At 37.7% G+C, this 57,671-nt stretch carries 45 protein-coding genes and 1 pseudogene (1 of these 46 running past the window's edge); 20 read left to right on the forward strand and 26 right to left on the reverse strand.

What is annotated here, in order from left to right; translation table 11 throughout:
* Positions 1-201: 201 nt before the first annotated feature.
* The 4 genes from DET49_RS11565 to DET49_RS11580 form a co-directional block, all read right to left on the reverse strand.
* Positions 202-3,249, reverse strand: coding sequence for a SusC/RagA family TonB-linked outer membrane protein (locus tag DET49_RS11565; RefSeq protein WP_133548265.1), 3,048 nt, complete (start codon positions 3,247-3,249; stop codon positions 202-204).
* 16 nt (positions 3,250-3,265) lie between these two features.
* Entirely contained in the window at positions 3,266-5,752 is a 2,487-nt protein-coding gene (locus DET49_RS11570) for a hypothetical protein (protein ID WP_208109643.1), read from the reverse strand.
* A 169-nt stretch (positions 5,753-5,921) separates the two neighbouring features.
* The gene (locus DET49_RS11575) at positions 5,922-6,944 is read right to left on the reverse strand and encodes a LacI family DNA-binding transcriptional regulator (RefSeq protein WP_133548266.1); all 1,023 of its coding nucleotides are present in this window, start codon (positions 6,942-6,944) and stop codon (positions 5,922-5,924) included.
* Between the two features lie 517 nt (positions 6,945-7,461).
* A complete protein-coding gene (locus tag DET49_RS11580) occupies positions 7,462-7,863 on the reverse strand; it encodes a hypothetical protein (RefSeq protein WP_133548267.1) in 402 nt (133 codons plus the stop codon).
* A gap of 455 nt (positions 7,864-8,318) precedes the next feature.
* Here DET49_RS11580 and DET49_RS11585 point away from each other — a divergent pair, with 455 nt between their 5' ends.
* From DET49_RS11585 to DET49_RS11625, 9 genes are all read left to right on the forward strand, one after another.
* Complete coding sequence (locus DET49_RS11585; RefSeq protein ID WP_133548268.1) at positions 8,319-9,803, forward strand: S41 family peptidase; 1,485 nt, start codon at positions 8,319-8,321, stop codon at positions 9,801-9,803.
* 512 nt (positions 9,804-10,315) lie between these two features.
* Positions 10,316-12,826, forward strand: coding sequence for a nitrite reductase large subunit NirB (gene nirB / locus DET49_RS11590; protein ID WP_133548269.1), 2,511 nt, complete (start codon positions 10,316-10,318; stop codon positions 12,824-12,826).
* A 46-nt stretch (positions 12,827-12,872) separates the two neighbouring features.
* Positions 12,873-13,250 carry a nitrite reductase small subunit NirD gene (gene nirD / locus DET49_RS11595; RefSeq protein ID WP_133548270.1) on the forward strand — a complete coding sequence of 126 codons (378 nt, stop codon included), beginning with the start codon at positions 12,873-12,875 and terminating at the stop codon, positions 13,248-13,250.
* Between the two features lie 11 nt (positions 13,251-13,261).
* Positions 13,262-13,840: a DUF4202 domain-containing protein gene (locus DET49_RS11600; protein WP_133548271.1), complete on the forward strand. Its 579-nt coding sequence runs from the start codon at positions 13,262-13,264 to the stop codon at positions 13,838-13,840.
* A gap of 3 nt (positions 13,841-13,843) precedes the next feature.
* Positions 13,844-15,661, forward strand: coding sequence for an ATP-binding protein (locus tag DET49_RS11605; protein WP_133548272.1), 1,818 nt, complete (start codon positions 13,844-13,846; stop codon positions 15,659-15,661).
* A gap of 49 nt (positions 15,662-15,710) precedes the next feature.
* The gene (locus tag DET49_RS11610) at positions 15,711-16,379 is read left to right on the forward strand and encodes a response regulator transcription factor (RefSeq protein WP_133548273.1); all 669 of its coding nucleotides are present in this window, start codon (positions 15,711-15,713) and stop codon (positions 16,377-16,379) included.
* 223 nt (positions 16,380-16,602) lie between these two features.
* Complete coding sequence (locus tag DET49_RS11615) at positions 16,603-18,003, forward strand: MFS transporter (RefSeq protein WP_133548274.1); 1,401 nt, start codon at positions 16,603-16,605, stop codon at positions 18,001-18,003.
* A gap of 114 nt (positions 18,004-18,117) precedes the next feature.
* Positions 18,118-21,642: a nitrate reductase gene (locus tag DET49_RS11620; protein ID WP_133548275.1), complete on the forward strand. Its 3,525-nt coding sequence runs from the start codon at positions 18,118-18,120 to the stop codon at positions 21,640-21,642.
* A 75-nt stretch (positions 21,643-21,717) separates the two neighbouring features.
* Positions 21,718-23,166 (forward strand): rubredoxin domain-containing protein, encoded by a 1,449-nt coding sequence (locus tag DET49_RS11625; protein ID WP_133548276.1) that lies wholly within the window; start codon positions 21,718-21,720, stop codon positions 23,164-23,166.
* A 126-nt stretch (positions 23,167-23,292) separates the two neighbouring features.
* Here DET49_RS11625 and moaA read toward each other — a convergent pair whose 3' ends face one another.
* From moaA to DET49_RS11720, 19 genes are all read right to left on the reverse strand, one after another.
* Positions 23,293-24,300, reverse strand: coding sequence for a GTP 3',8-cyclase MoaA (gene moaA / locus DET49_RS11630; RefSeq protein ID WP_133548277.1), 1,008 nt, complete (start codon positions 24,298-24,300; stop codon positions 23,293-23,295).
* A complete protein-coding gene (moaCB, locus tag DET49_RS11635) occupies positions 24,293-25,210 on the reverse strand; it encodes a bifunctional molybdenum cofactor biosynthesis protein MoaC/MoaB (RefSeq protein WP_133548278.1) in 918 nt (305 codons plus the stop codon). The genes moaA and moaCB overlap by 8 nt, the downstream gene beginning before the upstream one ends.
* Positions 25,211-25,213: 3 nt before the next feature.
* The gene (locus tag DET49_RS11640) at positions 25,214-25,642 is read right to left on the reverse strand and encodes a molybdenum cofactor biosynthesis protein MoaE (protein ID WP_133548279.1); all 429 of its coding nucleotides are present in this window, start codon (positions 25,640-25,642) and stop codon (positions 25,214-25,216) included.
* Positions 25,643-25,870: 228 nt separating this feature from the next.
* Entirely contained in the window at positions 25,871-26,917 is a 1,047-nt protein-coding gene (locus tag DET49_RS11645) for a HesA/MoeB/ThiF family protein (protein WP_133548280.1), read from the reverse strand.
* A 2-nt stretch (positions 26,918-26,919) separates the two neighbouring features.
* On the reverse strand, positions 26,920-27,156 hold the full coding sequence (locus DET49_RS11650) for a MoaD/ThiS family protein (protein WP_133548281.1): 237 nt from the start codon (positions 27,154-27,156) through the stop codon (positions 26,920-26,922).
* A complete protein-coding gene (gene cobA / locus DET49_RS11655; RefSeq protein ID WP_133548282.1) occupies positions 27,150-27,971 on the reverse strand; it encodes a uroporphyrinogen-III C-methyltransferase in 822 nt (273 codons plus the stop codon). The genes DET49_RS11650 and cobA overlap by 7 nt, the downstream gene beginning before the upstream one ends.
* 11 nt (positions 27,972-27,982) lie before the next feature.
* Positions 27,983-28,549, reverse strand: coding sequence for a molybdenum cofactor guanylyltransferase (locus DET49_RS11660; RefSeq protein ID WP_133548283.1), 567 nt, complete (start codon positions 28,547-28,549; stop codon positions 27,983-27,985).
* Positions 28,546-29,283 (reverse strand): sulfite exporter TauE/SafE family protein, encoded by a 738-nt coding sequence (locus DET49_RS11665; protein ID WP_133548284.1) that lies wholly within the window; start codon positions 29,281-29,283, stop codon positions 28,546-28,548. The genes DET49_RS11660 and DET49_RS11665 overlap by 4 nt, the downstream gene beginning before the upstream one ends.
* A complete protein-coding gene (glp, locus tag DET49_RS11670) occupies positions 29,283-30,455 on the reverse strand; it encodes a gephyrin-like molybdotransferase Glp (protein WP_133548285.1) in 1,173 nt (390 codons plus the stop codon). The genes DET49_RS11665 and glp overlap by 1 nt, the downstream gene beginning before the upstream one ends.
* A 301-nt stretch (positions 30,456-30,756) precedes the next feature.
* Positions 30,757-31,698 carry a glycerophosphodiester phosphodiesterase family protein gene (locus tag DET49_RS11675; protein WP_133548286.1) on the reverse strand — a complete coding sequence of 314 codons (942 nt, stop codon included), beginning with the start codon at positions 31,696-31,698 and terminating at the stop codon, positions 30,757-30,759.
* An 80-nt stretch (positions 31,699-31,778) separates the two neighbouring features.
* A complete protein-coding gene (locus tag DET49_RS11680) occupies positions 31,779-33,356 on the reverse strand; it encodes a calcineurin-like phosphoesterase C-terminal domain-containing protein (protein WP_133548287.1) in 1,578 nt (525 codons plus the stop codon).
* A gap of 21 nt (positions 33,357-33,377) precedes the next feature.
* Positions 33,378-34,811, reverse strand: a complete 1,434-nt coding sequence (locus DET49_RS11685; RefSeq protein ID WP_410527960.1) for a SusD/RagB family nutrient-binding outer membrane lipoprotein — start codon at positions 34,809-34,811, stop codon at positions 33,378-33,380.
* A gap of 10 nt (positions 34,812-34,821) precedes the next feature.
* Positions 34,822-38,265, reverse strand: a complete 3,444-nt coding sequence (locus tag DET49_RS11690) for a SusC/RagA family TonB-linked outer membrane protein (RefSeq protein ID WP_133548289.1) — start codon at positions 38,263-38,265, stop codon at positions 34,822-34,824.
* A 90-nt stretch (positions 38,266-38,355) separates the two neighbouring features.
* Entirely contained in the window at positions 38,356-39,297 is a 942-nt protein-coding gene (locus DET49_RS11695; RefSeq protein WP_243729626.1) for a FecR family protein, read from the reverse strand.
* A 91-nt stretch (positions 39,298-39,388) separates the two neighbouring features.
* Positions 39,389-39,973: an RNA polymerase sigma-70 factor gene (locus DET49_RS11700; protein WP_133548290.1), complete on the reverse strand. Its 585-nt coding sequence runs from the start codon at positions 39,971-39,973 to the stop codon at positions 39,389-39,391.
* Positions 39,974-40,075: 102 nt separating this feature from the next.
* A complete protein-coding gene (locus DET49_RS11705; protein WP_133548291.1) occupies positions 40,076-40,453 on the reverse strand; it encodes a PH domain-containing protein in 378 nt (125 codons plus the stop codon).
* 46 nt (positions 40,454-40,499) lie between these two features.
* On the reverse strand, positions 40,500-41,066 hold the full coding sequence (locus tag DET49_RS11710) for a pentapeptide repeat-containing protein (RefSeq protein WP_133548292.1): 567 nt from the start codon (positions 41,064-41,066) through the stop codon (positions 40,500-40,502).
* Positions 41,067-41,185: 119 nt separating this feature from the next.
* Positions 41,186-42,442 (reverse strand): APC family permease, encoded by a 1,257-nt coding sequence (locus DET49_RS11715; protein ID WP_133548293.1) that lies wholly within the window; start codon positions 42,440-42,442, stop codon positions 41,186-41,188.
* 169 nt (positions 42,443-42,611) lie between these two features.
* The gene (locus tag DET49_RS11720; protein ID WP_133548294.1) at positions 42,612-44,453 is read right to left on the reverse strand and encodes a PLP-dependent transferase; all 1,842 of its coding nucleotides are present in this window, start codon (positions 44,451-44,453) and stop codon (positions 42,612-42,614) included.
* 415 nt (positions 44,454-44,868) lie between these two features.
* Between DET49_RS11720 and DET49_RS11725 the strand changes: the two genes are divergently transcribed.
* The 8 genes from DET49_RS11725 to DET49_RS18720 all read left to right on the forward strand — a co-directional run bounded on the left by DET49_RS11725 (position 44,869) and on the right by DET49_RS18720 (position 50,693).
* Positions 44,869-45,615 (forward strand): LytR/AlgR family response regulator transcription factor, encoded by a 747-nt coding sequence (locus DET49_RS11725; RefSeq protein ID WP_133548295.1) that lies wholly within the window; start codon positions 44,869-44,871, stop codon positions 45,613-45,615.
* Between the two features lie 117 nt (positions 45,616-45,732).
* Entirely contained in the window at positions 45,733-46,509 is a 777-nt protein-coding gene (locus tag DET49_RS11730; protein WP_133548296.1) for a hypothetical protein, read from the forward strand.
* A gap of 3 nt (positions 46,510-46,512) precedes the next feature.
* Positions 46,513-46,923 carry a hypothetical protein gene (locus tag DET49_RS11735; RefSeq protein ID WP_133548297.1) on the forward strand — a complete coding sequence of 137 codons (411 nt, stop codon included), beginning with the start codon at positions 46,513-46,515 and terminating at the stop codon, positions 46,921-46,923.
* A gap of 16 nt (positions 46,924-46,939) precedes the next feature.
* Positions 46,940-47,434 carry an ester cyclase gene (locus DET49_RS11740; protein ID WP_133548298.1) on the forward strand — a complete coding sequence of 165 codons (495 nt, stop codon included), beginning with the start codon at positions 46,940-46,942 and terminating at the stop codon, positions 47,432-47,434.
* 69 nt (positions 47,435-47,503) lie between these two features.
* A complete protein-coding gene (locus tag DET49_RS11745) occupies positions 47,504-48,445 on the forward strand; it encodes an NAD-dependent epimerase/dehydratase family protein (RefSeq protein WP_317130318.1) in 942 nt (313 codons plus the stop codon).
* Positions 48,446-48,471: 26 nt separating this feature from the next.
* Positions 48,472-49,254, forward strand: a complete 783-nt coding sequence (locus DET49_RS11750; RefSeq protein ID WP_133548299.1) for a hypothetical protein — start codon at positions 48,472-48,474, stop codon at positions 49,252-49,254.
* Between the two features lie 155 nt (positions 49,255-49,409).
* A complete protein-coding gene (locus tag DET49_RS11755) occupies positions 49,410-49,814 on the forward strand; it encodes a RidA family protein (RefSeq protein ID WP_410527961.1) in 405 nt (134 codons plus the stop codon).
* An 18-nt stretch (positions 49,815-49,832) separates the two neighbouring features.
* A complete protein-coding gene (locus DET49_RS18720; RefSeq protein ID WP_243729627.1) occupies positions 49,833-50,693 on the forward strand; it encodes a nuclear transport factor 2 family protein in 861 nt (286 codons plus the stop codon).
* A 48-nt stretch (positions 50,694-50,741) separates the two neighbouring features.
* Here DET49_RS18720 and DET49_RS11765 read toward each other — a convergent pair whose 3' ends face one another.
* A complete protein-coding gene (locus DET49_RS11765) occupies positions 50,742-52,676 on the reverse strand; it encodes a sensor histidine kinase (RefSeq protein ID WP_243729629.1) in 1,935 nt (644 codons plus the stop codon).
* Between the two features lie 350 nt (positions 52,677-53,026).
* Between DET49_RS11765 and DET49_RS11770 the strand changes: the two are divergent.
* A pseudogene (locus tag DET49_RS11770) lies at positions 53,027-54,190 on the forward strand (IS4 family transposase).
* Between the two features lie 37 nt (positions 54,191-54,227).
* Here DET49_RS11770 and DET49_RS11775 read toward each other — a convergent pair.
* On the reverse strand, positions 54,228-54,524 hold the full coding sequence (locus tag DET49_RS11775) for a hypothetical protein (protein ID WP_133548302.1): 297 nt from the start codon (positions 54,522-54,524) through the stop codon (positions 54,228-54,230).
* Between the two features lie 246 nt (positions 54,525-54,770).
* On the opposite strand from DET49_RS11775, the gene DET49_RS11780 reads away from it, so the two are divergent.
* Both DET49_RS11780 and DET49_RS11785 read left to right on the forward strand, forming a co-directional pair.
* Positions 54,771-55,235 carry a pyridoxamine 5'-phosphate oxidase family protein gene (locus DET49_RS11780; protein ID WP_133548303.1) on the forward strand — a complete coding sequence of 155 codons (465 nt, stop codon included), beginning with the start codon at positions 54,771-54,773 and terminating at the stop codon, positions 55,233-55,235.
* Between the two features lie 123 nt (positions 55,236-55,358).
* Positions 55,359-56,822: a glycoside hydrolase family 130 protein gene (locus DET49_RS11785; protein WP_133548304.1), complete on the forward strand. Its 1,464-nt coding sequence runs from the start codon at positions 55,359-55,361 to the stop codon at positions 56,820-56,822.
* A 10-nt stretch (positions 56,823-56,832) separates the two neighbouring features.
* Here DET49_RS11785 and DET49_RS11790 read toward each other — a convergent pair whose 3' ends face one another.
* Positions 56,833-57,671: the 3' portion of a glycosyltransferase family 4 protein gene (locus DET49_RS11790; RefSeq protein ID WP_133548305.1), read on the reverse strand. Its footprint extends 184 nt past the window's final position; the window shows 839 of its 1,023 coding nt (coding positions 185-1,023); the start codon falls outside the window, past its right edge; it ends in the stop codon at positions 56,833-56,835.

Genomic DNA, 57,671 nt, shown 5'->3' on the forward strand with positions numbered 1-57,671 from the left:
ATTCTTTCCAGGAAAAAAAACCAGCGATCAAATTTGAAACTCAAACAACCAATCAAATTGCACTGTTCTATTAAATCCTTAGATCGAATTCAGGTCTATAGGGTCCTGATCTAAACTACAGCTCATAAATATTCCACTCAGAGCTATAACAATTGTTTTGCTTATTTTTTTCATTTTAATTTCTTTTAATTAATATAACTTTTATAAAGTAATATTTGCACCGAATAAAACGGTCAATGATTGAGGATAAGTCCCATAATCTATCAAGGCTGTAGATTCTGGATCAAGACCCGTATAATCTGTTATAGTAAAAATGTTTTGTCCGGATACATATAGTCTCAAATTTTTAATTCCTAAATTCTTTTCCAAATTTAAACTATAACCTAATTCAACATTCTTAAGCCTTAAATATGAAGCATCTTCAACATAGATATCGGAAATCCTGCTACTACCGTTGTCTGAAAAACTAACTCTAGGTATAGAATTAGTAGAACCTTCACCATCCCAGCTATTTAAAACCCGGGTTGTATAATTAAAAGGTCGGGTATCATAATCAATTATCTTCTTCAAATCGTTAAAACGGTCTACTCCGTTAACTCCTTGAAAAAGAATATTGAAATCGAAAGCATTATAATTAAAACCCATATTAAGTCCATAGCTGAGCTTGGGGTTTGGATTACCAATAAAATCTCTATCATTATCATTTATTTTTCCATCTCCGTTCAAATCTTTAAATTTAATATCACCAGGCTGCTGTGGGGGATTCGCAGTTCCATTTAAATGTTCTAACACTTCTTCTTCATTCTGATAAATACCTTCCTGAACAAATCCATAATAAGAATTTAAAGCTTCCCCTGGTTGGGTTCGGGTAACCATACCTGAGATATAAGGTAGATTTGGATGAAGGGAATTTACTTCATTTTTTAGTGATGAAACGTTTCCGCTTATTTTGTATTTGAATTCATTATCATAATTTCTATAGGTTAAGCCAAATTCAAAACCGCTATTAGTTACTTCTCCTGCATTTAAAAAAGTAGGAGAAACATCTCCAACAAATTGAGGTAGGGAAATAGGCAATAAAATATCAGAAGTTTCCTTTTTAAAATAATCTAGAGAACCAAATAATCTGTTTTCCATTAATCCGAAATCTAAACCGACATTGGTTTGAGTTGTAGTTTCCCATTTCAAATCTGGATTCCCATAACGGTTTATTAAATACCTATCAGCATCCCGACGGTATAAAGTCAAATATGCAAAATTTGGTATCTCCTGGTTTCCCAATTGTCCCCAACTTGCTCTTAATTTCAACTCTGATAACCAGTCTAAATCTTGAATAAACTCCTCTTCAGAAATCATCCAACCAGCAGACATTGATGGAAAGTATCCCCATTGATTTTCCTCTGCAAATCGGGAGGATGCATCCGCTCTTAAATTAGCAGTTAACATATATTTATACTTGTAACTATAAGTTGCCGAACCAAAAAAAGAGAACAACGACCATTCCTCAGCAAGTCCACCATTCCAAATATCTTGTTCTGTATCACCAAAATCCATATATCTGAAATTTGGTTGAGTAAAGTCAAACCTGGTACGAGATGCGTTTAAATTTGAAAGACGGCTAGTGATAAATTCAGAACCTACTAAAGCATCAATAGTATGCTCTCCAATTTCCTTTTTATAGTTCAGACTATTATTCCAGGTTAAAGTTATATCCTCTCCCCTTACCTCACTTAAACTATTAGGCCTATTTTGTCTTCCTAGTCCACTGTCCTGGCCAGCGCCACCTCCATCATCATCACCAAAATTAACTCCGAAAGCCTTATTGTGAATAAAATTTATATCTGCTCCAAAATTCGTACGAAACTTTAAAGATTTATCACTTAAAATACTGTATTCTGCGAATAGATTTCCAAAAGTTTTAAATGTTCTGGAGGCATCATCAGTAAAATACGCAAGCGCTATTGGATTCTGAGAAAATTCGTATTTACTACTTTCGTAGCTGTCTGGACTTTCGAAAAATGGAAGATCTGTGAATGGATCAGCCTCAGTATATGTAGGATCGGAAGGATCTTTAAAAACCGGAATAATAGGAGGTCTTAAAAAGGCGTGCCTTATGATTCCTGGAGCATCTCCACTAGAAGATATTCTATCTTTATATTCATAAGATACCTGAATATTTGCCCCTACTCTTAAACGGTCATTTAAATTAGAATTAATATTAGATCTAAAATTTATTCTTCTGTATTGATCATTATCATAGACTACAGGGCCATCCTGACCAAAATAACCAGCGGAGAGGAAATAATTTGTTTTTTCATTGCCTCCTGAAGCCGAAATACGAGCACTCTGGGTGATGCCCAACTCAAATAATTCATCCAAATAATCAACGTTTCCAAAATCAGCTCTTCCTTGGTCTTCAATATAGGGATTAACTCCTTCATAACCAGCATTATCCCACGCTCTCTCCACAGTTTGCATATACTGTTCTGCATTGAGTAAAGTAGGAAGGTTCTGTACTTTTTGAATTCCTCTAAAATAATTTACCTGAATACCACTTCTGTCACTACCTGTTTTAGTTTCAATAACTATTACTCCACCAGCTGCTCTAGAACCATAAATAGATGCCGCAGAGGCATCTTTTAGAACCGTCATTGATTTAATATCATTTGGGTTTAAAAAAGTTATTTCTCTTGTAGGAATTCCATCCACTACATATAAGGGATTATTATTTCCAATAGTCCCATTCCCCCTTATTCTAACTTCTATCCCATCGCCTGGAGCTCCTGTACTCTGAGTAATATTTACACCAGCAACCTGGCCTTGTAGTGCCTGAGAAACATTGGAAACTCTTCGTGATTCCAGATCCTCGACATTAACAGAACTTAAAGCACCCGTTATGGTTCGTTCTTTTTGAGAAGTATAACCAACAACTATTAAGTCATCCAATTGTGAAACCTCGCTTTCTAAAGTAACGTCAATGTTAGTTTGTCCATCGACTTCCACCTCTTTGGTTTTAAATCCTACATAAGAATAAACTAATATGGGATCCGGACCCGAAATTTCAATACTGTAATTTCCGTCAAAATCAGTCACAGCTCCGTTATTAGTCCCTTTTTCGACGATTGAAACCCCTGGAATAGGGCCTTCTGAATCGGTAACCACCCCAGTAACAGTTTGAGCAAAAGCAGTCCCAAAACTAACACTGGCAATAATTAGTAGAAGGCTTAGAATTAAACTATTTTTTTTCATAATTATTAATTTAAGATTAGTAAGGTTGATATAAAGATGTTTCTTCTGTATTTTTTCTGTAATCTGGATCCATATCTGGTGTTCTTTCTCCTATTAATTCATTTGCCATTAATACGAAAACATTCCAGCTCAATCCTCTAGTAGATGGCCACCATTCTTCGAAAGATTTCCATTTTGTAGGGATGAATTCCTTGCTATATGGCCAATTAGGATTAAGGTTTTTTTCAGCCCATAATCGGTTTTGCATACGTTTTTTTGCTGGCTTCCATCCATGCAAATATCCAACTGAATAAGCCATATACTCTGCCCTAAGCCAGCTACCTCCATTATAATAATATCCATCCCGATTATTATTTCCGTAATTATCATGACCAAATTGTCCAAAAGGTTGATATTCTCTATCCATATAAGTATAACCTTTTGAATCATCAGTGAGTCTCACAATTATGGGTGCTGTGGTCCCTAATTCAGGATAAGGAGAGTTCTCAACTTTGTTCAGCGCAGGGATCTGATTTAAATGGTTTTGTACCATTTCATCAGTCAGTAATGGTTCATCAAAGAGCCAAAGAGAAAGAAATTCCGGCACAAGATCAGTGAGACTTATTAGATCAGGATAATTAGAGTCAAAAAGCAAATGTTCTCTATTAATATCATAAAAATTACGATATTCTTGTTCTGCTTTTTCAACATAATCTTCGTCTATTTCTAATCCTAATTCCTTAATTGTTTTTAGAGCAACAGCAAACATTCCCTGATTAGCTGCCATTCTTTCAGTTTTTGGGTGATATTCCATCACATCTACTTGACTCATTGAAAAATGAGAAGCACATTTTCCATCTCTATTCTCATCAAATTCATTTAGGATGTAATCAGCCGCACGTTTAATTTTATCTTTGGGAAGTTCTACACCAAATCGTCTTTTATTTAAAAGGCCCCAAATAAGCCACTCAATAGTTGCTTCATTATCCTTGGCTTCTACAGATCCCATGTACGGAGTAATAATTGTTCCTATTGCTCCGTTTGAGTTCTGTGTTGCAGCCCATTGATTCCAAATAGATAAATTCAGGTATTTATTATATGTTGAAATTACCGACCAAAATGAATCCCGGTTATACATATCAGGAGAATAATTTAAGTTCGGGACATTGAAAGGCTTTTCATCATCTACTGATGTTATCCAGGTCATCATCTGAAAATTGGCATATAGCATTTTTTCAATTTCATTTCCTTGAAACCCCATACCTTCAGCCAGTTTGATCTGGGAGGCCACCTTAAAATCCTTGTGCCCTTCCCAGGGCTTTGAAAAAATATAAACCACCTTCTCAATAGTATCTCCCATGGACATCCTATTGTAATTTTCTATAAAAGGCCGATGCCGTTCTATTTTAAGGTTTTTCAGTGATATTGAACCTTTTAGGCCGTTTGTCCGGCCGATAAACATTTGAATACTATCTCCCTGGATGTAAGGAACCATAACACTACCCGTAAATTCTTGCCAAGTATTTTTCTCTATGGTAAACCCATCTATATATTTTATTCCATGTTCAAGTTCAGCACCCTTTTCACCATTTTTAAAGCGGTAAAGCTTAATTGCCAGAGGCATGTCTCCTTTAGCCAAAAATGATATTGTATAGATTTTCTGAGACAGCATTCCGGTTTCCACATTTAATCCAGCTGTTCCTTTATCGGAAAATTTCATTTTTATTAAGGAATCGTTTTGGCTTAAACTTACTTTCCCTTCAGGTTGATAAGGCTTTTTTAGTGTCATTTTAAAACTACTCCCCCTGTTTAGGTCAATAGCTTCACCGAAAGTATATTTAACGAAATGCTTGCCATCTCTTTGTTGATTTTCGTTAGCTACAGATAAAAGTCTAAGATCGGGAAGTATCCTCATTCCGATCATCCCTCCCCCTCTTCCGGAGAAACGCCTTCTAGTAGTTCTCGTAAAATTATTCTTATATCCGGGATTGGTTAAAAATCCTAACACAAGCCCTTGTTTTGTAATAAAACCTGCAGAAGGATAGAGCTCATGGATCATACCTCCAGGGAAGTCTTTATGCTCAAATGTTACATACTTCTGGGGTGTTTTTGCAGGTTTACTACTTAAAATCAGGGAAAAATAAAAATTAGGAATAGAATTTTGACTTAACCTCACCGTTTTTTTTATTAAACCACGTTTTATCTTTTCATAGATAACTTCCGTACTAAGATTAGCATCAAATTGCTTTAAGTATAGATTTTTTTCAAGGATAATACCTGATGATGTTCTTTTATAAGAGGATGCCTTCCATTCCTTAATATCCAATTGCACACTTGAATCTAAATTGGAGAGATCTAAATCAAATTCTCCTTGGCTTTTTAATAAAAGTTCGGAATTATTATAAATTTCCACATAGTATCCAGATTTTTCATCACCAACTACCTTTGGTTCCAAATATTGAGTATAGCCCACTACTGATAGCAATGGAGTTAGAAACAAAGAAAAAATTGTCTTGAATTTCATAACATCGAATTATTAACCAAAAAATATCCGAAAACGATCTAGTAAAACGTTTTACCTTAAAGCGAATGTAACTATGATATTCTTTTCTACCAAATAAATTAAACAAAAGTGAAAATTTTTAAGAAATAAAGAAAGGCAGGAAATCACCCATATGTAAAGAAATAATAGACTACTGAGATTTACGAATAATCAGTTTTCCTTTTAGAGCTTTTTGGTAAAATGCATCTTCCTTAAACGGTTTTGTTTTTAGCAACTTTAATGTGCCCTTAATTAATTGCTCTGCTAATTCCTGTACCGGTTGGGCTATTACACTAATTGGTGGGGTAAATAATTCAAAAACATCTCGGTCATCAAAAGAAATAATACCAAGATCCTCAGGTATTAATAAACCTTTATTCTTAATCACTCTGAGGCCACTTATAGCAAGATTATTCGTAGCGAATAAAATCCCATCAATCTCTGGATGTTTTTCTAGAAAAAATTTAATATCATCTCGACCTTTTTCAGTTTTTATATTATCAAAAAGGATAAGTAAAGAATATTCTTTTAAATTATATTTTTTTATTGAATCCCTATAACCCTCTAATCGATTGGATAAAGGTGAAAGAACTGATTTAATTCCAATAAATGCAATATTTCTTTTTCCAGAATCATACAGAGATTTGGTCGCCTCCCTTGCTCCATTATAGTTTTCCAGTACTACATAATTATGTTTAAACCCATCAAAATGTCGATCGAATACCATTACTACCTGATTTTCGCCATAAATTAAATTTTTTAATTCATCCTCAAATCCTTCCGGAGGCGTAATTATAAATGCATCTACTTGCCTGTCCTTAAAAAGATTAAGTAACTCCAAGGCTCTTTCTTTCTTGTTCTCTGTACTACAGTAAATAATTTTATATCCATTATTGAATGCAATTGTTTCCATTTCCTTAGCTATGGCGGAAAAAAATGGATCCGAAATATCCTCAGCCATGAAAACAATAGTTTTTGATTTCCCCGTTCTTAAGCTTTGGGCTGAGGAGTTAGGTTTATATCCTACCTTTTCGATATAATCTTTTACTTTTTTTATAACCTCTTTGCTAATTTTATTCTCAGCTTTGTTATTTATAATAAAAGAAATAGTAGTAATTGATATCCCCAGTTCTTTGGAGATATCTTTCATTGAAATTTTCTTGTTTTTCTTCATCGAATTGGTAAAACATTTAAATTATAAAATAGGAAAGAAATAAATTAACCGGATAATTAAAACAAATGTATAAAAATGAATATAGCTTAATTTGCTTAACAAAATTTAGTTGAAATTAATGGAATTAAATTCTTTCAGCATATCTAATAAACAGCCTTTTGATTAAGATTATACTGACTGAGAAAAATTGATATAATTCTTTTACTACAAATTGTATAATTAGTAAGTGTAGAAATGAAAGTTTTCGCGAAAAGCTATTTTACAATGCTTACCATTTTTTAAGATAAAAGTTAGGCAATGAAAAACTTAGTCAGTGTATAAAGAAAGCTTTAAACCATCGAAAATCGGAATTAACGAAATATAAGTTTTATAAAAACCACAGATCCTAAATATTAAGTAATTCGCTATAGGTATTAGAATATTCAAAGAAAAACCCAAAATTCTATAAGAGGCTCAATTCCTTTATTAAAACTTTTTTTAGCATTAGTCTTTATTTTCTCTACTGCTCGTTCAAAATTTACTCTTCTGCTTCGTCAGGGTTTATTTTCTTAAGAACGATTACTTTTCCCTGAGATTTTGTCATCAAGGTAAAAAACCCTTTATAAAGGTTTATTGCTTCAATATAGGCACAGAATATATTTCCGTTTTTATTAATTTCTTTAAGAAAGAATTGTTGATCTTGAAGTTCTTCCCCACAACAAGTTTTAGTTATTTCATACCTATTAGTAGATTGTAATTCATCTCCAAAATATCTTTTTAGCATACCATTTTCTAAAAAATTCAATCTAGTCCGTGGATCATTTTCAAGATGCCAGGACCCCAAGATTTCATTTTCTAAATCAGCATATGATTGATGATTTTGAGCGTAAATGGAATTTCCCGCTAATAAGAAAAAAAATGTTATTTTTAAATATTTCATAATATACAATTGAACCTGAATTTTCATTTCGGAACTGATTTAAAATTTTGTTTTTACCTTTTTATCTTCCGCAATTTTCCTTATTTGCCAACTGTTCCATACTTTTGAAATACCTGTCGAGCCAATTTATACCTTATAGGTTAACTCCTTATTGATTTCTGAAACCCCATGATCGGTGTACACCATTTCATTCCTATTACCTTTTCTGCTCATAGCGTAGATTCTTTATCAACCACAAATAAGGTCTTTTGGTAGTTTTAACCTAAAGATAAATATAAAAGAATCCCAGAATTCCTTATGTTTTTTGAGATAATTCTATAAAGTGTGGTGCAGGCAAATCTTTATTCTGGCACAGTTGATGAATTATATTAAACAACAGACACCAAAAACTTGAGCAGTTTAAATTTGATAGGCAGTAAGATTAGTCTTCTGTTAAAATAAAATCAGATAACACTATGAAAATCAATAAATTATTTGCAATACTGGCTTTATCGGCATTCTGTCTTACCTCATGTGAGAAGGATGATGAAGCACTAAATGATACAGTCTCAGAAACTGAAAAAAATTCTAAAACAGAACAAGCAAGTGAATATGAAGTGGAACAATTCATACATAAGGGTATGAACGAATTGTATCTTTATAAATCAGAAGTGCCTGAGCTCGCCGACTCTTATTTTGTAAAAGATTCAGAGAGAAATGAGTTTCTGGCCAGTTTTGGATCTCCCAAAAAACTTTTTGATGCTATTCTTTTTTCACAGGATAGATTTAGCTTTATTACAGATGACTATATATCGCTTGAGGAAAGGTTTGAAGGAATCAGCAGTAGCACGGCAGGGATGAAATATGGACTGGGACAAATCAGTGGAACTGACAATATTTTTGGATTTCTTCAATATATTATTCCAGGCACTTCAGCTCACGAGTCCGGCCTGACCAGGGGAACTGTCTTTACTGAAGTGGATGGAGTGAAATTGACTATGGATAATTTTTCAGCCTTACTTGATAAGAATTCGTTATCAATCAATCTTGGCGAAATTCAAAACGGGGCGATCGTAATGAGTGATAAAACTATTACCTTGCATCATTCCCAATATACAGCAAATCCGGTTCACATAGCTAAGACTCTTAATGTTGAAGGTCAAAAAGTAGGGTATTTAATGTACAATAGTTTTGTCGCCGATTTTGATGATGAACTCAATGCTGCTTTTGGTCAGTTCAAAGCTGAAGGTGTTACAGCCCTTATACTAGATCTGAGATATAATGGAGGAGGATCTGTGGAGTCAGCAGTGGATCTTGCCAGCATGATAACGGGCCAGTTCGAAGGAGAGGTCTTTATGAAAGAACATTGGAACAAAAACTATCAGGATCATTTTGAAAAGAATAATCCTGAAAGACTGGTTAACCGTTTCAATCCAGAGATTAGAACTACAGAGGCAATTAATAGCCTTCATCTTTCCAGAGTTTATGTCCTTACTTCAGGAAAGACAGCCTCGGCCAGTAAGTTAGTGATCAACGGACTTGAACCCTATATTAATGTTATTCAGATTGGAGAGACAACTACTGGGAAATTTCAAGCTTCGGTAACACTTTATGATAGTCCAGATTTTTCCCGTAATGGTGCCAATGAAAATCATAAATATGCGATTCAGCCGCTAGTTTTTAAATCTTCCAATGTAGAGGGAAAATCAGACTATGTTAATGGCTTGCCACCAGATGTAGTTTATGCAGAAAACCTTAATGAACTGGGGGTTTTGGGAGAAACGTCAGAACCCCTTTTGAAGGCTGCTCTAAACCATCTGCTGGGGAAAGCCCAGGAAACAAAAACCGCCTCTGATAAGAGGACTTCCGAAAAATTCAAAACCATTGGTGAGAGTGGCATGAACAGTCCTATTTACCAAAAGATGTTTACAGACAAATTGCCACCGGCACTTCCGGAATAATTTTGCAGCAATATAAAAAGAACCTTCTCTTTTGGTCAAATGGCTCCTAGCCATTATTCCCAAAAGAGCATATCTCAGTAGGCAGATGTGTCAGTTTTCAATTCCCAGGAAGTTTGATTTATCTATTTGGATCATATAGCTGAAAGCTTCTATAGGTATGAGTTTTCTGAAGAATTACCAATAAACATGATTTAACTCTTGCTGCTAAAGAGGTTTCCTACCATTTACCTGATGGATTTCTACAAATATTATTTTTGGATTGGCTCTATTTAGTAGTAATTCGTAATGACCTTCAAACAGGTTAGCTTTTTAACCAATTCAGGTTAATCTAATTCATAGAAGTGTTCCCTGCAAATATATTTTTGAATTTTTCTCTTTCTCAGGCATATAAAATTTATAATCATGCGATCAGTTTCTTTAATTATCGTAAAACCTTAATTCTTTCAAGAAATTTAAATTATATACGTATAAATACGTATTTATACTTAAATTTGAATCAAACTTACGTAGTTATGAGGAAAATAGTTGTAGTAGGAAATGGAATGGTTGGTTATAAATTTTGTGAGAAATTAATCGCCCGTCCTGTTAGAGGAGACTTTCAAATACAGGTCTTCGGGGAAGAACCGAGTCCAGCTTATGACCGGGTGCACCTGAGTGAATATTTCTCAGAGAAAGGAAAAGATGAATTACTTATGGCTCCAAGAAGTTGGTACGAAGAAAACGGAATTCAACTACGTACTTCCTCCCTTATTGCAGAAATTAATACAGAAGAAAAGGAAGTTGTCACCTATAAAGGAGAAAAGCAAAGCTACGATTACCTGGTACTTGCCACAGGTTCTTCGGCTTTTATTCCACCTATAAAAGGTTCAGAAAAAACGGGAGTTTTTGTGTATCGTACTACAGAAGATTTGGATGCTATAAAAACCTATGCGAAAAAACTTCGGAAGAAAAACAAATCAAAAACCACGGTGCTTGGAGGCGGACTTTTAGGACTGGAAGCAGCCAATGCTGCCAAAGAACTCGGCCTTGAAACCAGCGTGATAGAATTTGCGCCACGATTAATGCCCAGGCAATTAGATGATGCCGGTAGTAACACCCTTATTCGTAAAATAGAAAATTTAAATATAAAAATACTAACCAATAAAGCTACTTCAGAAATATGTGGGGAAGAAGAAATTGATGCACTTACCTTTACAGATGGTTCCCGTTATGAAACTGATATGCTTATTATTTCTGCTGGAATCCGCCCACGCGATGAACTGGCAAAAACTGGCGGACTTAAAATTGGCGAACGTGGTGGGATATTGGTTAATAATAAGATGGAAACATCGGCAAAAGATGTTTACGCCATTGGAGAGGCTGCACTCTACAACAACGCTATCTACGGCCTTGTCGCCCCAGGATATAATATGGCCGAGGTTGCTGTCTCTCAAATTTGCGGTGGTGATAAAACGATGGCCGATCATATTGATATGTCCACCCAGTTAAAACTAATTGGCACCGATGTGGCCAGTTTTGGTAATCCGTTTATTGAAAATGATGAAGTATCTGCCATTACCTACGAAAATAAACGATGTGGGATTTATAAACGTATAAACGTATCCCGCGATGGTAAAAAACTTCTCGGTGGAATTTTAGTAGGCGATGCTTCAGAGTATCAGAATTTATTCCAGATATATATCAACGGAATGAAACTCCCTGAAAACCCTGAGGATCTTATACTGGGAAGCCGGGGTGGGGAAAACACGGCCATGGGTTCAATGACCGATTTACCCGATACCGCACAAATTTGTTCCTGCGAGGCCATTTCAAAAGGAGATATCTGCAATCCACTGGAAACGGGGCAGTGCAGCTCAATGGACGATGTAGTGGCTAGAACCAAAGCCACAACAGGTTGTGGTGGCTGCAAACCTATGGTTACCGATCTTTTTAATGCTACTATGAAAACGCTGGGAAAGGAAGTAAAAGAGGTGATTTGCGAACATTTCGATTTTAACCGACAGGAACTCCTGGATCTTATAAAAATTAATAAAGTCAAAGATTTTAATGAAGCACTAAATCTCTTCGGAAAAGGTCATGGTTGTGAAAAATGCAAACCCGTTTTGGCTTCGATTTTTGCAAGTATTACTATGGAAACAGCCAATAAACAGGTAACCATCCAGGATAGTAACGACAAGTTTTTAGCCAATATTCAACGAAACGGGACTTATTCTATCGTTCCACGTATACCGGGCGGTGAAATTACCCCAGATAAATTAATGACTATAGGCGCCGTAGCCAAGAAATTTGACCTTTACACCAAAATTACCGGCGGACAACGTATTGATCTGTTTGGTGCTGAACTGCATCAACTTCCTGAAATATGGAAGGAATTAATCGATGCCGGATTTGAAAGCGGCCATGCCTATGGAAAATCTCTGCGAACGGTTAAAAGTTGTGTGGGTTCTACCTGGTGCCGTTTCGGAATGCATGAAAGTGTAAGTTTTGCCATTCAAATCGAAGAACGCTATCGCGGTTTGCGCTCACCGCATAAATTAAAAGGAGGGGTTTCCGGTTGCATTAGAGAATGTGCTGAAGCGCGCGGAAAGGATTTTGGAATCATTGCTGTTGAATCTGGCTGGAATTTATATGTATGCGGAAATGGAGGCGCCACCCCAAAACACGCCATTTTACTTGCTGAAGGTTTAGACGATGAAACAACCATAAAATATCTTGATAGATTTCTGATGTATTACATCCATACGGCTGCACCATTAATGCGTACCGCTCCCTGGCTGGAAAAATTGGACGGAGGCATTGAACACCTAAAAAAAGTAGTAATCGAAGATTCTTTAGGTATTGCCGAAGATCTAGAAAAAGAAATGGAGGGGCTAATTACCAATTACGAATGTGAATGGAAACAGGCTATAGAGGACCCGGAAATGATGAAGCGTTTTAAACATTTTGTCAATTCAGATGAAGGAGATGATAACATTAGTTATGTCCCCCTTCGTGACCAAAAAATGCCGAGAGCGTGGACCTAAGTTTAAAAGGCTTTCGAATCAATTCCTAATATCAAACTTTAAAACAATGCAAGAATTATTAGCTCAATACCAAAGTGTAGCGTTACCAGAAGTAGTAAGATGGGTAAATGTAGGGAAAGCCGAAGAATTTCCTGAAAATGGTGGTGCCTGCATAAAATATAAAAATAAGCAAATTGCGGTATTTAATTTTACCCGGGAATCATCATGGTATGCCTGCCAGAACCTTTGTCCGCATAAACTTGAAATGGTGCTATCTCGCGGGATGATCGGCGATAAAGAAGGAATTCCAAAAGTAGCATGCCCTATGCATAAAAAAACCTTTTCCTTAAAAGACGGGAATAACCTTAATGGTGAGGATTATAAAATTGCCGTCTATCCCGTTAAAATTGAATCAGAAAATGTCTATATTGGTTTTATAGATTAAGAAACCTCCCAATGAGTAAATTCCAGAAAGCCATACAGCATATAGACCAAAAAAATGCTGAAGACCCTAATTTAGAAAAAGCAAATGGAAAGGAATTTCCGAAAGAATTACTGTATTCAAAGCGTATGACGGATAAGTTGCTGGATTTTCATCCGCAGGCTTCCCAAGAATTACAAATTGCCGTACGTGCCCAACATATTTGTCGTTGGAAAGTACCGCGCGACACCTACCCTATGAACCGGGTTGGATACTTAAAATGGCGCGAAGAACTTAAAAAAACCCACGCTGAAATTACATATGAAATTTTGGATGATGTAGGTTATGATCAAGAATTTCTTGACCGGGTTTCTTTTTTGATTAAAAAAAAGCATATTAAAAAAGACGAAGAATCTCAAATTATGGAAGATGTAGTGTGCCTGGTTTTCCTTGAACATTATTTTGAAGATTTTGCAGCAAAACATAATGATGAAAAAATAATAGACATTGTAAAGAAAACCTGGGCTAAAATGTCGCCTGAAGGCCACGAAGCTGCCCTTAAACTCGCCCTTTCCAATCGCAGCGAAACTCTAATACAAGAAGCTTTAAAATAGATAATGGCATCGCATAGCTCTCTAGACCAACACACTTTTATTAAACTTAGAAAGCTATATATTCTGGCACTAACGGCTATTGCGCTTTCGGTAATCATTAGTCAATTATTCATAGGCAAGTTTCTAGAGGAACAGGAAGGAGATTCCAAACTTATCAATATCTCCGGGCGCCAGCGAATGCTCAGCCAGAAACTCACCAAAGAAAGCCTTTTACTCCTTGAAACTGAAACTATAAACGAGCGCAATAACATTGTACAAAACCTGGAAGAAAGCCTTACTCGTTGGGCGCATTCTCACGAAATTTTACAAAATGGCAGTGACAGTTTAAATATTGCTTCAGTACAGAGCGATGAAATTGAAGACAAATTCAATGACATTCAACCTTATTTTGAAGCTATTAGTGAAGCATCCCAGAATTTAATACTGAAAATAGAAGAAAACCCCGGCCGTCCTATAGAAGATTTTTCAGCTGATATAGGAAAAATTCAAGAAAATGAAGCCGCTTTTCTTGAAATTATGGACGCTATAGTAAATCAGTATGACCAGGAAGCACATAGACGGGTGGAGCGACTACAAAACCTGGAATTATTTTTAACCATTTTTACGCTTTCAATTTTATTACTGGAATTTTTCTTCATCTTTTTACCCACGGCCAAAGGAGTTCAAAGCAATATTAAAAATCTCTTGCACGCCGAATCCCGGGCCGTTAAAATGGCCCGGGATGCTGACGCCGTAAGAGAGGCCCGGGAAAAATCGGTAAAAGAATTACGGGCGCTTGGGCAGGCAATGGATAAAATATTACTTTTTGCCCGAATTACCCCAAATGGTGATATTTTGCATATTGGCGACCGGTTTTCAAAGCTATTTCAGTATAAAAAATTTAATATGGAGACTAAATTCTCCGAAGTTTTATCACCTAAAGAAAACGAACAACTCAATATTGAAAAACTTATTTCAGCGCATAAAAGATCAGGCTGGCAGGGGGAAGTAAAAGCTTCGACAAAAGAAAAAAAAGATATTTGGCTTGAGCTTTCTATAGTTCCGTTTCAACCCGAAAAAGATAAAACCGAACTTACCATAATTGGGGTAGATATCACGAAAAATAAAGAATCCCAATTAAAAATCGAGGAACTTACCCGCCAGAGTTACGAAGAAAAGATGCGGCAACAGGGACTGATTGCGAAAAAAATTATTGAAAATCAGGAAAATGAACAAAACCGGATTGCTAAAGATATTCATGACGGAATTGGCCAAATGCTAACCGGACTTAAATATAACCTGGAAAGTATAGACTTTAAGTACCCGGAAAAGGCAGAAAGTAAAATTGAAAATTTAAAGGAATTAAGTACAAGAATTATTCAGGGCGTGAGGGCTGCTACCTTCAATCTAACTCCTCCTGAACTTACTGATCACGGGATTGTACCGGCCCTTCAAAAACTTACCCAAGAGCTTTCAAAATTAACCGGAAAAAATATTATTTTATTCAATAAAACCGGGTTTTCACAGCGATTGGGAAATATTATTGAAATCAACCTTTACCGCATCACCCAGGAAGCTGTCAATAACGCTATTAAATATGCTGATTCCACCCATATTATTGTGAGTGTAAGCCACAGTAAAGAAATTTTAAGTATTAGCATTGAAGATAACGGCAAAGGATTTGATCCCGAAAGTATTTCAGCAGAAGAAAGCGGTTATCGTGGAATGGGACTCACCTTTATGAAAGAGCGTGTGAAATTTATAGACAGTCGACTTTTCATTAATTCCTCTCCTGGAGAAGGGACACGAGTAACGCTTAATCTTCCATTACAACAAGAGTAGACTTATATTTAAAAATGCGTATTTTCGTACGTATAAAATCAAAACGATTATGGGGCAAACCAAAATTCTTTTAGCCGATGACCACGAATTAGTACGTGATGGCATTAATGCCCTATTGGAAAATGAGGAAAACCTAACTGTGGTAAATGAGGCGGCCAACGGAAAGGAAGCTCTTGAAATCATTGAAAAAGATACGCCTGATTTACTTATTGTAGATATTAGAATGCCAGAACTAAACGGCATTGAAGTAGTAAAAAAAGTAAAAAAGGATTTTCCAACTCTAAAAACTCTAGTTCTTTCTATGCACGATTCCACCGAATACGTAGTACAATGCGTAGAAGCAGGCGCAGATGGTTATTTATTAAAAGGATCCAGCAAGGAAGAATTCCTTAAAGCCATTAATAAGATTGCTGGCGGAGGGAAATATTTTAGTGGTGATATTTCTGCAATTATCGTGAACAATTTTGTGAATGGAGGTTCTGAAAAGCGTGTAGATGCAAGCGCTCAACAACAGGATCCTGCACTAAACATACTTACCAAAAGGGAGAAACAAATCCTGGAACTTATTTTGAAAGGAAAAAATAACCAGGAAATTGGCGATAAGCTTGAAATTAGTAAGCGAACTGCAGAAGCCCACCGATTTAATTTGATGAAAAAACTAGAAGTAAAAAACCTTATGGAACTCACCCATAAATCCCGCGAGCTTAATTTAATTTAACCATATGTCCCTATACCAAAACAATCTGGGCACCTTTTGAACTCATTTTATTTTCAAGCTTACTGCTAAATACTATCTCTTACCCGAAAATTGATAATTTACCCCTTAAGTTTTTGAACATTTATAATTCTAAAGCTTCCTTTTTCCAATTTTCGTATTAATTCATCTTTACTTATTTTTCTAAGTATTTATACTTATTTTTAAATACTTAAAACTAAGTATTATGAAAGATGTGATCACTGGTAAAGCAACTAAATTAGATTTAAGAAATTTAAAAAGTATCCCAATAAGAACATTTTGGATTTCGGCCATAGCCTTTTTTATCTGCTTTTTTTCCTGGTTTGGAATTGTACCCTTTATGCCCCAGGTAGAAGAAGATTTAGGACTTAGTCCATCCCAAAAATGGAACGCTATTATCCTGGCTGTCTCGGGAACAGTATTTGCCCGTCTACTTATAGGCAAATTATGCGATAAGTACGGCCCTAGGATTTGTTACACCTGGTTACTGATGTTAGGAGCCATTCCCACTATTCTATGCGGGCTGGTGCAAACCCCTCTGCAATTCCAGCTTTGTCGTTTATTTATGGGGTTCATCGGGGCCTCATTCGTAATAACACAGGTGCATACTTCACTGATGTTCGCGTCTAATGTAGTGGGCACGGCTAATGCAACTTCTGCCGGCTGGGGTAACCTGGGTGGTGGTGCAAATAGGTTGGGAATGCCATTAATTGCCGCCGGCCTCGTTGCTTTCGGAGTGGCGGAAGCCGAAGTCTGGCGTTATGCCATGGTAGTGGCCGGACTGGTATGTTTCATTATGGGTTTTGTTTATTATTTCTTTACCCAGGATACCCCGGAAGGAAATTTTTCAGACTTAAAAAAATCGGGAAAAAGAATTCCCATTAAAAAAGATCAAAACGGCTTCTTAACCGCTATCAAAGATTATCGCGTATGGATACTTTTTGTAGTTTACGGAGTTTGCTTCGGAATAGAACTTACCGTTTACGGGACCATGGACAGCTACTTGCAAAACACTTTTAACCTGGAACGCGTAACAGCCGGAAACATTATTTTAGGCTTCGCACTAATGAACCTTTTTGCCAGGACCCTGGGCGGATACTTTGGTGATAAATCAGGAGAAAAAGGTGGGTTAAGGGGTCGTGTATTCTTTCTTACCCTAATTCTAATTGCCGAAGGTGTTATACTTTCGTTATTCTCCATGGCCGGAAGCCTTATTATAGCCATTGTACTCCTCACTGCATTCAGCCTAGCTGTACAAATGGCCGAAGGTGCCACATTTGCCGTGGTCCCGTTTATCAATAAAAAGGCCATCGGCTCTATCTCCGGAATTGTAGGTGCTGGCGGAAATGTTGGGGCGTTTTTAGCAGCATTATTCCTAAAAATTAAATCAGTTGCAGCCGAAGAAGCAGCAATTGCGGCTAACCAAGGACGTAGCAGTGAAATTGTTGAAGCAGCAAGAGCTTCGGCATCTTCAGCAGCAATTTCTGATGCTTTTCTATGGATTGGTTTCAGCATTCTAGCCGCAGGACTCGTTAGCCTGGCAATTCGTTTCTCACACGAAGACGAAAAAAAGGCCGCAATAGAGTTACGTCATCAAAATGCCTAAAAAGTCTTTAATAAACGCCCGAATTATATGAAGATTTAGCAGAAAAAACCCCTTCTTTTAATAAATTATAAGCGCTTAATAACCAGCGTTTAAGTATATTTTGTCGCTGAGTTTATGAAAAAAGTACTAAAAGAAAAAATAAAAACTACCTGCTCCTATTGCGGAGTGGGCTGTGGTATTGTAGCAGAAAAAGGTCCTGATAATAAAATCACGGTTAAAGGTGACCTAAACCATCCTGTAAACCGCGGAATGCTATGTTCTAAAGGGATGAACCTTGACTATGTAGCCAATGATTTATCCGACAGGATACTGCATCCGGAAATGCGTTGGAGCAAATCCCATCCACGAGAACGTGTAAGCTGGGACCAGGGCCTGGATCGGGCCGCTCGGGTTTTTAAAACCCTAATTCAAAAATACGGCCCGGATAGCGTTGGTTTCTATGTGTCGGGACAATGCCTTACTGAAGAATATTACATCGCTAACAAACTCACCAAAGGATTTCTTGGTACAAATAATATTGATACCAATTCCCGATTATGCATGAGCTCCGCGGTAGTAGCCTATAAAAAAACATTTGGTGAGGATTCGGTGCCGGTATCCTATGATGATATTGAACTGGCTGATTGTTTTTTAATCGCCGGAGCCAACCCGGCCTGGTGCCACCCTATTCTGTTCCGAAGACTGGAAAAACATAAAGAGGAAAACCCGGAAGAGGTAAAAGTAATTGTGGTGGACCCACGTAAGACCGATTCTGCGCGCTTTGCCGATCTCCACCTGCAACTTATCCCAGGGACCGATATTATTTTGTTTAACGCTATTGGTCGCCGCCTGATAGAAAGAGGCTATATCGACAAAAATTTTGTAAAGGAACACACTGAAAATTTTCAGGATTATAAAAAGCAAGCCTATTCACTTTCTCTCAAAAAAGCTGCTAAAGCATGTGGTGTGCCGATAGATGAAATTAAACAAGCCGCTGAATTGGTTGGTCGTTCCAAAGGTTTTATCAGTATGTGGGCTATGGGGCTTAATCAAAGTTCTGTGGGCACCGATAAAAATTTCGCATTACTTAACCTTTCCCTCATAACCGGGAGGGTAGGAAAACCCGGCAATGGGCCCTTTTCTCTAACGGGGCAGCCCAACGCCATGGGTGGACGGGAAGTTGGTGGAATGGCCAATTTACTCGCAGTTCATAAAAATCTGAATAATCCGGAACACAGACAGGAAGTAGCTGATTTTTGGGGCGTAGATAAGATCTCAGAAAAACCGGGCTATACTGCAACAGAAATGTTTGATGCCCTAGAAAGCGGTAAATTAAAGGCGGTATGGATTGCCTGTACCAATCCGCTGGTGAGCCTGCCCGATGTTCGTAGAGCAGAAGCTGCACTTAAAAAAGCCAAATTTGTAGTGGTTCAGGAAATCTCGCATAAATCTGACACCCTGGAATATGCCGATTTGGTATTACCTGCCGCCGGATGGATGGAAAAGGAAGGTACTATGACCAATTCTGAAAGACGGATTTCATATTTACCTCAGGCACTCACGCCCCCCGGGGAAGCCCGTGCCGATGTAGAAATCTTTTGCGATTTTGCCCAAAGAATGGGGTTCTCTGAATTTAACTATAACGCTACAGAGGAAATTTACGCGGAATACTGCCAAATGACTAGAGGCACTAATATTGATATTTCCCATCTAAATTACGACCGTTTAAAAAACGAAGGAAGTATTCAATGGCCAGTACCGCAATATCGCCATCCCGGGACTAAAAGGCTATTTGAGGATCACCAGTTTTATACCCCCTCTAAAAAAGCGATTTTTAATATTCCTGCGTCAATTAATAACACATCTATTCAACCCGATGAAGAATTCCCATTAATCCTAACCACAGGGAGGGTTAGGGACCAGTGGCACAGTATGACAAAAACGGGAAAGGTCTCGCGGCTACGCACCCATTATTCTTCACCGGTCTTAGAGATCAATCCTGTAGATGGTATTAAGAATTTTATTAAGAACGGCGAGGTAGTTGAAGTAAAAAGCGAAAATGGAAATGTTAGAGTCCGAGCGAAAATTACCAAAGATGTAAGGCCGGGTGTACTATTTTTACCAATGCATTGGGGGAAACAACTTCGGAGTGATCTTAACCGGACAAATAATTTAACCTTTAACCGGGTTGATCCGCAATCAAAAGAACCCGATTTCAAATTTACCAGGGTTTCGGTTTCAAAATATCAAAAGCCGGTTGAAAAAATAATAATCATCGGTGCGGGAGCATCAGCATTTCGGTTTGTTCAAAATTATCGCGACCATAATAAGGATGATGAGTTGCATGTCTTTTCAGAAGAAGAGCATCCTTTTTATAACAGGGTTTTACTGCCCGAATATGTTACTGAAGAACTCAGCTGGGAAAAACTTTTAAAAATCAAGGAAGTTGAATTGGGAAAATTAAATCTTCAACTCCATAAAGGCCGTTCTATTTCCAAAATAGATGAAAAAGGAAAGTTGGTAACCGACCATTTGGGTGAAAACCATTATTTTGATAAATTGATTATTGCCACCGGTAGTCGGGCATTTGTACCAAAAGACGCCCAGCTTGGTTCTCCAGGAAGATTTACCATGCGAAGTAAGTCAGATGCCGATCAATTTAAAACCTACCTGCAAAATACCGGCCTACCCCCAGAAGAGCAGCACGTAGTGATTGTTGGCGGTGGCCTGCTTGGCTTAGAGCTTGCGGCAGCCTTGCAAAAAGAAAATGTGAATATCACCATAGTGCAACGCTCATCACGGCTTATGGAGCGCCAACTGGATATCCTATCCAGTAAACTACTTGCCAGGGACGTCCAGGAACGGGGAATAAATATTTATTTCGATAACGAGGTGAGTACGGTTTTTGACGCTCAGGATGATCCCGGGGAATTAAATATCACTTTAAAGAGTGGAAAAATCCTAAATGCACACGCAATTGCCTATGCTATCGGTACCCGTCCAAATATTGAAATTGCAAAAGAAAGCGGCCTTTTGTGTGGACGCGGTGTAAAAGTCAATGAACATTTACAAACCAGTAATCCCGATATTTTTGCTATTGGAGAAATTGCTGAATTCAAAAACCAGTTGTTTGGAATCACCTCCGCTGCGGAAGAACAGGCCGAAAGTCTTTCTAATTTCCTTGCCGGCGATGTAGGTAGTATTTACAAGGGGTCTGTACTTATGAATATTTTAAAATTCAAAGATCTTGACCTGTGTAGTATAGGAGAAATCAATGTTCCTGAAAACGACCCATCCTATGAAGAAATTGTGTTTACTGATGTTAGCAAACGCTACTATAAAAAATGCATAGTAAAAAATGATCTGCTCGTTGGCGCCATTTTAATGGGTGATAAGAACGAGTTTGCTGAATTTAAAACCCTTATTGAAAGTAAGATGGAACTAGCCGATAAACGAAATACATTGTTGCGGGGTTCATCAGGTAATAAACCGGTAAAAGGAAAGCTTGTTTGTTCCTGTTCCCAGGTTGGAATCGGAAACCTGAAAGATGCGATCAAAACTGGAAATAATGACTTTACGGCGCTTTGCAAGGAAACCGGTGCAGGGTTGGGTTGCGGAAGTTGTAAAACCGAAGTGAGGGAGATTTTATTAGCTGGATAGCAGGCTTATAGATTAAGATTGACCAGAAAGCCGAAGAATTAAAAAAAGTATTCAGGTCGGTTTAAATTAAATACTATGGAAAAGACATTCTCAAGAATAATCATAAAAGGAGGGGTTTTATCTCCCGCGGAATTGAGAGAAATTGTGGAATTGGCCGAAGCTTGTGGTTCAAATTCAATATCGCTGGGATCACGTCAGGATGTTTTAATTACAAAAATTATTGATCCAGAAAATTTTTCCCAGGAAGATAAATATCAAATTATTCAACCCAAAACCCTTGGAGCTGAAAATATTGTTTCTTCTTATGTAGCTGCAGATATTTTTCCGGCTACCCCTTGGCTTACTGGTGACCGTTATTTATACGTACTGGAGCAATTTAGAAATCCGCCCAATTTAAAAGTAAACATCACCGATCCTAAACAACGCCTGGTTCCTTTATTTACAGGCCATCTAAATTTTATCGCTTCAGCTCATCAGGATTATTGGTTCCTTTATATCAGATTACCACAATGGAAAAAAATGCAGGTGTATCCGGCGCTAATTTATACCTGGGATGTGGGCGAGGTTGTCTATGCAATCGAGGAACTACTAAAGGAAGAACCGGAAGAGGTAGATATGATCTTTAATATATTAAGCGATGCACTTGAAACAAACAATCGCACCATCGATAAACCTCTTGAAATCCCTTATAGGCCATTTCCATATTACGAGGGAATGAACAAAATTGGAATGGATAATTACTGGCTCGGGCTTTACTGGCGAAATAATAAATATTACACCAGCTTCTTAAAGGATATGTGTGATCTATGTGCAGCGTCTAAAATCGGTAAAATTTCCATTACCCCCTGGAAATCTTTAATTATTAAAGGAATTCCGAACAATTCAAAATTAGAATGGGAAAAGTTTCTGGGGAAACGCGGAATTAATGTTCGCCACTCTATGCTGGAACTAAACTGGCATATCCCGGTTGATAATGAAGATGCGCTGGAACTCAAGAAATACCTGGTTTCTAATTTTGATCAAAATGATATTAGTACCTATGGGCTTACCTTCGGGATATTTGATTCAGTAGTAAAGAGCAACTATTTTACAACTGTGGTGATAGAGAAAAATCAAGCACCTCAGGGATTAAAAGAAATCAAGATACGTGATACTTATAATTTACTCTATGCGCAAAATTTCGATCCTAATAGTCGGGATTATATCATGCACGTACAGGATGTAGATAAGGTAGAACTACCCGGGTTACTTATAGAATTGAGTAAAATGTATTTTGATCAGCTGGGGCAGGAAGAAGAAAAACCCGGAAACAAGTCTGAACCTGAACACAGGAAAGAAAACTTGAGTAAAGAAATCTGGCAATGTAAAGCTTGTCTCAGTATTTATGATGCAGAATACGGTGACATTACTAATGAAATCGCTCCGGGCAAAAGCTTCGAAAACCTACCTGAAACCTATAGTTGCCCGCTCTGCGAGGCATCAAAATCAGAATTTTCAAAAAAAACAGAACAACAAGTTGGATGATCTATGATTACAACCACTGCGAAATTGAAAGAAAAAATGTGCAAATTGATTTATGGCTTTTCTCCAGGAATGATTAATTAAATTTAGTCCGGAGCAATATTAATACGCCCAAAAGTAATCTATCACTTATCCTCCAATAGTAATCATACTACGGTTATTACTGTGTTTTTCTGGGTTTTGAAGTTTTTTAAAACTGTCCATTCCCGCACGTTTAGCTTTCTTTTTAAACATTCGGTTTTCTATTAATGGCTCAATATTTTCTCCATCTCTAAAAGCACCGAGCAAGTCGGTTTCTTTGTTAGAAAACAAACAATTCTTGATTTTTCCGTTAGCGGTTAAGCGAATGCGGTTACAGCCATCACAAAAAGGATTGGTTACCGAACTGATTATTCCGAAGTTTCCCTGAAATCCATTTATTTTAAAATCGCGGGAAGTAAAATTCGGTTCATTATCTAGATCGAGGACATTTTCAATCCCGAAAAAAGAGATTATTTTCGCCATAATTTCTTCCTGGGAAACCAGTTTATCCTTGCTCCACTTATTTCCATCAAAAGGCATAAATTCGATAAACCGAACGCTTATTGGCCGATTTCGGGTAAAAAGCACAAAATCGTTGATTTCATCTTCATTAAAATACTTCATCAAGACCGCGTTAATTTTCACATTAAAACCTTGATCAATTAGCAATAGCATATTATCATAGGCTTTCTGAAACTGATCGCGCCGTGTAATTACCCTAAATTTCCCTTCATCTAAAGTGTCCAGGCTCAAATTGATTTTTTTGAGTCCGTATTTTTTAAAATCGGCTATAAACCTATCAGCCAAAATTGCGTTTGTGGTGATTCCAAGTTCTACATCCAGGGTGGAAAGTTTTTTAAGAATTTCCGTAAAATCTTTTCTAACCAAAGGCTCTCCTCCGGTTAACCTTATCTTATCAACCCCGTTTTTCACAAAAACCTTTGCGATTTGGTAAATTTCTTCAGCCGTCATCAACTCGCTTCTGGGCGTGAGCGGCACCCCGTTTTCAGGCATACAATAATTGCAGCGCAAATTGCATTTTTCCGATAAGGAAATACGCAAATAATTATGATTTCGACCAAATTTATCGGTAAGCACTGCGGTTGTCTTAGACATTTTCAGGATGTTTTGCTCCCCTTAAAATTTTAAAAACGTGAAGCAGATGGGGGAAAACTGCTTCCATAGATTCGCGAGCACCACTTGTTGAACCTGGCAATGCAAGGACCAAACAATTGCCGATAGTTCCCGCCAGGCTTCGTGAAAGCATTGCATACGGCATACGCTCCTGCCCGTAATTTCGAATGGCCTCTTCAATTCCGGGAATTCGCCTTTCGATAATCGGCTCCAAAGCTTCGGGAGTTACGTCTCGAAAAGAAAGTCCCGTTCCTCCAGTATAAATCACCAAATCATTTTCCCCTGAATAGGTTAATGCTTTATTTCGAATAATTTCGGCTTCATCGGGAATCACCTCGTAAGAAGCGATTTCAACGCCGCTTTCTTCCAGTTTTTCAATAATTGCCTTTCCGGCGTGGTCTTCTTTTTTTCCTTCCGAGATGCTATCGGAACAAACCACAACGCAAGCCTTTAATTTTCGTCGGCTATTTTGCTGAAAACTGCTTTTCCCGCCCGATTTTTTTACCAGGGAAATATTTCTGATTTCAATATTTTTATCCAGAGGTTTCAGCATATCGTACATCGTTAGAGCCACAATTGATGCGCCGTGCATCGCCTCTACCTCTACCCCGGTTTTATAAACGGTTTTTACGGTGACATTTATGGTTACTTCCAAGCCCTCAATTTCATAATCTACTGCTGTAAATTCCACCGGAAGCGGGTGACAGTCGGGAATACTCTGACTCGTATTTTTTACCGCAAACAATCCCGCGGTTTTTGCCATTTCAAAAACATCGCCTTTGGGAACTTTATTCTCCAAAAGGGCTTTTTTTGTGGCTTGGTCACCCAGTTTCACCACGGCTTTTGCCGTGGCGGTGCGCAGGGTTTTTATTTTGTGTGTGATATCTACCATAATTTATGTATTGACTTTCCATTGAAATTCTTTTGAAGCGAAAACCTCTTTTCCAAAAATCGGGACTTCGCTTTTCACCCGGTTTACCAGGTATTCTGTGGCTTCATAAACTTCTTTTCTTCTTTTTGAAGAGACAAAAACGAAAAAACATACTTCCCCCGCTTTAATTTCACCCAGGCTATGATAAATATGCATGCACGTAAGATTAAACTTTGTAAAAGCATCTTCCCGAATCTCGTGCATCTTCTCCCTGGCCATTTCTTCATAAGCCGAATAGGTTATGGCGGTGACTTCTTTCCCGTCAACCTCATCGGCTCGAATTTGACCAAGGAAAATATTATGAGCACCTATATTTTTCTTGCTTTGATGTTTCGCAATGGCCTGGGCAACAAATCCGGGTTGAATAGCTCCTTCTATAAATACTTTTTTCATTTTTTAAAATTTAATAATTATTGAATCAGCGACATTTATTTATTTCAGAATATAATGACCTAATTTGCAATTGTTTTGCAGATTTCGCTTTTTAGGATATTTATTTAAGAGATTGCTTTAGTCGTGCCCTTGTCAAGGAGAGGTTCTTTCGTCATTGCGAGCTACGCCAAAAATGCGGTAGCCTGTAGTTTGCCATACCATAGACCCTGAATCAAATTCAGAGTCACCTTAAGTTGTTTCGACCACTTCATTCAATTTATGCAGAGCGATCACCCCTCCTGAAATACTTTTCACATTTTTAAAATTATAAGCCTTCAAAATTTTTACGGCGGCCAGGCTGCGTTTTCCACTTTGGCAAATCACTTGAATTTCTTCTTCAGGATTTAGGAGGCAAAGCTCATTTTCCAGGTTTCGAAGCGGAATTTCAAGCATTCTCGGAAAAGCTATCTTTGGCTGTTCGTAGCCTTCTCTTACATCCAAAAAAATGGCATTTTCATTTATTTCTTCCGCGGAAATTTCTTCGGAAAAAGGTTGAATATATTGCCTATTATAGAAATCATTATCGATTTTTAAGTCCTCAATTTTGCTGAACTCAAAAATATCCTGCCGGTTAAAAAGCGTGTTGTACATCAAAAGTTTTCCTGAAAGCACTTCCCCGGCATCCATTATGATTTTTAGTATTTCGGTAGCCTGAAACATTCCCGACAGGCCAACGGTGGTACCCAAAACCCCTGCGTCTTCGCAATTCTGTACTTCGGCTTTTTCATCTGGAAACAAACAGCGGTAAGTCGGCCCGCTTTTAAAATTAAAAACCGAAACCTGAAATTCAAATTTATAAACCGAAGCATAAACAAAGGCTTTCCCGCTCAAAACACAGGCATCGTTAATCAGGTAGCGAACAGCAAGGCTATCGGTGCAATCCACTACTAAATCGTAGTTTTTAATCAATTGCAGCGCATTTTCTCCATTTAGAAATTCCTGGTAATTTTCAATTTTCACTTCAGAATTCAATGCTAAAAGCTGTTTCCGGGCTTCGGTTACTTTAAACTTCCCAACCGTTTTTTCCCGAAACAATACCTGTCTTTGCAAATTGCTCTCATCAACCCGGTCGCCATCGACAAGACCCAATTTTCCAATGCCGGCCGCTGCGAGATAGGGTAAAACAGCGCAGCCCAGGCCGCCCACTCCTATTACAAGGACCTTGCTGTTTTTTAATTTTTCCTGACCATTTTCGCCAACTTGTGGCAGGCCGATTTGTTTCTTATATCGCTGCATAATTAGCCTCCTGAAAATGGCGGTAAAACCGCTATTTCATCGTTATCCTTTAACCTGAAATTCTCGCATTGTTTTCTAATTTTTCGATTTACGGCTACCTGAACCGCTAGCTTCTGTATATTATACTTTTCGTGCAAGACCAAAATTAAGTTTGAAAAATTAGTTTCATTTAAGGCCAATCTCTCTTCATCACATCCTGCGACTTCGGCCATCATTCCAAAATACTTTATTGTTAACATAATTCAGCTGATTTTGGGATATGCAAATACCCCAGATTCTGAAGAAGAAATTCATCGACTTCTGTAGTGCTGAGCTGCTTTTTATAAGCTTCACATTCTTTAACCACTTCCCCTATAATGATGATTGCCGGGGTCCCTAATTCATATTCTTTGGCAAGGTTTTCAATATTCCCAATACTCCCGGCAATAAGCTTTTGTTCCTTTAAAGTGCCATTTTGGATAATTGCAACCGGCATTTCATCTTTGGCTTCATTTTTATATAAAGCAGCTATTTCAGCGAGTTTTCCCATTCCCATTACAATTACCACCGTTGCCGAGCTTTTAGCAGCCAGGCTCACATCTTTAGAAAGCTTATGCCCTGAAGTTGTTCCGGTAATCACCCAAAAACTCTCGGCAATATGGCGCTGTGTTACTGGAATTCCAACCGAAGAAGGTACCGCAACAGCCGAAGAAATTCCTGAAATCACCTCAACTTCTACTCCGTGCGCCTGAGCATAATTTTTTTCTTCACTCCCCCTACCGAAAACAAACGGGTCACCGCCTTTTAAGCGAACCACTGCACCTTTTTCCTTTGCAAATTTTACGATAAGCTCATTGATTTGTTCCTGGGCATAGGCGTGGCATCCTTTCCTCTTTCCCACAAAGATTTTTTCAGCGCGGGGGGCATGCTCCAGCATTTCAGGATTCACCAGGGCGTCGTAAAGTACAACGGCTGCATTACTGAGCGATTTCACCGCTTTTAAAGTCAACAGATCCGGGTCTCCCGGGCCTGCGCCCACTATCGTACATTTAGGTATTTGGGTTAAAGTTTTCATTTGTTTTCAGATTAATTTAAACTCGCTAATTGTTGCTGTGTATTGATATTTTTTAACAAATTAGCTTCTTCGGCATCCACAATTATTTTTCTGGAATATCGACTTTTCACAAATTGTTGTACTCGTAATTCATTATACTGAAGGCTGAATTCTAAAGCTTTGGTCAATTTTTTTTCATAGACACCGATAAGCGGAAATTCATTTTCGGAATCGGCCAGGTAACTGATTTCAGCATATTTTTGGGCCGTTATTTTTAGTAGTCTTTCAATGATTTCGGTACTAATAAGCGGAATATCACAACTTAGAATTAAGTTCTTTTCTGCTGAAGAGTGATGTAAAGCAGTGTAAATCCCGCCCAGCGGACCTTTTTCAGGAAAAATATCTTTAACCAGTTCTAATCCGAACTTTTCATAATCCCTGTTTGAGGTGACCAGACAAATGTTTTCTGATATTGGTTTTACCGCATTTAAAATGCAGCTCATAAAAGTATTTCCGCGGAAATAAACCAGGCCTTTTTCAGTTCTCATCCGCGAACTTTTTCCGCCGCACAAAATATAGGTGTTTATTTGGTTTTTCATAATATCACCAGTTTTAGACAGGCTAAAGCCAAAACCCCAGAAAGAATATATCGCAGGCTCAATGCCGAAATCCTTTGACTTCCGAAATACGCGCCCAGGCTTCCGCCAAGTAAAACGGCTGGCAACAACCAGAAGCTTTCAGCAGGAATAAATCCGCCCTGAACAAAAAAACCTGTGAGACCGGCTAAAGAATTAACCAATATAAACAAGGCTGAAATCGCCGCAGCCTCTTTCATTGTTCCCCATCCTAAAATCACAATTAAGGGACTCAAAATAATTCCACCACCAATTCCTATCATACCTGACAATAATCCGATAATCATACCAGCAATGATGACTATAAGTAATTTTGGCTGAACAATCCTGCTTTTTTCCTTTCCGAAGAAACCTGAAATCCGGAGTGCACCTATTAGTAAAAATCCACCAAGAATTAGTTTAAAATACTGAGCAGGAATACTTAAATATCCACCTAAAAAAGCAGCGGGTATTGAGCCCAGCACCAGCCATAAAAACAACCGGCGATTAAAATTTCCTTTTCTGAAAAATAAAAATGCTACTGCCGAAACCACCACATTAAGTACGAGCGCTGTGGGTTTCATAAAACTTACCGGAAATGCACAAATGGCCATAAGTGCCAAATAACCGCTAGCCCCGCCGTGTCCCACAACCGCATACATGAATGAAACCATAACAAGAATAAATAAAAATACTATGTTGAGTTCGGGGTACAGCATTACAGGTCCAATTCAAAATATTCAACTTCCCCGTTCTCCGGGATTTCTTCAACATTTTCAGGGATACAAGCCAGGGCGTTGCTTACAGCAAATGAATGTAACATGGAAGACGACTGACCCTTTAGGATGCTTAATTTACCATCTTCAACTTTGGCTTTTTGAAAGAAGGTTTTTCCTGCTGGTTTAAATATTCTCTCCGCTGAAATTGCCGTCTTGAGATTGGCCCTAAATTTTTTTCCGGTCATTTTCCGTATTGCAGGAAGGACATATACATAAAAACAGCTTAAACTCGAAGCCGGATTTCCGGGCAGGGCAAAGACTATCTTTTTGTCTTTTTTACCAAACCATAGCGGTTTTCCGGGTTTTTGTTTTACCATATAGAACACCTCATTGATATGGTTGGCCAGCAGTGCTTTTTTTACAAAATCGTAATCGCCCACTGAAATTCCACCGGAAATAAGCAACAGATCATTCTGATCCAGAGCTTTTTCAATGGCCTGCTTAGTCCTTAGAAAATCATCTTTGACCCGATATTTTGTGATTTGATCGACTCCAGCCTTTTTTAATGCCAGTTCGAGCATTATAGAATTACTTTCATAAATACAACCGGGTTTCAAGGTTTTGCCAGGTTGCTGTAATTCATTTCCGGTTACCAGTATTCCTACTTTTGGAGTTGCATAAACCTCAACCTTAGCAATTCCGAGTCCGGCTAACAAGCCTATAGAGGCTTCATTTAATACCAACCCACTTTTAAACACCAGTTCCCCGGATTTTAACTGCTCACCTTCACTACGTATATTTGCGTATTTTTTTGGTTTTTTTATAAATTTTACGGTATTCCCGTCTAGCTGCGCCCATTCTTGAATAATTACAGTATCGGCATTTTCTGGTACTGCAGCCCCGGTAAATACCCGAGTGGCCTCTCCCGCCTTTAACCGAATTTTAGCAGAATCGCCGGCTTTTAATTCCTGGTTCAACGTGTAAGAATTACAACTATTGAGCATTACCGCATAACCATCCATTGCGGAATTTCTGAAGCTAGGTAGGTTTATCGGTGAATAGGTATCAAAAGCCAAGGTCATTCCTTGAACCTCCGCAAGAGGAAGCATTACTGGCTCCATCTTAAATATGCTGGATGCTATTAATTCCAATGCTTTATCTACCTGAATCATGGTGTTCCAATTATTATTGCAAGATAATAACTGAAAAAACAAATTACGTATTTTTACGTAATTAAATACATAGAAATGCTTCTTTTTATGACTTTAGTAATTTTCCAGGTATTTAATTATACGATATAATTTTAATCACGATTTTTTTAAGAAACTCTAACTATCTAGAGGTTCATAATTCTTGAATTGCTTAAAGGAAGTGAGCCGGACAGTTTCTTCAACGATAAAAAACCGAGCCATTAAAACAATGTTTATTTCTTTCATATGAGCTTAACAATTGAAGTGTATTGAGAAAGGATCTTTAACGATTAATTTCAGATTCTAAAAATTGAAGCACCCTTTCTGGGTAATCGGTTATAATCCCATCTACCTCTAATTCTATCATTTTCTTAATGGCCTCCGGTTCGTTTACAGTCCAGGGAATTAATTTCATATCCATATCTTTAATGGAATCCACAAACGCAGAATCTTTAACTAAACCATAATTGGGGCTATAAATTTCCGGCTGAAAATTAAGTAAATCAAGGTTTCTTTGAATGCCTTCGATGTAAACCAGATAAGCGGTTTCAACTTCAGGATAACTTGCATGGATTTCATTGAGAATATTCACATCAAAAGATTGCAAATTCATTTTATTCTCAAGTCCTTTTTCTTCAATAACCTGCATCACTAATGCTACAAATTCCTTTGGGTTCGGCTGAAAAATTCCATATTCGTTTTCAGAAGATTTCAATTCAATATTATATTTCACCGGCTCCAGCTTATTTTTCAAAATAAAATTTTCTACCGAATCTATAGCCTCGGCAAGTAATGGTTTGTAGGTCTTTTGTTTCTGCTGATCAGGAAACAAGCTATTTCCTTTTGAACCCACATCAAACCTCCTGATGCTATCATAAGTCATTTCGTAGAGATTAAAGTTCTCCTGATTTTCCTCTGAAATCGTATCTCCTGAAGGGGTCGACACATACAGTGAGTGCATAAAGGGCTCGTGAGAAACCACTACTTTATTATCTTTGGAAATCACCACGTCCAATTCTATCACATCGGCATCTTTTTTTACTGCACTAAGAAATGCAGGAATACTATTTTCCGGGAAATTCCCCCTATCTCCCCGATGTCCCTGTACCTGAATCGAAAGTCTTTCTGATTTGATTTCCTGGAGCTCTTTGTCCTGTTCCTTTTTGTTCTTACAACCAATAGCAACAAGCAAAAGTGATAGCCATATGACTTTTATAAATTTCATTTTCTTAAATTTTAAAATAAAGGCCCACCCGAAAAATAGAGAACTGTGGGCAGGCCTTGCAAACTAACACAAAATTTAAACTATTCGATGGGTTCTGCCAACCTATAATTGCTTTTGGCTGTATGGACTTGTCCAAACATATCGGTGGCTTTTATTTCTATTGTATGTTCCCCAGTTTTCAGCTTAGTTGGAATATTACCGCGCCATAGATGCTCACTTTTTATAGGGTTGGATGACCTTCTACCTGCCATTAATTCTTCCGTTAAGTCCCATTCATAAACCATCTCTACATAAGAAGGATCATATTCTTCCAAATACTGCATTTCTTTCCACGGCTCATCGTCTATTCTGTACAATACCTCATCACCCTGGGTACCCATAAAGAAATTAACATAAATTCCAGCGCTGGTCCCTCTTCCCTGCGCCACAACCTTAGGCGCGAAAATTTCCATTTGATAAGCTGCAGGTTTTCCAGCAACTTTATAATCTATACTGTATTTATTTCCCTGGAATGTTATAAATGCATAGCCTTTTGGAGTTCCATCCCGCATAGTGGAAATCGGAATATTATTTTCATCTAATTTACCGGAATACCAATCTCCCGAAGTCGTTCCCACATTATAATGATGGTGCGGTTTATCCTGCTGCCAGCCCTCTTCTTTTCCAAAGAAATCCTGGCGCTGGATATGGGTATGCGCTGAAAGCGAAAGGGTGTTTGGATACTTTTTTAAAAGTTGAAAAAGCCTCTCCCTGTCCTGATCCCGAAAAGTATCCCTTCCATCTGGTTCACTAAGCGGGATATGCATTGCAATAACAATTAAATGATCTTTAGGAACGTGTTTTAGATCATTTTCTATAAACTCAAGTTGATCTTCCCTACAGCCTCCCCAATAACCTTTTCCATCTCTGGGATCTGGATATAAAACATCATCTAAAACCAAAAAGTGAACTTTCCCATAATTAAACGCGTAATTAGCCGGGCCAAAATGAGCTTCAAAAGTTTCATCGGAGATCGTGTCGGATTCCACATCAAAATTGAGATCGTGATTACCCAATAAATTATACCAAGGGATTCCTATATTTTTGACTGCTTTAATATAGGGGTTGAATAGATCCAGATCGTCACCTACCAGATCTCCAAGACTTAAGCCAAATGAAACATTTTCTACACCTTCTACTTCTGCGACAATTCCATCAGCAAAATAATCTACCTGTTGTGGAGTATAAGGCTGTGGATCTCCGAAAATAAGGGAGGTGAATTCTTCATTTTCCTGGGAAGGAATTAAAGCAAAATTTACCTGCTTTGGTAATTCACCTGTTGGTTCTACTCCGGTAAATTTTAAATCTGGTGATCCCTGCGGTTTATGATTATAAAAAAACTGTGGCAGATTGTTTTCATTTTTTATCAGCTTGTAACCTGCAGGTTTTATGATGGAAATGATATTATTTTTTCCAACCGGCAAATTATATTTCCCCTCTCTATCGGTAAGGACAACATTCCTTCCATTGGTAACGGCTACCTCAGCTATTGCTTTTTCCCGTCGGTCTTTTCTTCCGTTTTGATTGCTGTCTTCAAAAACATAACCCGAAGCAGTTTCCTGTGAACTCAGGCTCAAATTGAAAAAGCCGAAAATTAAAAGTGCAAGTATTTTTTTCATTATTTAAATGTTTTTCGATTATTAATTATCCCACCAAACCTTTACATTGATGTCATCATTGCCTCCAAGCATTTCAACGGCCTCTAAATAATTCTCCCTATTATTTACCTGAATATCCTGAGGATAAGGAAATCTCACCGGCATCACTGCATCGTTCAGCATTGCTTCTGTCTTTGGAAGCTGCGGAAAACCTGTTCTTCTATATTCAAACCACTGCTGATAATCGGTAAAATAAAGTGCATAATATTTTTGAAGCATTATTCGCTCTAAAGTTCCATCATACTTTATCATTTCATTTTCAAAATAATTCTCAGGTACTTCGGTCTCCATCTGTTTAATAGCAGCCTTCACCCCGTTTAGATAATGGGTCTGGGCATCTCCGACAAAACCTCTTTGTGCCACTTCAGCTTTTATGAATTCAACCTCGGCATAAGTCAGCAAAAATATCTGCATCGGGTTTTCTACCTGTTCAATATTGAAGGTGGAAGGATTAAATTCAAATTGAGATTCCGGTCCCTCATAAGCGCTGGGAATTCCTTTGTAACCGATTGGATTATTATCTAGATCCGTAGCCATTGTTGCGATAACAGGACGTCTGGGATCCTCTAACTCGTTTAAATTATCTATAAAGAATTCTGATAAGCTCACACTTAATCTAAAATCCTGCGGCCTTCCCCAGGGGGAAACATTTGGAGTCACTCCCGTAACCTGTAAGATGGCCGATTCCTCAGTATTCTCGAAAACCGGATAGATTGTAGGATTATTGATCATAGTGGATAATTGCTGAAAAGCGTTCATTTCTTCCCGGCCTGAAACTCGCAACAATAATCGCATACGTAAAGAATTGGTGAATTTTTGCCATTTGTTTACGTCATTTTGAAATAAGATATCCTCGGCATAAACCATGGTGGCTTCGGTATCATAAAGCTGATTGGCGCGTTCTAAATCAGCAAGTATGGTTTCATAAATAAAAGACTGGGAATCGAAAGCAGGATAAAGATTTCCTTCCTCTCCTTTGACCGCCTCTGTCATGGGTACCGGACCAAAAATATCGGTAAGATTGGAATATACCCAGGCGTTTAAAGTAAGGGCAATAGCTTCATAATTAACATCCCCTGCATCTACAGCAGCGGTTCTCATTTCACTGATATTATTCAGCCATTTGTAGTAATTGTACCAGGAGGAATTCCCGATATTGGGGCTAACATCATAGCGGTGCAAACCTCCAGAAACACTGGGGAAGGGTAGGGAAACCTGCATAAGGTCAAAAGTGATACTGGCACTTCTGTTTGCATTATGTGTGGCCAGGCCATAAATAATGGGATTGATAAGGGTCCCCGGGCTTATTTCTGCTATTCGATTGGGATCTTCGTTTATTTCTTCGAAATTGGAGGTACAGGCAACTAGCGATAAACTTGCTATCACCACGATACTAAAGAATTTTATACTTTTCATCTTCATTTTTTTATAAATTCACTTGTAAATTAAAGCCATAGGTGGCAGGAGAAGGCATCTGGCCCATCTCTACACCCGGTAAAATTGTATCCCCGTTTAATGCCGCTGTTTCCGGATCATAAATCGGAAAATCTGATATGACCGCCAGGTTTCTCCCAAATATGGAAAGATTTATATCCTGGATAGTACTCTTTGCAAACCACTGTTTTGGGAAATTATATTGCAAACTAATTTCGCGAAGCTTTAGGTAGGATGCATCGAAGGAATTAGACTCTACATTGGCCCTTCGATAATAACGGTTGTACCAGTCCGGCGTAATGGCTTGGGTAGTATTGGGGGAATAGGTCCCATCTTCATTTAAAACCACGCCTTCCCCTATAATCACTCCTTCTTCTCTTCCTCTAAATGTAGATTTCAATTTTCCCTGTTGAACCATTTTGTGATGGGTTTGTGAATAAATAATCCCACCATATTGACCATCAAGCAAGAGATTGAGTCCAAAATTCCCATATCTGAAATTATTTTGTAATCCAGCACGCCAATCAGGGCTGGCATCACCTATATACATAATATCATCGGGATAGGCCGGTAAACCAGCATTGTCATAAACTATATCTCCTTCGGGGGAACGAACAAATCCAGCTCCGTAGATGGAAGTAGTGGTGCCCCCTACTTTGGCAATAATTCTCGCCTGCCCTCCTGTGCCAATTTCTTGCTGACCGTCTATACCATCAGCTAGTGCGAGCACCTCGTTCCAGTTTCTCGCCCATGTTAGATTCGTGGTCCATTTAAATTTATCCGTATAAAAAACTTTAGCATTTAAGGTAAGTTCTATACCCCTATTCCTAACCTCGCCCGAGTTCAATACTCCAGAGCTGTAACCTGTGGTAATATCTAAAGGCACAGAAATAATCTGGTTTTTGGTAGAGGTTTGGTATACTGTAGCATCCAGGTAGATCCTGTTCTTTAAAATCCTGGCTTCTATACCAGTTTCATAACTGGTAGTAATTTCAGGTTTAAAATTGGCATTGTAAAGGTTTGTAGGTGCTACTGCTGAACTAGGAAACGCATTTTGGCTGTAATATTTGCTGGTTTTGTAAGGATCGGTATCGTTACCTACTTGTGCAAAAGAGAACCGGTATTTTAAATAGTCGACGGGACCTGAAAAATCAAAGATGTCAGAAAGGATAATACTGGTGTTTGCTGAAGGATAAAAGAACGAATTGTTTTGCACGGGAAGCGTACTGGACCAATCATTTCGCCCGGTTACATCCAAGAAGACCATGTCTTTAAATGAAAAAGAAGCCAGGCCGTATAAACTGTTTATCTTCTTGTTACGATCGTAAGTATTTACAATGGGATTATTAATTCCATTGGCCAGTTTATAAACGTTAGGTACAACTAAACCATCTATATAGGCATCAGTACGGCGATATTTGTAATCCATCGCATTTCCTCCGGCTGATACGGAAAATGAAATGTCCTTGCTAATTTTATCTTCATAGGTCAGTAAAAAATCAGCGTTTACTTCCTGCTTCCATATATCCTGTGTTTTAAAATATCCGCGGGCATATCGGTTAATACTGTAAGGACGCTTTTGCTCCCTGTCCTGGTAATAAGTATTTAGGGATGTCCTTAATAACAAATTCAATTTAGGTGAAAACCGCACATTGGTAAAGATGTTGCCAATTAGCTGATTACTTGCCAGCGCATTTGTGGCCTCGTAAGCGATTAAAAATGGATTATCTATATAAGAGCTAAAAGGTTGAATCTGCTCAAGGTTCTCCTGCCCTTCCTGCCAAATGGGTCTTAGCCAGTCTAAATCAACATTTGGATTTTGAAAGATCATAAAATAAGCGATAGAGCCATTATTGTAACCAGTTCCTGGAAGGTTATCACTACTCCTATTGTTATAATTTAAAGTTGATCCAACTTCAATGGCTTGTGAAACCTTGTATTTGGCATTCACTGAAGCGGTGATGCGCTCAAAACCGGTATTTGGCATAATCCATTGGTTTAACTGATGACCTACCGAAGCTCGCATGGAACCATTTTCATCACCTCCCTGAAGGGTAATATTATTGTTAGTGGTAAAACCAGTGCGCCAAAAGTCTTTACGATTATCTTTGTAAGGACGCCAAAGCTGGCGCTGTTGAGACTGACCGCCTATTTCTGGATCGTATTGATAATAATATTGTCCATCAAATCGTGGTCCCCAGGCACTACTGGTTCCACCAGTACTATTGCCGTCTTCTGACCCTCCGTAAGAATAGTAAGGCTCCCCGGCGTCATTAAAGGATTTCCCGGTACCCTGCCCATATTCATATTGAAAATCCGGCCAGCGCTGGATTACATCAAAGGTAGTACTGGTATTATAAGAAACTCCAAGGCCTTTTTGATTGGCCCCTGATTTCGTGGTGATAATTAAGGCTCCATTTGCAGCGCGGCTTCCATACAAAGCAGTAGCTCCGGGGCCTTTTAAAACGGAAACACTTTCTATATCTTCCAGGTTAATATCTGAAATACCATTTCCGAAATCTACAGGAGAATCCCCTCCCATATATGCACTGGAAGATCCAGAAGTTGTCATTTCTGTATTAATAGGTACACCATCAACTATGATAAGGGCATAATTTCCATTGGGATTAAGCGAATTATTACCGCGTAAGGTGATTTGCTGAGAATTAATAGGCCCAGATCCCGTGGAAACTATATTCAAACCAGAAACTTTTCCCTTTAATCCAGCAGACCAGTTATTGGGAACAGTTTGAGAAAGATTTTCCGCCTCTACTGTTTCCTGGGAAAACCCTAACCTTTTCTCCTCCCTTTTTATACCTAAAGCTGTTACTACGACTTCGTTAAGTGCATTGGCATTCTCATCAAGCCTTACCTGAATGGGCTCTGAATTCTCAACGCTGAGCTGATACGTATTAAAACCTATGAAGGAAATTTCCAGATTAACCGGGAATTCAGACACATTTAATGTGAAATTACCATCAAAATCAGTGGTAGTCCCGTTGAAGGTTCCAACTTCTAATACAGTGGCACCCGGGAGGGGAAGCCCATCGGAATCAAGGACTTTTCCATTAACACTAAGTTGGGCCCTATCGGGACTTACCACGCTGATAGTGTGATTTATTCTCTTAAATTCTAAACCTGTCTTAGCAGTTATTCGCTTAAAAATACTCGCTAATTCTGCATTGCTGACCTGGAAAGTAAAACTATGCTTTACCTGGCTTATACGATTGTCAAAGACAAAGGTGAATCCGGTTTTAGCTTCAATTGCTGAAAGAACTTCTCTTATTGAAGCATTTTCAACTTCCATACTTATCTGTAAATCGTTATTTGATGCTGCCCAAGCTTTGGGCCCGGTTGAGAAAATGAGCATTCCCAACACTAAAAGCAGTAGGGTTTTAGTTAAATAATTTAGAAAAAATTGTAGTTTAGTATTCATTACAATTTGGCTATAGGTTAATATTTGTAGTCTGATTATTTATAGCCCGTTTCTGTTGCAGCAGAAACGGGTTTGTTTTTCTTGGCTAATTCAATTACTTCTTTCCGTCTGTTCTCTTATAACTATTTTTTTAGGGTTTATATAATCAATATGTAAATCTTTGATAAGCGCGATGCTCTGGAGTATTGTCGGGAGTTTTTCATTATTAAACTTTCCCGAGATCGTGAGTTTTCTCAGAACAGGATTAGAAAATTCAATGGTTACATCAAACCAGTTTTCAAGAATTTTTTCGGTTTCCCCTAGGCTCGTATTATTTAGAACAATAATATTTTTGGTCCAGGCATTGAAGTTGGCACTATTGTCTTGCGTAATTAAGGGTTTAGCGTCGCCGCGAAAACCAGCCTGCATATCTTTGGTAAGCTTGATTTTTTTAGAAAGATCATTGCCGTATGCAACTTCAACAACACCGGTATTAACACTTATTTTTTCCCTTCCTCTAGTGTATGCGTTAATATTAAATGAGGTACCTAAAACTTTGGTTTGTGTCGTGCCTGCTAAAATTCGGAAGGGCTTTTTTGGATTGGGAACGACCTCAAAGAAGGCCTCCCCCTCCAGGGATATTCTGCGGTCTTCTTTAAAGTTTTCGGGATAGCTGATTTTAGAACCAGAATTCAGAAAAACCCTGCTCCCATCCTTGAGTATAATTTCCCTCTTCTCCCCTTTAGCAGCAATTTGGGTAAGATTATTCTCCTGAAGTAAAGTAAGCAGAACGCTTGCCATTAACAGCAAGAGAACTGCAGCAGAGGCCAGTATTCTTTGCCAGTGCTTTTTTCGGGAATTAGCCTTGAACTGAATTTTATTCTCTATGCGACCAAAGATTTTATCACGCATTTCCTGGTTCAGGCTCACCAGGGGGTAAGCTTCCTTTTCCTGCACTTTTTTGAAGAAAATATCTACCGCCAGCTTTTCCTGGGAATTCGCTTTTCGGGCTGCATATTTTTCTGCTAGATATATAAGTTCGTGTTTATCCAAAACCTGCTTTTAACTATAAGTCACATTTTTCCAGGGGAACACGTACTAAAAAATCACATCTTAAAAGAGTCTTAATATTAAGCCGGGCTAGTTAACATTGGAGCAACATTGCGGTAATAATTCCCGCAAAATGGGAACTATCTAAATTAGCTTTAAGGTAAGAAAGGGCATTACTTATTTGCTTTTCCACGGTACGAATAGAAATATCCAGTTTCTGGGCAATCTCTGAATTGCTGTAATTATCAAAACGACTAAGGATAAAAATTTCCCGGCATCTGGGCGGCAGCTTTTTTACTTTGGCCAGCACCTCTTTTTCGAAATCCTGGTACTCCAGGTTAAGAATTGAGTTGGAAGGATATGGAATACTTTCAAGAATTTCTTCCTGGCTATCGGAGAATTTAAGACTTCTTATATGATTAGCCACCCTGTATTTGACCGATCTTAATAAGTAGGCCTCAAGGTTCAGTATTTGGGACGCTGCGGCCTTCTCCCAAAGACTAATAAAAATCTCCTGAACGATATCTTCACAAACCTTATCGTCACGATAGATTTTAAAGGCATAGGAATAGAGCCTTTTCCAATACCGGTCAAAAATTAAAGGAAAAACAGTTTCATTGCCATTCCTTAAATCTAGTAATAACTGTTGGTCGGATAGAATAGTTTCTTTGGTTTCCATTAAAATTTGGGCTTATCCAAAAGAAAGCTTTTAAATCAATTCTACCGTTTTCTAAATTTTAAGCTTAGGTTATGAAAAATTTAAACCACCTAGGGCTATAGTTCAAATAACCTTCTGCGCCAGATATCTCTGAACGGCATAAATATCAATACTTTGATTAAAGCGTTTGCTGACACTTGGTTCATTTTCGCTGGATATCCAGATCTTTAACTCTGCATCTAAATCGAAGGTGCCGGCGGTTTCCAGGGAAAATCGCGAGATATGTCGGTAAGGAAGCGATAAGTATTCCTGTTTTTTACCCGTAAGCCCCTGTACATCGATTAAAATAAGTCGCTTACTGGTAAACATAAAAACATCTCTTAATAAAGAAAACCCAAGTTCAATTTCTTCGGTTTCGGTCAATAAACGACCATATTTCTCAACCAGATCTTCCTTAGAAATACTGGATGAATTACCCATTAATTTACTTAATAAACTCATAATTATTATTTTTATAAAACTTATTGATTAGCCATTTATGTTATTATTATTCAATTGTAATATTATATTTATCAAGCAACCCACTGATCTGCAACAGGCTAAATTTAGCTCCTTTCAATATATTATTTTCAGGATCTAAACTGTAATTATCAGCATTTCGAAAATCGGCTTTGGCAAGAATCGTATTTTGAAAAATAGCACCGGAGAGATCAGCGTTTAAAAATATTGAATTTGACAAATCCGCATCGGAAAAATCTACCTCTTTTAATTTTGAGTTTTGAAAATTTGTTTTTGGCAACGTCATACCGAAAAAAGATGAATGGTTTAAGATGCATTCATTTAAGGAAATAGAAAAGGCGAATGGTTCACAATTATTAAAAAGCAGCCCTATCATTTTACAATCTGTAAAATTGCAATTCTGAAAAGAAGTATGACTCAGGTTGGCATTGCTCAGGTCGCATTCCTTAAACTCACAATCAATAAAAAGTATTCCTTTTAAATTAGCATTAGAAAAATTAGAATTTTTAAAATGACAGGATTCATAGCTTTTAGCAAAAGTATGGTTAAGAACATTTATATTATTAAAATCCTGCTCTTCAATTTGTTGCTCCATAAGTTTAAAAATACATCTTTGTTGGTTTTTCAAGGCCTCACCTTATAGTATCAATGACGCAAATACTTTATAGTAATTTACTGAAATGAAATCCCTGATTCCCGAATGACAGGCATAAATTACTGTCTGATCTTTTTTATTAAGTAAGGTCTGAATATAAATATCAATAAAGATATTGTAATTAATGCAATTATTACATAGGGCATTTTTTGAATGTGGACCCAAATTGCGGCAATAATTGCCAGGCCGCAACAGATGGCCCCCACCAAAGAAAGCCAGTTACGTTTTACCTCCTGCTGATATGCAATTAAATTAACAACGCCGAAAGTGAATAGAAAAATAATACTTGCAGCATCAACCAGTTTGGACAAACTACCAATCATCGCCAGCAAAGCAGCCACAGCTGCTATAAATAATACCGCATAAAAAGGAATCTTATGTTGATTCTCCTTGGTAAACAAATGCGGTAAATCTTTTTTCTCAGCCACACTTTCCATTAATCTTGCTGTAGAAAAAAGGGTGGCATTAATGGCGGAACCCGTAGAAAAGGCAGCGGCTATGGTAACAATTATTAAACCCGTGGTACCTAATATTTCTTTTCCTGCTATTGATAATGCTATTTCCTTATGTTCAATTAATTTTTTTGCGCCCACAATCATGGTTGCACCAAAGCTTACTAAAATGTATATGACAATTACAGCCAGTACAGCCCAGATAGTTGCTTTGGGTAATGTTTTATCTGGTTTTTTTAAATCCTTATAGTCATAGGATAATAATTGGAAACCTTCATATGCCATAAAAATAGTACCAGCCCCAATAATGGCCATATGCCAAGGCTTAGGACTAATGCCCTGGGTGAGTTGCTGCGGATTCCATTCCACAAGACCATAAGCGGCTAATCCAATTAAGACAAAAACTTTACCGTAAACAGTTATGACTTCAAGTCTGGAAGCATCGCCAACACCCCTTAAATTTATTCCGGCAAGAACGGCAATGATCAGCAATGCCAGAACACGGGGCAGCCAGTTCCCCATATTAAAAACGTATGCTACATAGTGGCCAAAGGTGAATGCATATACAGCCATGGTTAAAATATAACCAAGGATCAGAATCCAGGAAAGGCTCCCTGCAAATCCACCGTGGTTAATTTCTCTCAAAAAAGTAAATGCGCCACCCCCTTCGCTATATTTAGTAGATAATTGGCTATAGCTATGGGCAGAAATTAAAGATATGACACCTGCAATAAGAAAACTCAACCAGGCCCACTGGCCAGCTGTCTCGATAATCACACCTAATACAGAAAAGATACCGCCGCCAACCATTCCGCCAACCGCCATAGACCAGGTTGCTCTGAAATTCATTTTCTCTCCAGTCATTTTCAAAAGTTTTATAAAGGTTTGGCCAAAAGCATCATCTAAATCCCTTTAGCTTTTGTCTTATTCTTTTTCCCCTGAATGCAGTGCTTCAAAATTTAGCCGGTTTTATCAAACTAGCAATTTTGCCAGGCACATTATAAACTAAAATTCCTAAACCAATTTCCTAAAGTTAGATTTGTTTCACAAAATCTGCAAAGACTTTTTTATGTAATGCCAGGTCTAAATTTGGAGATACTGATACCCGCGCAATATAATCCTTATCGTCCTCTTTGGTTGTGCCCTGGGTAGAGGTTGCCGGTATGGTCCAGTAGCAACCCTTTAATTGTCCATAGCTTACACAGTATTTACTTTCATTTGGTATTTCACTGATCATCATTTCAATCAGTTTTTGATTTAATGCACGCTTATATACCTCTCTTTCCTGATCTGTATTCCCTTTGGTTGGAAGATCTAAAGAAAATACGGAGGGGGTAAATCCTTCCTGTGCCAATTCCTCAGAAACAAAATTGATTTTGGCCGCAGGTAAAGTCTCTTCGATAAAGCTTACGAATTCACGTGTATTTTTATAAGCCTCTTGGATCCTTTGATTCATTGATGGTAATTGCTCGGCTAATATGGCAACCTGGAGATCCGTGGCTTGGTTATCGCACAGTACCAGATGTTTTTCAATTTTATCCATTAAAGCTTCCGCCTTTTTATTGGCTACACAATAGCCTGCGGTACATTTCCCTCCACTAGGAAATTTGGAACCACTAACATATGAAATGGTCCTGATATTGGATAATATCCCGTCTTCTCTTAAAAACTGTACATTAGGACAAAATGTTTGATCTAAAATAAAAACTGGACTGATAGCGGCTTCCCCATTAGCAGTTTTGCGCGTTTTATTTAAAACCTCTCTCAATTTGTCCAGATCAGGAACCTCAACTCTGGGGTTGGTTGGTATTTCCGCGATGATGTAAGGCACTGCATCCTGTTTAGCAACTTGATCCAAAACCAAATCTGTACTTTTAACCATATCATTGACACCATCCACGGGTAAATCTACTACTTCAACATTTTCCAGGCACGCAGCCACACGTCTTGCCTGGTCATTTGTTCCACCATAGCAGTTCGGAGGCACAACTATTTTAATGGCTTTCCCTTTATGCTTTACCAGGGCATCATCAATGAGCCCCATCATAATCGCATATTGAATAGACAAACCACAGGATCCAATAAGGGGTTTTGTAGCTGTTCCTGTTATCTTTTTAATCGAATCTTCTGCACTTTCTTTGTCGGTTTCTGTATTGGTTTTATTGGCAGAAGAAGACTTTCCCGTAAGCCTCTGCAATAAAGAAAAACAATCGGCGGGTGTCATCGCGATGGTCTCCCTCCTTCTCACATGTTGAATTTCCGAGATGTAACTTTCATTTTTTTGCCCATTGATCACTAAAACGCTCCCAAGATCACCTTGAAAGCTGATATAAAAATCAATATTTGGACTAAAGGTGAGCTTGCTTAATTCATCTTGTTGTGCTATAAAAATTGTACTGCCATCAAAATCAGCAACCTTGGTTATGTCCTCTACCTGTTTTAATTCGAGATTATATCCGTAAACCTGTTTTAGGACATCAACTTTAAGAAATTTGGGTAGTTGTCCGGTATACATGATCCGGGTTTTCTTTTTACTGAATAAGTTTTTTCGCAGAACCGCTAAAACAGGAAGCGACCTTGATGAAAAACTAATTACATTTTCCGGTTTTGTATTATTTAAATTAGCAATTCCCCATTCCAGTACAGAAGATAGTGGATGACCCAAACGGATATAATCAAAAGCTGTGGGTAATTCACGAAGTGCGGAAGGCTTGGAATTATTTGCTGCGTATAAGTTTTCGAATTTTGTTAAGAATTCCGTTTTCGCCAATTTTTCATTATAAATATCCAGTCTATGGGTTGTAAGCTTCAACCAGTCAGATGGCATATGTTCTAACACATCCTTAATATATTTAAGTATTTTAATGGCTTCCATAATCGTTACTTTTAGATAGGTTGGCAATATAGATTGCTTAATTTTATTTTAAAAGCCTTACAGGATATTTATGAGATGATATCTATTGATAATCCCGAATCCATTTACTATTACAAGTTATTCAGATAAAAAAATTTAACCAGAGAAATTCTAAAATAGAAGCTTTTAAACTTAGTCTTGGTAAGTATTGTTTCCTGGAGACCAGTTCTTAAAAGATAATCCTCAATTTTACCGAATTTTTTATTAAATTAGAATCTTGAAATCTTTCATTATCAAGTGTTTTTGAAAGAGATTGTACCCACCCCCTAAATTTTATAATGCCCTCCCGATTTTCTTAACCTATAGTATGCTATTATCCAAATGAGATATATAGGCTCATACTATTGTTTTGAATATTGTAAACCACCTGTGCTAAATGATCCATCCAATCCATATATTAATAGTCGAGGATGAAATGATTATTGCTGCAAACATTTCCCTGCAACTTAGCGAAATGGGCTACGAAGTTTCAGGCATAATTCCCAGGGGTGATGATGCCTTGAATCATGTAAAGAGTAATCCTCCGGATATCGTATTAATCGATATCCAACTTAAAGGAGAACTCGATGGGATTGAAACTGCTCAGAAAATGCAGAAATTCCATAGTAATCTGGCCATTATTTATCTTACTGCAAATGCCGACGAAGCCAATTTCAACAGGGCTAAGGAGACACATCCTTATGCTTTTATTTCAAAACCATTTAAGAGGTTGGATTTACAAAGAAGCATTGAGCTAACCATTAATCAGTTAAAATGTAATATTACCACTGCTGCAAATGGATCGAAATTTCAAAACTCTACTTTCGTTTTAAAAGAATGTTTATTTATACGGCATCAGGAAACGATGGTCAAGGTTGATATTAAGGCCATACGTTATATAGAGGCCGATCGCAACTACTGCAGAATATTTTCTAACGAAAAAGAATATTTAATGGTAACCACACTTAAAGATATGGACAGAAAACTGCCTCAAAGACATTTTTTCAGAATCCATAGGTCTTATATAATTAACCTTTCCAAAATAGACGAGATAGCTGGGACACACGTGGTAATTGCTAAAAAAGCAATTCCCATGTCTAAAGGTTTGCGACCCGAGCTTCTAAAAAGGCTGCAAACCATTTAAGCCTTTGATAAAAATAATGTCCATTAGGACAGTATTTCAGTCTGTTCATCCTAAACCATTTGTTTTCAGTTATTTCCAAAAGTAAATTGTCTTATAATTATTTAAAACCAGGAAATTATGAAAACTGTAAAATTTAATGTCTTGCTTTTTGCAATTGTAGCATTGCAAACCACCAACCTCTTTTCTCAAAATACTAATCAAGCCTTTTGGGTACACGAAGACCAGGTAAAACCTGCTATGCAAAAAGAGTATGAAGCCGTTACCAAAGATTTTATTGCTGCCTGCAAAGAGCATAATCTTAAAGATGCAGACTGGGCTACGGCAAGTATTGATGATGGAAAATATTTAAGTATATCACCCATTGATAATATGGCCGATTTTGATAAAAACCCTATGGCACCATTGGTTGAAAAAATGGGAGAAGAAAACTTCAGAGCCATATTTGATCGTTTTAATGAATGTTATGATACCCACCGTGATTATATGGTGTATTTAATAGACGAACTCTCTTATATGCCTAACGGGCTTACCACGAATACCGTGGGGGAGGATTACCGAAAATGGCACTTTTTTCACGTGGCACCAAAAAATGTGGCCAAGCTTAGAGATAAGATGAAAGAAATCAAATCCTTATATGAAACCAAAGGTGCTAAACAACATTATAGAATCTACCGCAGTGGGTTTGGAAGTAATGGCGATTATTATCTCGCGGTAATTTCAGCAAAAGATGCGCAATCTTACGCAAAAACTTCTGCAGAAACAGATGAACTTCTTGGTGAAGAAGGTGAAAAGGTATTTGATGAAATGATGCAGTACGTTCATAAATACGAAACTAAAACAGGCCGTATGCGTCCCGATTTAGCTTACTCCGCAATTACTGACTTTAAAGATTGAACGATGAAAACATTACCGCTATATTTTTTCTCTTTGCTAACTGTATTGCTTTGGTCAAACTACTTGCAGGGACAAAACAATGAAATTGTTGTTAAACAGGTATATGAAGTTTTACAAAATAACAAGGCAACTTCAAATGAGATTTCAGCAATAGCAAACGGAATAAATTGGGATGAAGTAAAAAGCGAAAAAAGAATCAAAGGCAGGTACAACATTTCCCTTAGTTCAATAATGGAAAATGAATGGGAAAGCATATTGTTTAAAATCCTCAAATTTCAAATACCTCAGAAGAATAAGGTAATGGTAAGCGGAACAGTAAATGGTCGCAAACTCACAGAATGTGAATTTATCTCTACCCAGTTTAAACATTATTGGTCTTTAAAAGATGGTAAAATCGTCCATTTCTTAGAATAACTAAAAAACACGAATCATGAAAAACTTAGTATCATTTGCTCTTGCAACAATCATATTCATAGCCTTTAATCCACAGGAGAAACGCTATACACAGCAATCAGCAGAAATAGACACTTATAAGAAAGTTCTGGAAGCTTATGAGGAAAGGGATTGGGAATCCATGGCTTTACATTATGCTGATACGGCTAAAATAATGAACAACGTGGAGGAAAAACATGCACAAAACCTCTCGCAGTTCTTAGCCCAAACCAAAGAAGATGCAATCCAGTTTTCAAACTGGAAGTTTGTAGATACTGAATCCGAATACGAAATGGTAGTAACCGATAAAGGAGAAACCTGGGTGAACTTTTGGGGCCTTTGGCAGGGTACTTTTAAAGCTAATAATAAAGTATATAAAATTCCCACCCATATTACCGCTGAATTTGTAAACGGAAAAATAGTGAGGGAAGCCGGTTACTGGGATGTTTCAAAAATATTATTGGACATCCAGCAGCTCCAGACAGAGGAATAAGATTTATCGGAAAAAAACATAGGGAATTAAGTTGCTCTTAAAAAGATATATAATTCAAAATTTGATGAAATGATGAAGACGGTTGGAATAATAGGAGGTTCAGGCTTTATTGGGAGCTACATCACCAGAAAATTTTTGAAAGAAGGCTTCCAGGTAAAAGTCTCGGTTACTGATATCAATAAAAGTGAAAAGTATCAGCACCTTTTTGATCTTAAAAATTCAGAAAACCTCAATATACGGGGATTTAGATTAGAGAATTTAGATATTTTAAAGGAGTTCATAAAGGATTGTGACATCATAATTCACAGCGGCACCCCATTCCAACTCGCTGTGAAAAATCCGCAAACTGAACTTTTTGACCCCACTATAAAAGGAACCCAGAATTTCCTTGAAGCCATAAGCCAATATCCACAGCTTGAAAAAGTTATTTTTATCGCTTCCGTTGCAGCCTGGAATACAAATTTCCCAATGCCCGCAGAAGGCAAGAGCTATAACGATACTTTTGATGAAAATCACATCAGGTTTAGTAGTGAACAAAGTCATCCGTATGCCCAGGCTAAATTTATGGCCAACCAGGTAGTGATAGAATTCATCAACCATAATCCAGACCCTCCCTTTGAAATTTGTTCGGTTTCTCCGGTAATGGTTATGGGTAAATCTTTATCCTCCAGAGAAGATTCTACCTCCACCGGCTTACAATTCCTTATTAAGAATAAAATTGCTCCAGATGATTTTATTCAGAGCATTTATGACAACAACATACCCTTTGCGGTTGTAGATGTGGAAGATGTGGCACATGCAACTTACAGTGCCGCCACAAGAAAAGGTTTGCATGGAAAAGACTACCTCTTAACTAGTGAGACCTATAAAGTGTGGGATATTCACCTGATGCTAAATAAAAAGGAACCCAAAGAAAAAGCGAAAATCGTCTATAAAAACGATCTGGCAAAAACTGATCTGGGTATTCAATTCCGGCCCGTAAAAGAAACATTACACAACTATTCAAGCTAAAAAAACTAATTTAAAAATCCTCACTTATGAAAAAATTATTAATGCTAAGCCTACTCTTTCTGATTGGCTATCCTAGTATTGCTCAGGATAAACTTTATTTAATTTTTGAGTTTATGAAAGTGGATAATGAACTGGAACAGGCCTATATGGAAACGGAATTATTCTGGGAAGGAATTCACAAGCAACGGGTTGAAAATGGAGATATTTTGGGATGGGACCTATGGAGTTTACAACCTGGAGGAGAAAATCAGGGATACCAATACCTTACGGTAAGCCTATACAATGATCCCGTAAAAATGATGAGTGGTACAGGGAATTTTCAGGCAGCTTTAGAAGCAGCTTACCCGGTCATGTCCGAAGAAGATCGCATTGCAAAATTTTATAATACTGCAAAATCAAGAGCCCTGGAGGTAAGGGTATATCTTGAACAAATAGCTGTCACTGAAGACGATTTTGAAATGCCCTTAGGGACTATTGCCGGAATTAATTTAATGAAAGCAACAGGTGGAGATTCTGAAAAATACGAAAGATTTGAAACAGAAATTTTCCAGCCTATACATCAGAAAGAAATTGAGGAGGGAAAAATGGAAAACTGGAGTTTGATGCGATATATGCTACCGGTTGGAAGTGATGTTTACGCCTCACATATTACCGTGGATATGTATAGAGATTACCACCAGTTATTTAAAGGATGGACTCAGCCCGGACCATCTATGTCTGAGGACCTACTACAAAAAATCCAGGAAGGTTTAAGCTCAAGAGATTTGAAATATAAATACATGGCTACGCTTATAAGAAAAGTGAGATAATAATTAGAAGAAGTAGCGACAAGACCATTTCAAAACTGAAAACACTTCATCAACTTTAAAGAACCGCGCCGCTTTTGATTAACCTGAATATTCACAAGCTGATTCGGCTTTTCAGTAGAAATGAAAGAATAGATTATTTAATGAAATTTTTAATTATGAAAAAGTTAAACCAAAAACCTGAATATTTTAAACTTCGCCCGGAAGTCGAAGAAACATATGGCTATTCCCATGCCGTAAAAATTGGCAACAGTATAAAAATTTCCGGTGCCGTAAGCATGGACGATCAAGGCAATCCGACTGCCGTAGGTGATTTTGAACAACAAATGAAAAACTGCTATTGTGATCTTGAAAAAATACTGAAACACTTCAACTGCACTTTTGATGATGTGGTCAAGGAAGATGTGTTTACCACCAACATGCCAGGGTTTCTTGAAGTGGCGGGTTACAGAACTGAAATTTATAAAAACCACTTCCCTACCGGCTCCTGGCTTGGTGTAAAGGAATTGGCCTTACCGGAACTTTTGATTGAAATAGAACTGGAGGTGCATAAACCTGAATAAAATTTTAAAAAAACCAACATGAAAACAATTAAAAATTATCTCGTTTTACTAGTCTTCCTAATAGCAACAGTAGCCGTTTTCGGACAGGAAAACAAGGCACATCAAAAAATAGATTATAAAACAGGTGATCCTGCTACCTGGCCTGCAGAACTGGATGCCGTTAGAGCTGCTCCAAAGAATCATAAAATTTTAATGGAAAATGACCAGGTCCGGGTACTCGAAGTTTCCCTGGCTCCTGATGAAAAAGAACCACTTCACTACCACAAATGGCCGAGTGTTTTATATATACAGGAAGCTGGAGATTTTATTGATTATGACAGTGAAGGCAAAGTAATTTTTGACACCCGGAAACTGCCCGAACCCTTAAGCCTTCCGCTAACCATGCAAAAGGAACCGGAAGCACCGCATGCTGTTGTGAACCTGAGCAAGACAAAACCTATACGGCTCATTCGGGTGGAGCTGAAACCGCAAAGTTCAAATAAAAATACAACCATAATTGACGGTCTCTATAAGGCCTTTTCTGCCGGCGATATTCCCGCGGTTCTGGGCGCAATGGATGCAAACATTCTCTGGAATGAAGCCGAAGGAAATCGTTACGCTGACGGCAATCCATATACGGGCCCGGATGCTGTCCTTAATGGTGTTTTCTCACGTATAGGAGCAGATCACGAATATTTCAAACTTGAATATATTGAGCTCCATGAAATGAGCAACAATAAGGTATTAGCTACCCTACGCTATAATGCTAAAGTCAAAGAAACCGGCAAAACTTATAATGCACAGGCGGCGCACCTTTGGACCTTAAAAAATGGAAAAGTTAGTGCCTTTCAACAGTATGTGGATACTAAAAAGTTGTATGATGCCATGGGAAATCAATAAATGAATGGCGATGAACAAATCGTATTAAGCACCTATATTTACTTAAAATCAAGGAAGTCTGTGTACCTTAAAATTAAATAAATATTGAGTACCGGAAGTATAAATCACCTTCATGGTCCCATCTAATTGCTTGGTAAGCAGATCGATTAGTTTTTTCCCAAAGCCCGTTCCTTTAACGGGTTCATCTTGTGTTTGACCAATCCCATTATCTTTAACTAAAAGTTGAATTTCGTGAGGCGATTTTTTATCTAAAACTATAGTAATTTCTCCCTTGTATTTATTAGGAAAAGCGTATTTAAGACTATTTGTTAATAATTCATTGACTATCAACCCCAGTGGGACTGCAGTGTCTACATCTAGGTGCAACTCCGACATTTTATAATTTATATTAATATGTTTCTCTTGACCAAAAGAATCCAGAACATGGCTGCCAAGATTCACGAAATAATCCTTCATCTCGATGGAGGAAAGATGATTGTTTTGATATAAGCGCTGATGAATTATGCTCATAGAATACACCCTGTTTTGGCTTTCCTTCATAGCACTCACAATATTGGGATCTTTAATTTGTGCGGTTTGCAGGGCCAAAAGACTGGAAACTACCTCGAGATTGTTTTTAACTCTATGGTGAATTTCTTTGAGCAGAAATCCCTTTTCTACATTTTGTTTTCGTAAAAGTCTATTTTTCTTTCTGTTATTGCTAAAACTGACAAATAAAACCAGTAACATCAGAAATAATAAGCCGGCGATAAGACTGGTAAGATTTTGACTTGTTCGTTGTTGCAGCAGTTTTGTTTCCTGAAGTTGAATAGTATTCTCCTTTTGTGCTACTTCAAATTCAGTTTGAAGCTGAGCGATTCTTTGATCTGCTTCTGCTGTAAAAACAATACTATTCAGGGAGTCAAATTTAGCAAAGGCCGCATAAGCTTCTTTATACTGCTCATTTTGAGCATAAGCTCTTCCCAGGCTTTTATAGGCTTTACTGAGAAAAAAACCATCGCCAAAATTCGGAGTAGCTACTTCAATAGATTTTTGAATGTTTTCTATGGCGGCAGGATAGTTGTTGGTCTGGATCTGTAATTCACCAACAGAAAGATAGGAACGCATTAGCATAAAAGCATTATCTAAAAGATAGGCATATTTTATGGCATTTTCACCAGCTGCCTCAGCCCTTTCAAATTGATTTAAAAAGGCATAAAGCTCTACCAGAGAAATATAGACATCGCTTAAATTATTATAAAAACCATAGCGTTCCCCAATGTCTATGGAACGCCTATAGTATTCCATAGCCTTCTTATATTGTTTAAGGCTTAAGTAATTATTACCAACTACATAAAGTGTAAAATCATAATCAAGATCAACTACATTACGTTCTTCAAAAAAAGAAAGGGCTTTTAAGCCATACTCCAGACCTTCCTTGTACTTTTCCTGTTTCCAGAACAAATTACTGAGATCACTATAGGCAAGCCCGATTGCTTTTTTATCATTCAACTTTTCTCCTAAACGTAAAGATTCGAGGGCAAAATCGGCAGCTCTCCCTAATTGCCCTCGGCGTTCATATACGTAGCCCAGCTGGGTATTGAGAAAGGCCAGATCACTTTCTTCAACTTTTGCTTTAGCTTCAATAAGGATTTCTTCGGCAGCATCTAGTTTTTCCTGCCGCAACAAAATAGCGGCCTGGGTAACCTGAAATCTCCCGTTCCAAAGTGGGTTACTTTTTTTGGAAGAAAGCTTCAATCCATTTTCAGTGAATTTTAGTGCAGTATTTAGATTTCTGGTGTGCCAATAATAAGCCAGATCGTTTAATACCTCAAACTTAAGGGTATCAGCCTGAATTTTACTAAGCGAAGCTTCCAGCTCTTCTAAATATGAAAACCCAAAATTATCGGTTTCTACAAATACTTTCTGGTAGGGGTCAACTTTAGCAGAATCAAAGATCTGCCCATAGCTCAATGGACGGAAAAACACCGAAAAGAAAAGCAATAGTATTATTTTCCTCTTTATAATCAAGGATTGAAATGTTAAGACAACAACATAAATATACCACTAAATAACTGTAATTAAACATGTTATTAAATTAAAGACATAAAGATAATCCCTGAAATTATGAAGAATATTTTTTTGAGATTTTATCCTCTAGAATACATGACATACTTTTTTAAAGCAACATTTTGGAAAAAAGAAAGACCATACTTTTAGAAAACAGGTCATTGCTGTCCCATTAAAGTTTAAAATAGTTCTTTGAAATGTTTGAAATATAGTTAGTTACAGAGGTTTTATAAGCGAACGGACTTGAAAGACATAGTTTTGTATCAGATGTATCTGATATTCATATGTTCCAAGATAAATACGTTTTCGCTCAGTTGGTCTCGTTTCTTAATCGAAGTAAATTCAATCGTATTGTCGCCAAATATGAAGGAGACAAATATGTAAAGCATTTTAGCTGTTGGAATCAACTGCTTGCTTTGATGTTCGGCCAGCTTTCTAATCGTGAAAGTTTAAGAGGTTTGATTGTTGCTCTGGACGCTCATCACTCCAAAACTTACCATCTAGGGATGGGTAAAAATGTCTCAAAATCATCTTTGGCAAGAGCCAATCAGGATAGGGACTATCATATCTTTGAAGAGTATGCTTACTACTTGGTAAATCAAGCAAGAGAGAAGCGTACCACCAATATTTTTAATCTCGGTGGTAACGTCTACGCTTTCGATTCAACGACAATTGACTTATGCCTTTCCGTATTTTGGTGGGCAAAGTTCCGTAAGAAAAAAGGCGGTATCAAAGTGCATACATTGTACGATATAGAAACACAGATTCCGACATTTTTTCATATTACAGAAGCTTCTGTGCACGATTCAAAGGCTATGAAAGAGATCCCTTATGAGCCAGACTCTTTCTATATATTTGACCGAGCTTACAATAGCTTTAAGATGTTGTACAAGATTCATCAGATAGGAGCCTACTTCGTTGTCAGGGCAAAGAAAAACCTTCAATACAAAACCATCAAATGGAAACGCAGGTTACCCAGGAATGTACTTTCTGATGTGACAATTGATTTAATAGGCTTTTATCCGAAAAAGTACTATCCAGGATCGCTTCGCATGGTTAGATACTGGGATGAGGAACAAAAACGTGAATTTGTCTTCTTGACAAATGCCACCCACATCTCAGCGCTGCAGGTTGCAGAACTTTATAAGAACCGCTAGCAGGTGGAACTGTTCTTCAAATGGCTAAAGCAGCACCTTAAAATCAAGAAGTTCTGGGGTACTACCCAGAATGCCGTTCGAATCCAGATATATGCCGCTCTATGCACCTACTGCCTGGTGGCAATCGTACAACACGATATGAAACTGGATAGAAGCACATATGAAGTACTCCAAATATTAAGTATATCCTTGACAGATAAAACGAATCTTCGAGAACTCTTTAGCAAAACTAAATTTCAAAATGACAAAGAACGAACTAGGCTTAATGGGCCAAATTTATTTGATTTTTAAAATGTCCCAATTTTAATGGGACACTAGTGAAAACAGGTTAAAAACTGGTCAATTCTTCCCAGGCTTTTGTTTTCTGCTTTGCGATAGAATCTATTTTGGAAGAGCTATTCTTAATTATGGAATCATATTCCTTAATCTGTTGGGTTCCTGATCGTACAACGGAATCTAAAGATTCTACCTTTTCAAGACCTTTATCTATCTCGCTGTTGATATCGTCCGCCTGTTGGCTAAACTCATTAAATTTTTTAGTTGCTCTTTCCCTGGATTCTTCACAAGAGCTTAGAAAAGCTAATGTTAAAACGGAAAAAATGCTGTATCTAATTAGCTGTTTCATTGTTGTTAATAGCTTTATATTAATACCACAAAGATACAGTATATAAAATTGAAGAGGTATTTTAAAAAGACTTAGTTCCACTTCATTACCAAAGACTTAACAAAATAAAAGACCTCATTAATCAGCAAATTAAATTTTAATGATTCTTGTCATATTTTTTCTAAAGATTGAGATGTAAATTACACCTGCCTATGGAATTATAAATTCTTAGATCATTTAATAACCAACCTTTTAAACAGTACTTCAATGAAAGCCTTGACCTTAAATGAAAGTATGCAGCTCCTTGCTGAGAATTACATTGGCCGACTTGGGTATATCTCCAAAGAAAGGTCCCAAATCGTTCCAATCACCTATTATTATGATCCTGACCTTAAAAGTATTTTGAGCTATTCGGGGCCGGGAAGTAAAATAGATGCCATGAGAAAAAATTCTTTGGTATGCTTTCAGGTAGATGAGATTACAAACCTAGAAAATTGGAAATCAGTTTTAATGTATGGCCGGTTCGAAGAAATGGAAAGAATCGATGCTAAATATATGTTGCATTTATTTTCTCAGGGTGTAAAGCGGGTGATAGAAAATAAAGAAAAAATATTCCCGGATTTTATTCACAATTTCTCCAGTAAAACCAATGATCTTAAAACCCCTATAGTATACCGCATTCATATTGAGGAAATCAAAGGACGTCAAAGAAATTCCAATTCAGGCGATTAAAAAATTTAATAGTACTTCTGGGTTACCATCTTTTATCAAAAAAGAAATAAAGATTTAAAAATCCTTTTATTCTTTTCTTATACGCTATCTTTAAAGGAGTTCCCATTTTATAAAATTTGCGCTATGAGGGTTTCTGTAGAACGAAAGGACATCAGGTTTATGCCAGACTCCAGTAGGGTTTTGGTGAGATTTTTTATGAATGGTGATCAGAGAACTCAAGACCTGGTTACCCGTATTATGGCCATGAGTGATTTTCAGGTAGCTCAAACCTTAGAACAGACTTTAAGAGAATTTTCCAGACGGCATCGTAATATTTCCCAGGTATTTATCAAGCATTGTTCAAAAATTCGCAGCATCATAGAAGGCATGCAGTTGAACTATTCGCAACTTTCTGAAGATCGTAAATTACTTATTGGTTCTTATTGTACGATGGAATTTTCTCTTGAGTCCGCTGCTTTTTTTAATCCTTCTATGATAGAGGATTTTGATCAGACCTATTTGGAAGAAGGAGAAAAAAGAGTGATTATTTCATTTAGAGCCACCGGAGAGGGACATATTTCTTCGCTGGTATTTAGAAGAGCTATTCTCGATAAGAATAATGATTTACAGTTAATGAAAATCGGCAATCATATAGATAAAGCAGAGATTTCTCACAAAAAATTATATGATAAAAAGCGGTTTATAGAGCGGCTTGAGCAAATGGATATTCCTACCAAATTCTCAAGGGCAATTATGGACAGGCTGCCCGAGAGGTTTGAGTACTACGCCCTGAAACGTGAGGTTAGCGAAATATTAAAGGATACTAATATGATTTCAGAGCGAAGAATGGCGCTCGAAGAAATGACCTGGCTGGTCGACTCTTTTTATGATGTCCAATTTAAACACGATGCTGATATTTCTGCCCGTGTAATTTTTCCAATTTCAGAATCAGAAAGTAGAGGGATAGAAGACGCACGTTTTGTAAGGTTTATTGATGACGATGGAGAAATAAAAATTTATGCTACCTACACGGCATATAACGGGCATACCATCCTGCCAAAGCTTCTTTCTACGGATGATTTTTATACCTTCCGTATAATGCCCTTACACGGTGCAGGCGCACAAAACAAGAATTTAGCGCTTTTCCCAACAAAGATAAAAGGTAAATATGCTATGTTGGCCAGAATTGATGGCGTAAATAATTACATCATGTTTTCTGATAGAAACACCTTATGGAAAAATCCTATCCTTCTTCAAAAACCAAGATACCCCTGGGAATTCACGCAAATTGGCAACTGTGGTTCACCATTGTATACTACCGAGGGTTGGTTAATTATCACCCATGGCGTGGGCCCAATGCGACGCTATTGTATCGGAGCTTCCCTTTTTGACCTGGAGGATCCTACAAAGGAAATAGGCAGGCTGGCTGAACCTTTAATTACACCACTAGAACACGAAAGGGAAGGTTATGTCCCTAATGTAGTATATTCCTGCGGAGCTTTAATTCATAACAACAGTCTTATTTTGCCATATGCCGTTTCAGATTATTCTTCCACATATGCCGTAGTGAAGCTGGAGGAGTTATTTAGGGCCTTAAAACGAAGATAGTTTTTCTCAGTTAACTTTTATTATTCTGGCCTATTACTGTATGATAGGCTTTGATATAAGCGCTCACCATGGTATCCAGGCTGAAGTATTTTACGGCATGAGCTCTACAAATACTGGGGTCCAGTCTGGCTAAAGCTTTTACAGCTAGAACAGCCTCGGAAATAGTATTGGGTAAAAATCCGGTTTTTCCAGGTACAATAAGTTCTGGCATGCTCCCCCTTTTAAAAGCGATCACCGGGGTACCGCAAAACATGGCCTCCAGGACACTCAACCCAAAGGGCTCTTGAAAAAATATGGGATGAAGCAAGGCCTTCGCGCCTCCCAGTAATTTGTCCCGAACTTCTGGTCCGACATTCCCTAAATACTGTACATTTTTATTATCTATAAAAGGTTTTATTTCGGAATTAAAATAGGCTTCATCCTGGATAAGTCCGGCTATTTTTAGCGCAAAACCTGATTTTTTTGCAATTTCAATAGCCGCATGAGTTCCTTTATGCGGGTGAATTCTGCCCAGGAAAAGTAAATAATCCTCTTTTTCCTTTTTAAAAGTGAATTTTTCCGGATCAAGGCCATGATAAATCGTTGCCAGGTAATCCAGATCTTTATTTCTATCGGAATCAGAAATTGAAACATAAGCAGCCGTTTTATTGTACTTTTTATAAACCGGCAAAATCTTAGGAGAGGAAAATCCGTGAATTGTAGTTATCATGGGTGTCTTAATAAGACCTGAATAGCTCAGAGGCAGAAAATCGAAATGATTATGAATAATATCAAAACGCTGAGCTTGTTCCATCAAATGACTAATATGTAGGCACTCCAATACCTTAGGGTCGTTTTCCTTATCTTCTT

The organism is Salegentibacter sp. 24 (genome assembly GCF_004362395.1).
Classification (GTDB): domain Bacteria; phylum Bacteroidota; class Bacteroidia; order Flavobacteriales; family Flavobacteriaceae; genus Salegentibacter.

Coding starts and splice junctions, on each gene's coding strand:
- DET49_RS11565 (WP_133548265.1), bottom strand. CDS start 3,249: ATGAAAAAAAATAGTTTAATTCTAAGCCTTCTACTAATTATTGCCAGT.
- DET49_RS11570 (WP_208109643.1), bottom strand. CDS start 5,752: ATGAAATTCAAGACAATTTTTTCTTTGTTTCTAACTCCATTGCTATCA.
- DET49_RS11575 (WP_133548266.1), bottom strand. CDS start 6,944: ATGAAGAAAAACAAGAAAATTTCAATGAAAGATATCTCCAAAGAACTG.
- DET49_RS11580 (WP_133548267.1), bottom strand. CDS start 7,863: ATGAAATATTTAAAAATAACATTTTTTTTCTTATTAGCGGGAAATTCC.
- DET49_RS11585 (WP_133548268.1), top strand. CDS start 8,319: ATGAAAATCAATAAATTATTTGCAATACTGGCTTTATCGGCATTCTGT.
- nirB (WP_133548269.1), top strand. CDS start 10,316: ATGAGGAAAATAGTTGTAGTAGGAAATGGAATGGTTGGTTATAAATTT.
- nirD (WP_133548270.1), top strand. CDS start 12,873: ATGCAAGAATTATTAGCTCAATACCAAAGTGTAGCGTTACCAGAAGTA.
- DET49_RS11600 (WP_133548271.1), top strand. CDS start 13,262: ATGAGTAAATTCCAGAAAGCCATACAGCATATAGACCAAAAAAATGCT.
- DET49_RS11605 (WP_133548272.1), top strand. CDS start 13,844: ATGGCATCGCATAGCTCTCTAGACCAACACACTTTTATTAAACTTAGA.
- DET49_RS11610 (WP_133548273.1), top strand. CDS start 15,711: ATGGGGCAAACCAAAATTCTTTTAGCCGATGACCACGAATTAGTACGT.
- DET49_RS11615 (WP_133548274.1), top strand. CDS start 16,603: ATGAAAGATGTGATCACTGGTAAAGCAACTAAATTAGATTTAAGAAAT.
- DET49_RS11620 (WP_133548275.1), top strand. CDS start 18,118: ATGAAAAAAGTACTAAAAGAAAAAATAAAAACTACCTGCTCCTATTGC.
- DET49_RS11625 (WP_133548276.1), top strand. CDS start 21,718: ATGGAAAAGACATTCTCAAGAATAATCATAAAAGGAGGGGTTTTATCT.
- moaA (WP_133548277.1), bottom strand. CDS start 24,300: ATGTCTAAGACAACCGCAGTGCTTACCGATAAATTTGGTCGAAATCAT.
- moaCB (WP_133548278.1), bottom strand. CDS start 25,210: ATGGTAGATATCACACACAAAATAAAAACCCTGCGCACCGCCACGGCA.
- DET49_RS11640 (WP_133548279.1), bottom strand. CDS start 25,642: ATGAAAAAAGTATTTATAGAAGGAGCTATTCAACCCGGATTTGTTGCC.
- DET49_RS11645 (WP_133548280.1), bottom strand. CDS start 26,917: ATGCAGCGATATAAGAAACAAATCGGCCTGCCACAAGTTGGCGAAAAT.
- DET49_RS11650 (WP_133548281.1), bottom strand. CDS start 27,156: ATGTTAACAATAAAGTATTTTGGAATGATGGCCGAAGTCGCAGGATGT.
- cobA (WP_133548282.1), bottom strand. CDS start 27,971: ATGAAAACTTTAACCCAAATACCTAAATGTACGATAGTGGGCGCAGGC.
- DET49_RS11660 (WP_133548283.1), bottom strand. CDS start 28,549: ATGAAAAACCAAATAAACACCTATATTTTGTGCGGCGGAAAAAGTTCG.
- DET49_RS11665 (WP_133548284.1), bottom strand. CDS start 29,283: ATGCTGTACCCCGAACTCAACATAGTATTTTTATTTATTCTTGTTATG.
- glp (WP_133548285.1), bottom strand. CDS start 30,455: ATGATTCAGGTAGATAAAGCATTGGAATTAATAGCATCCAGCATATTT.
- DET49_RS11675 (WP_133548286.1), bottom strand. CDS start 31,698: ATGAAATTTATAAAAGTCATATGGCTATCACTTTTGCTTGTTGCTATT.
- DET49_RS11680 (WP_133548287.1), bottom strand. CDS start 33,356: ATGAAAAAAATACTTGCACTTTTAATTTTCGGCTTTTTCAATTTGAGC.
- DET49_RS11685 (WP_410527960.1), bottom strand. CDS start 34,811: ATGAAAAGTATAAAATTCTTTAGTATCGTGGTGATAGCAAGTTTATCG.
- DET49_RS11690 (WP_133548289.1), bottom strand. CDS start 38,265: ATGAATACTAAACTACAATTTTTTCTAAATTATTTAACTAAAACCCTA.
- DET49_RS11700 (WP_133548290.1), bottom strand. CDS start 39,973: ATGGAAACCAAAGAAACTATTCTATCCGACCAACAGTTATTACTAGAT.
- DET49_RS11705 (WP_133548291.1), bottom strand. CDS start 40,453: ATGAGTTTATTAAGTAAATTAATGGGTAATTCATCCAGTATTTCTAAG.
- DET49_RS11710 (WP_133548292.1), bottom strand. CDS start 41,066: ATGGAGCAACAAATTGAAGAGCAGGATTTTAATAATATAAATGTTCTT.
- DET49_RS11715 (WP_133548293.1), bottom strand. CDS start 42,442: ATGACTGGAGAGAAAATGAATTTCAGAGCAACCTGGTCTATGGCGGTT.
- DET49_RS11720 (WP_133548294.1), bottom strand. CDS start 44,453: ATGGAAGCCATTAAAATACTTAAATATATTAAGGATGTGTTAGAACAT.
- DET49_RS11725 (WP_133548295.1), top strand. CDS start 44,869: ATGATCCATCCAATCCATATATTAATAGTCGAGGATGAAATGATTATT.
- DET49_RS11730 (WP_133548296.1), top strand. CDS start 45,733: ATGAAAACTGTAAAATTTAATGTCTTGCTTTTTGCAATTGTAGCATTG.
- DET49_RS11735 (WP_133548297.1), top strand. CDS start 46,513: ATGAAAACATTACCGCTATATTTTTTCTCTTTGCTAACTGTATTGCTT.
- DET49_RS11740 (WP_133548298.1), top strand. CDS start 46,940: ATGAAAAACTTAGTATCATTTGCTCTTGCAACAATCATATTCATAGCC.
- DET49_RS11745 (WP_317130318.1), top strand. CDS start 47,504: ATGATGAAGACGGTTGGAATAATAGGAGGTTCAGGCTTTATTGGGAGC.
- DET49_RS11750 (WP_133548299.1), top strand. CDS start 48,472: ATGAAAAAATTATTAATGCTAAGCCTACTCTTTCTGATTGGCTATCCT.
- DET49_RS11755 (WP_410527961.1), top strand. CDS start 49,410: ATGAAAAAGTTAAACCAAAAACCTGAATATTTTAAACTTCGCCCGGAA.
- DET49_RS18720 (WP_243729627.1), top strand. CDS start 49,833: ATGAAAACAATTAAAAATTATCTCGTTTTACTAGTCTTCCTAATAGCA.
- DET49_RS11775 (WP_133548302.1), bottom strand. CDS start 54,524: ATGAAACAGCTAATTAGATACAGCATTTTTTCCGTTTTAACATTAGCT.
- DET49_RS11780 (WP_133548303.1), top strand. CDS start 54,771: ATGAAAGCCTTGACCTTAAATGAAAGTATGCAGCTCCTTGCTGAGAAT.
- DET49_RS11785 (WP_133548304.1), top strand. CDS start 55,359: ATGAGGGTTTCTGTAGAACGAAAGGACATCAGGTTTATGCCAGACTCC.